This is a genomic window from Granulicoccus phenolivorans DSM 17626 = NBRC 107789 = JCM 15570 (assembly GCF_000423085.1).
Classification (GTDB): Bacteria; Actinomycetota; Actinomycetes; order Propionibacteriales; family Propionibacteriaceae; genus Granulicoccus; species Granulicoccus phenolivorans.
The window spans coordinates 1-49576 of record NZ_AUHH01000032.1; the positions used below are offsets into that span (position 1 = coordinate 1).

The window sequence follows — 49576 nt, forward strand, 5'->3', positions numbered from 1 at the left end:
CGGATCCAGGAGGCGCGCAACCCGTCCTGTGTGTTCCCGTTCTCGGGGATCTCCAGCCGGTACTGCGACCTGGACCACACGATCCCGTTCGATCACCAGGCACCGGCCGGGGCCGGGCAAACCAGCCTGGCCAACACCGCACCCCTGAGCCGGAAAGCCCATCGCGCCAAAACTCACGCCGGCTGGCGACTCGACCAACCCGAACCCGGCCTCTACCAATGGACCTCACCGGCCGGCTTCCAATACACCGTCACCCCCCACGGCACCATCGCCCACCCGGCCCCCACGCGGGACCACCAGGCAGCCGCCTGACCACACCCCACGAGGCCACACCCCGCCGGCACCCGGCCAGCGGGGCCCGCAGGCTGCCCGCGCCGGGATCAGCCGAAGAATTGGTGGTAGGTGTCGTAGGACAGCCGGACGGCCAGGATCGTGATCACCACGAGGAAGACCCGTCGGATGAACCGGTTGCCGAACCGCAGCGCCATCCGGGCTCCGATCAGGCCGCCGGTGAGATTCGCCGCGGCCATGCAGCCGCCCAGCAGCCACAGCACTTCGCCGTGGAATCCGAAGACGAGGATCGAGGCCACATTGGTCGTCAGGTTGGCGACCTTGGCGTACGCGGTGGCCTGGAGGAACCCGTAGCCGAGCAGGGCCACGATGGCGATCACGAAGAAGGAGCCGGTTCCCGGGCCCAGGGCCCCGTCGTAGAACCCGATCACCAGTCCGATCAGGCATACCCGCACGATGTGCGCGGCCCCGGAGTGCAGTTCCCGATGCTCCAGACCGAGGTTGGGCTTGCGTACGGTATAGATGCCGACCGCGATGATCGCGACCAACACGATGGGCGTCATCCACGCCTTCGGCAGGTAGCGCGCCAGCGAGGACCCGAGCGCGGAGCCGGCGAACGCACACCCGATCAGCGGCAGCACGGTGGCCCACTTGAGGCGGACCCGCCGCAGGTAGGTCACCGTCGCGATCAGGGTGCCTGCCGCCGAGGACAGTTTGTTGGTACTGAGGATGTACGGGGGTGGGGTGCTGTCGGGCAGCATGATCATCAGGCTCGGCAGCTGGATCAGGCCACCGCCGCCGACGACGGCGTCGACCCACCCGGCCGCGAACGCGATCGCCACCAAGGTGAAGAGAATCGCCAGGGGCACCCCCACGCCGGGAGTGCCCGAAGGGATCATTACCTCCAGCGGCAGCACCGCCGCAGTCTACTCCACCGGTGGGCGGCTCCCCGGGATGATCGTGGCCAGCAACACCTCGTCGTCCTGGCCGGGCCAGGTGCCGAACAGCATGCCGTTCGACGTCCGCTCGGAAGGATCAACCTCGAGGTCGGGCTGCAGATCGAACACGAGGAGCCCGCCCATCAGCGGTACGAGGACCGAGCCTTCGCTCAGTCCCGGGTTCGCCGCCCCGGCCACCGACGGGGCCTCCTCGTCGGACATCCCGGTCCCGCGAACATTGGCCACCCGTTCGGTGATCTCGGAGCCGTCGCGCATGTCGACATGACGGGCTCCGACGCCAGCACCGACGATCGTGTCCACCAATTGGGTGAGGAACTCGGTGTCGGACATGCCGCCGTAGACCCATCGGCGCCCGAGCACCGAGTGATCGATCACCAGTAACTCATCGAGGGCCTCGTGCGGTACTCCTCGGTAGGTCAGCGGGACCTGGAGCAATCGCCCCGTGTCGTCGGTGACGAGATGGACCTCCATCCCGACGTCGCCGCCGGGGTCATCGAAGCGATAGGAGGCGAGCAGCGTGAGCGAATCAGCGCTCACACCTGGGTCCGGACCGTGTTCGCGGAGGTACGCCGCGACGGCCTCGGGCTTGGACGGATACAACTCTGCATCAGGATATATTTCAGCCATACCCAAGCCTATGACCCGGCATTCCGGGCTCTGCGGTCACCCCCGACCGATCTCCGCCAGCACCTCATCCACTGCCGAATCAACCGAAACCTCGCGCTTGTCACCGGTACGCCGGTCGCGGATCTCGACGACCCCATCCACCAGCCCCCGGCCGACCACGACCGAGGTCGGCATCCCCAGCACCTCGGCATCGGCGAACTTCACCCCGGGCGACGCCTTCCGGTCATCCAGCAGTACGCGGACGCCCCGGGCCACCAGCGCCTCGGCGATCTCGGTGGCCTTGGCCAGGACCTCTTCGCCCTTGCCGGTGGCCAGTACCTGCACGTCGTAGGGGGCCAGCGTCCGCGGCCAGACCAGGCCCTTCTCGTCGCAGGTCGCCTCGGCCACCGCCGCCACGGCCCGGGAGACCCCGATCCCGTAGGACCCCATGGTGACCGTGGCCTGCTTGCCGTTCTGGTCCAGCACCTTCAGCCCGAGCGCGTCGGCGTACTTGCGACCGAGCTGGAAAATGTGACCCATCTCAATCCCGCGGGCCAGTTGCAGTTCGCCGGAGCCGTCGGGAGCCGGGTCGCCGGCGCGGATCTCGGCGACATCGATCAGCCCGTCGGCGGTGAAGTCCCGGCCACAGACCAGATCGACCACGTGCTTGCCGGACTCGTCCGCACCGGTCACCCAGGCGGTGCCCTCCCCCACCCGCGGATCGACCAGGTACCGGATCCGGCCCGGATCGGGGGCGGCCCCCTCGGCGACCTCTCCCAGGCCCAGCGCACCCGGGCCGAGGTAGCCCTTGACCAGATTCGGGTACTCCTTGAAGTCAGCCTCGGTGAACGCCTCGACCGCGGCCGGCTCGACGTGGGCCTCCAGGCGCTTCGCCTCGACCTCGCGATCACCGGGCAGGCCGATCGCCAGCGGTTCCCGGGTGCCATCGGGATGGCGCAGCATCACCAGCACGTTCTTCAGCGTGTCGGCCGCGGTCCAGGCACGATCGGCCCGGGGGTGCCGCTGGTTCAGCAGCGTGACCAGGGCCTCGATGGTCGGGGTGTCGGGGGTGTCCACGACCCGCGCGGCGGGCGCATCGTCATAGGGCACCGCGGGGACCGGCGCGATCCGGACCGCCTCGACGTTGGCCGCGTACCCGCCCGGGGAGCGGACGAAGGTGTCCTCGCCGTTCTCGGCGACGGCGAGGAATTCCTCCGACTGCGAGCCGCCCATCGCCCCGGACATGGCCTCGACGATGACGTAGTCGAATCCGAGCCGGTCGAAGATCTTGATGTACGCCTGCCGGTGCCGGTCGTAGGAGCGCTGCAGGCCCTCGTCGTCAATGTCGAAGGAGTAGGAGTCCTTCATGATGAACTCACGCCCGCGCAGCAGGCCGGCCCGGGGCCGCGCCTCATCGCGGTACTTGATCTGAATCTGGTACAGCGCCAGCGGCAGATCCTTGTAGGAGGAGTAGAGATCCTTCACCAGCAGGGTGAACATCTCCTCATGAGTGGGCCCCAGCAGCAGGTCGGCGTCCTTGCGGTCGGTGAGCCGGAACAGGTTCGGCCCGTACTCGGTCCACCGGTTGGTCGCCTCGTAGGGTTCCCGCGGCAGCAGTCCGGGGAACCGGACCTCCTGCGCGCCGATCGCGTTCATCTCCTCGCGGACGATCTTCTCGACGTTCTGCAGCACCTGGAGGCCGAGCGGGAGCCAGCTGTAGATGCCCGGGGCGACGCGACGGATGTACCCGGCGCGGACCAGCCAGCGGTGGCTGGGCACCTCGGCATCGGCCGGGTCCTCCCGCAGGGTCCGGACGAACAGTTCCGACAACCGCGCCAACTGGCTCACAGGCACTCCTCCGACTCTCGACGCTCCGGCCCGCCCGGGTTCGCCAGGAGGCAGCCTAGCGTCGAGTCAGTAGAGAACCGTCGCGAAGTCCCCGGTCTGGGCGAACCCGACCCGCCGATAGGTCGCGATCGCGCGGGTATTGAAGTCGTTGACGTACAGCGAGATCACCGGATACCGCTCCCGGGCCAGGCGCACCACGCTCGCCACCGCGGGAGCGGCCAGTCCCTGACCGCGCAGTTCGGGATCCAGCCAGACCCCCTGGACCTGGGCGACGCCGCCGCAGACCGAGCCCAGATCCGACTTGAACAGCACCCGGCCGCCCTCCACGATCCCGAAGGCCCGGCCCTGTTCGATGATCCGCCGCACGTACGCCCGGTACGGCCCGGAGTCCCCGTTGCTGATCGGAGACACCCCGACCTCCTCGGTGTACATCTCCACCGCGGCGCGGAAGTAGGGCCCCAGCAGCTCCGGGCCGATCCGGCGTACCCGGGGATCCCCGGGCACCAGCGGATCCCGGTTGATCGCCATCATCGGTTGGTGCGCCCGCACTTCCCGTACGCCCGCCCAGGGCTGCCCCCAGCGCAGCGCGAGTCGACGCCACAGTTCGAGCACCGTGGCCGAGCGGCCCACGATCGAGGTGGCAAGCCGCTTGCCGGTGCAGATCTCCACGAAGGTGTCCAGCACCGCCGAACCGAGTGCGGTGGCCGGGTCGGCGTTCACCGGCACCAGGTTGGCGCCCTGGTGCAGCAGGGACACCAGATCCTCACCGACGAAGTAGCCCCAGACCGGGCAGCCCAGCCGCCACGGCTCCAAGCCGTACTGCTCCACCCGGGCCGCGACGAAGACGTGGTCGATCGGGTCGGTGTCCAGCAGCTTCCGGACCCGGGGCAGGTCCCGGTCGGTCAGCATGCGGGTCGAGTGCTCGTCCGCGCCGCTGTGCTGGTTCACCATGCCGCCACCCTAGTGGCGGGGCACCTCAGTGCACCGACACTTCGGGGGAACCGGACTCCTCCATCGAGTCGGCCATCCGCAGCGCCTCCTCGATCAGGGTCTCCACGATGTCGGCCTCCTTGACGGTCTTGATCACCTCACCGTGCACGAAGATCTGCCCCTTGCCGTTGCCGGAGGCCACCCCGAGGTCGGCCTCGCGCGCCTCTCCCGGACCGTTCACCACACAGCCCATCACCGCGACCCGCAGCGGGACCGTCAGCCCTTCCAGCCCGGCGGTGACCTTCTCAGCCAGGGTGTAGACGTCGACCTGCGCGCGCCCGCACGAGGGACAGGAGACGATCTCCAGCTTGCGCGGCCGCAGATTCAGCGACTCCAGGATCTTCGTGCCGACCTTGACCTCCTCGACCGGATCGGCCGACAGGGAGACCCGGATGGTGTCCCCGATGCCCTGGCTGAGCAGCGCCCCGAACGCGGTCGCGGACTTGATCGTGCCCTGGAACGCCGGTCCGGCCTCGGTCACGCCCAGGTGCAGCGGGTAGTCGCAGGCCGCCGCCAACTGCTGGTACGCCTTGATCATGACGACCGGATCGTGGTGCTTGACCGAGATCTTGAAGTCCCGGAAGCCGACCTCCTCGAACAGCGAGGCCTCCCACAGCGCCGATTCGACCAGCGCCTCCGGGGTCGCCGAGCCGTACTTGGCCAGCAGCCGCTTGTCCAGCGAGCCGGCGTTCACCCCGATCCGCAGGGACACCCCGGCATCGGTGGCCGCCTTGGCGATGTCGGCGACCTTGTCGTCGAAGGCCTTGATGTTGCCCGGGTTGACCCGGACCGCGGCGCAGCCGGCGTCGATCGCGGCGAAGACGTAGCGCGGGTTGAAGTGGATGTCGGCGATCACCGGGATCTGCGAGTGCTTGGCGATCTCGGGCAGCGCCTCGGCGTCGTCCTGGCTCGGCACCGCCACCCGGACGATGTCGCAGCCGGCCGCGGTCAACTGGGCGATCTGCTGCAGGGTGGCGTTCACATTGGTGGTCTGGGTGGTCGTCATCGACTGCACCGAGATGGGTGCGTCGCCGCCGACCAGCACGTCCCCGACGCGGATCTGCCGACTCACCCGGCGCGGTGCGACCACCGGGGGCTCCTCGCGTACCTGGGGTGCGGGCAGATCAATCGCCATGGGTGCTTCCTTCTGTGATGAGTCCGACGGGTCCAGCCTAGCCCTGCTCAGAACAGGGTGACCGGAGAGAAGATGTCTGCTGCCACCAGGACGACCCCCGAAATGGCAATGAACGCGAACACCGCGTACGCCACCGGCAGCATCTTGGCGGTGTCGATGAAGCCCGGATCGGGCCGCCGGAAGATCCGGGCTCCCTGGCGGCGGATCCACTCGACGATCACGCCGAGGATGTGCCCGCCGTCCAGCGGCAGCAACGGCACCAGGTTGAACAGGCCGACGAACAGGTTCACATTGCCCAGCAGGGTGAAGAAGGTCGCGACCTTGTCCGCCCCGGTCATCTGGTCGGTCGAGCTGACCTCACCGGCCACCCGGGAGGCGCCGACGATGCTCATCGGGCCGTTGACGTCGCGCGGTTGGCCGGTGACCAGGTCCACCGCGGTGTTCCAGACCCGGACCGGGAACTGGCCCAGCGCGATCACCGATTGGCTGGTCATCGTCCACATCTGGTTCAGCGTGCCCGCCGGCCCGAGGTGCACCTTCTCGGTGGTCGGGCTGACGCCGAGGAACCCGGCCTCGATCGTCTTCGACGGGTCGAGCTTGTCCTGGACCCCGGTGATCATGGTGTTCCCCGGGGTCAGGTCGACCTGCCGGCCGTCGCGCTCGACGGTGATCCGGGCGCTGCGGTCCAGGTTGCCGCGGATGATCTCCTGCAGGTGCTCCCAGTCGCGTACCGGTTCCCCGTTGAACGCGACGATCCGGTCCCCGGGCAGCATGCCCATCTGCGCGGCCGGCGCGATCGGGTCACCGGGCTGACAGGTCTGGTCGGTCCGGTCGGCGGTGACCACGCACTGGCTGACACTGGCGACGGTGAGCTGGGGCTGGTAGATGCCGTGGATCCCGAACACGCCCCACAGGATCACGAAGGCCAGGATCAGATTGGTCGCCGGCCCGGCAAGCATGACGATGAGCTTCTTCCAGCTCTTCTGCTGATACATCAGCCGCCCGTCGTCCTCGGGCTTGATGTCTTCCCATTCCGCGGCCCGGGAGTCCTCGATCAGCGTCATCACCGGGTTGGTGTTCCCGCGGACCTTGCCGTTCTTCGGCGGGTACATCCCGACCAGCTTGACGTAACCGCCCAGCGGGAGCGCCTTCAGGCCGTACTCGGTCTCGCCGCGCCGGAACGACCACAGCGTCTTGCCGAACCCGACGAAGTACTCGGTGACCTTCACCCCGAAGATCTTGGCCGGGACCATGTGCCCGAACTCGTGCAGCGAGACCGACAACATGATCAGGGCGAAGAACACGATCGCCCCGATGATGTAGATCACGGTGTCCAACGGTGTCTCCTAGGCGCAGATGTCCGCGGCGCGTGCGCGAGCCCACGCATCGGCCGCCAGGACGTCATCGATGGTCACCCGATCGGCGCCCACCAACCCCGCTCCCCGGGGCCTGCTCGATAATACGTCGCCACCGGCCGGTTCCGGATTTTCGGCGTTGGCCACATGCTCGTCCAGGACTCGCGCGATGGTGTCGACGATGCCGAGGAAGCTGAGCGTGCCGGCGCAGAACGCGTCGACGCAGGCCTCGTTGGCGGCGTTGAACACCGCCGGGGCGGTGCCGCCGAGCTGACCGGCGCGGCGGGCCAGGTCGACTGCCGGGAACGCCTCGTGATCCAGGGGTTCGAACGTCCAGCTCGCCGCCTGGGTCCAGTCGATCGGCGCGGACGCGTTCGCCAGCCGGTCCGGCCAGCTCAGCGACAACGCGATCGGCAGCCGCATGTCCGGCGGGGAGCACTGGGCGATGGTGGAGCCGTCGTGGAACTCGACCATCGAATGCACGATCGACTGCGGATGGACCACCGGCTCGATCAGGTCCAGGTCGATGTCGTAGAGCAGGCCCGCCTCGAGCAGTTCCAGGCCCTTGTTGACCAGCGTGGCGGAGTTGATCGTGATCACCCGGCCCATGTTCCAGGTGGGGTGCTTCATCGCCTGCTCCGGGGTCACCTCGGTCAGTTCCTCCCGGCGGCGGCCCCGGAAGGGACCACCGGAGGCGGTCAGGATCACCCGCCGGACCTCCTGCGTACGCCCGGCGCGCAGGCACTGGGCGATCGCCGAATGCTCCGAATCGACCGCGATCAACTGCCCCGGCGCCGCCTTGTCGGTGACCAGGCGCCCGCCGATCACCAGGGATTCCTTGTTCGCCAGGGCGAGCTTGGTGCCGGCCTCCAGGGTGGCCAGGGTCGCGGTCAGCCCGGCGGCACCGGTGATCGCGTTCATCACCAGATCGCACGGCAGCCGGGCCGCTTCCAGGTTGGCCTCGGGCCCGGCGACGATCTTCGGCAGCGTCATCTCCCCGGTCGCCCAGCCGCGCTGTTTCGCCGCGGCGTACAGGGCCAATTGCAGGTCCTGCACCGCGGTCGGCCGCGACAGCGCCACCAGCGGCGGGGCGAACTCCAGGATCTGCTCGGCCAACAGCGGGATGTTCGAGCCGCCCGCGGTGAGGGCGGCCACCCGGAATTGGTCACGTCGCTCCCGGATCACGTCGAGGGTCTGGGAACCGATCGATCCGGTACTACCGAGAATCACGATGTCGCGCACGATCCCAGTCTTCCATCCCGGCCGTTGGCACCGCGCGTACAGTGATCGCGTGAGCGAACCCACCAGCAACCGCCCCACCATCGCCACCGTCGGTGAGCTGCGCGCCTCGGGGCATCGGTACCGGACCCTGCGCGAGGAGATCCGGGAAAATCTGCTCGCCGCGCTGCGGGCGGGGCAGGATCCCTGGCCGGGCATGCACGGTTTCGAGAACACCGTGCTCCCCCAGCTCGAGCGCGCGATCCTGGCCGGTCACGACATCGTTCTGCTCGGGGAACGCGGTCAGGGCAAGACCCGCCTGCTGCGCACCCTGGTCGGCCTGCTCGACGAGTGGACCCCGGTGATCGCCGGGTCCGAGATCGGCGAGCACCCCTACCACCCGATCACCGCCGGCGGCCGGCGTCGGGCCGCCGAGGCCGGCGACGAGTTGCCCGTGGAGTGGCGCCATCGCAGCGAGCGGTACGCCGAGAAACTGGCGACCCCGGACACCTCGGTCGGGGACCTGATCGGTGACGTCGACCCGATCAAGGTGGCCGAGGGCCGCAGTCTGGGCGACCCCGAGACGATCCATTTCGGCCTGATTCCGCGCAGCCACCGGGGCATCGTCGCGATCAACGAGCTGCCCGACCTGGCCGAACGGATCCAGGTCGCGCTGCTGAACGTGATGGAGGAACGCGACATCCAGATCCGCGGCTATGTGCTGCGGCTGCCGCTGGATGTGCTGGTGGTGGCCAGTGCGAACCCGGAGGACTACACCAACCGCGGCCGGATCATCACCCCGCTGAAGGACCGTTTCGGTGCCGAGATCCGCACCCACTACCCGCTGGAGATCGCCGACGAGGTCAAGGTGATCCGGCAGGAGGCCAACCTGGTCGCCGAGGTGCCCGACGCCCTGATCGAGGTGCTGGCGCACTTCACCTGGGAATTGCGCGGTTCGAGCGCCGTCGACCAGCGCTCGGGCGTGTCGGCCCGCTTCGCGATCGCCGGGGCCGAGACCGTGGCCGCGGCGGCCCTGCACCGGGCGACGATCCGCGGGGAGGCCGAGGCGGTGGCCCGACCGGTCGACCTGATCCCGGCGGTGGAGGTCCTCGGCGGCAAGATCGAATTCGAGCTCGGCGAGGACGGCCGGCAGGACCAGATCCTGACCCACCTGCTGCGGACCGCGACGATGGACACCGTGCACGAACGGCTGTCCGGGCTGGATTTCGCCGAGCTCGTCCGCGCGCTGGACGGATCCACCCTGATCACCACCGGGGACCGGGTGACCGCGGCGGAACTCCTGGCGGCGCTGCCCGAACTCGAGGGTGACCTCTACGACCGGATCGCCGACCGGCTGGATGCCCGGACCCCGGCGCAACGGGCCAGCGCGATCGAGCTGGCCCTGGAGGGGCTGTACCTGTCCCGCCGGATCAGCAAGGACACCGGCGGCGGGGAGACCATCTACGGCTGAGCGCGCCGGGGCCGATCACCCGAAGCGCAGTACGCTGCGCAGCCCGAGCAGGGCGACGACGGCGACCGCGATCGCGAAGATCACCCCGGCCGGGATCAGGCCGAGCAGGTTCGCCAGGACGCCGACCGCGACCACCGGCAGCGAGATCGCGATGTAGGCGATGATGAAGTAGCTGGTGGTGGCCTCGGTGCGATGGGCGGGTTCGGTGACCGTGGTGACCGCCCGCAGCCCGGTCATGAACAGCAGTCCCTGGCCGACGCCGCCGAGGGCGGTCGCCACCAGCAGCAGGACCAGCGAGGGCGCCAGCAGCGCAAGGATCAGCACCACCATGCTGACCGCGAGCGCGATGGATCCGACCGTGATCAGCGTCCGATCGCTGTAGTTCCGCAGCCCGATCTGGCCGACCGCCGAGGTCAGGAACAGCAGCGAGACCACGGTCCCGATCAGGGCGGGCTGGTGCACCTGCAGCACCTGGGTCATGAAGTTCGGGGTGACTGCGGAGTGCATCCCGGAGACGGCGAAGCCGAGGAAGGCGCCCAGCACCGCGGGACCGAAGATGCCCCGGGCCTCGGTCGGGATCCGGGGCAGCTGCAGCCGGAACCGGCTGGGGTCGCTGGTGATCCGTTCCCGCACCGCCAGCAGCGCCACCCCGGCCAGCACCAGCAGCACCGCATGGACCACGAACGGCGTCGGCAGCGGGGACCGGGCCCACTGCGCGATCAGCCCCGAGACGAGGATGCCCAGGCCGAGGCCGCCGATATTGGCGGCGGTGGCGACCGCGCTGCCCAGCCGGCCGTGCTTCGGCGGCGCATTCTCCAGGACCGCGACGGTGCCGGTGGCGGTGAAGATTCCCGCCGCCAGCCCGGACAGGATCCGGCCCACGAACAGCAGCCAGAGTTGCGAGAATTGCTGCCCGGCCAAGAAGCAGAACGCCGAGAGCAGGGCCGACACGACCGCGGCGAGCAGGACCGGCCGGCGCCCCAGCGCGTCGGAGAGCCGGCCGAACAGCACCAGGGTCGCGATCACGCCTCCGGCGTACACCGCGAACAGGACGGTGGTGGTGAGGCCGCCGAACCCGAACCGCTCCTGGAACAGCGGGTACAGCGGGGTCGGCAGCGTGGTGCCCATCATCACCACCGCGAAGACGTACGCCGAAGCGGCCAGCGATCCGGCCGTACCGGGCCGCTCCGAACGTACTGTCATGCCCACTCCTTCGTGCCGGCCCCACTCCTCGTGCCGACGGTCGGCTACGTTACCGCCGGTCGGCACCTCCGTCGGTGAGATAGACGGTGGCACCGAGTTCGACGAACTCCCGGGACTTGGCGGCCATCCCGGCCAGCACGTCGGCGTGGTTGTCCCGGATGTCCTGGCTGATCCGCATTGAGCAGAACTTCGGACCGCACATCGAGCAGAAGTGTGCCGTCTTCGCGCCCTCGGCCGGCAGCGTCTCGTCGTGGAACCCGATCGCGGTGTCCGGATCCAGTGACAGCGCGAACTGGTCCCGCCAGCGGAACTCGAAGCGCGCCTTGGACAGGGCGTCGTCGCGCACCCGGGCGCCCGGATGCCCCTTGGCGATGTCGGCGGCGTGCGCGGCGATCTTGTAGGTGATCACCCCGGTCTTCACGTCGTCCCGGTTGGGCAGGCCGAGATGTTCCTTGGGGGTGACGTAGCACAGCATCGCGGTGCCGTGCTGGGCGATGACCGCCGCACCGATCGCGGAGGTGATGTGGTCGTAGCCGGGAGCGATGTCGGTCACCAACGGGCCGAGGGTGTAGAACGGGGCCCCGTCGCACCACTCCTGCTGCAGCCGGACGTTTTCGGGGACCAGGTCGAGCGGCACGTGGCCCGGTCCCTCCACCATCACCTGCACGTCGTACGCCCAGGCGCGCCGGGTCAGTTCGGCCAGCGTACGCAGCTCGGACAGTTGCGCCTCGTCGTTGGCGTCGGCGACCGAACCGGGCCGCAGTCCGTCGCCGAGGCTGAAGGCGATGTCGTACTGGGCGAAGATCTCGCACAGCTCGTCGAAGTGGGTGTAGAGGAAGGATTCCTCGTGGTGGGCCAGGCACCAGCCGGCCATGATCGATCCGCCGCGGCTGACGATCCCGGTGACCCGTTGCGCGGTCAGCGGCACATAGCGCAGCAGGACGCCGGCGTGGATCGTCATGTAGTCCACGCCCTGCTCGGCCTGCTCGATCACGGTGTCGCGGAAGACCTCCCAGGAGAGGTCCTCGGCGCGACCGTCGACCTTCTCCAGGGCCTGGTAGATCGGCACCGTGCCGATCGGGACCGGGGAGTTGCGCACGATCCATTCCCGGGTGGTGTGGATGTCGTCGCCGGTGGACAGGTCCATCACGGTGTCGGCGCCCCACCGGGTCGCCCAACTGAGTTTGGCGACCTCCTCCTCGATCGAGGAGGTGACCGCGGAGTTGCCGATGTTGGCGTTCACCTTGGTGAGGAAGCGGCGCCCGATGATCATCGGCTCGGACTCGGGATGGTTGATGTTCGCCGGAATGATCGCCCGGCCGGCGGCGACCTCGCTGCGGACGAGTTCGACGTCGACGTTCTCGCGCAGCGCGACGTAGCGCATCTCCGGGGTGACCCGGCCCTGGCGGGCGTAGTGCAGTTGCGTCACGGTACGCCCGGCGCTGGCCCGCAGCGGCCGGCGGCGAGCGCCCCGCCACTGCTCGGAGGCGGCACCGCGCCGGACCGCCGAGCGGCCGTCGTCGTGCAGGGACGGCTCGCGGCCCGCGTACTCGGTGACGTCCGCGCGGTCGAGGATCCACGCGGTGCGCTGGTCGGGCAACCCGAGCGCGGGATCACTGCCGGGCCCGGCGGTGCGGTAGAGGTGCACCTCGGAGTTGGCGTGACCATCGGGGGAATCGTCGAGGCTGACCGCGGTGACCGGCACGCGGACGTCACCGTCGACGAGGTATTGCAGGTGATGCTTGGGATGGATCTCGGACATCGAGAGTCCTCACTTCCTTCGCCGGTATGACCCGGACAGGTTCGGACGGTCCCGAGCGGCGTCGGCTCGATCTCAGCCCTCTGCCGAGGGCTCCCGTGTGGGTGCGGCCACCCTAGCTCATGCCCGGTGACCGCAATCGGCATTGGGCCCCCGCGTACGCTGGGCGCATGTCAGGCCGTCAGGACAATCAGGGCCGCCACGAGCATCGCGGCTTCGCCCGGTACGGGCGCTATCTGGGTGGGCCGGATCCGCTCGCGCCGCCGGTCGACATCGCCGATGCGCTGGCCGACATCGGCCGCGAGGTGATGGAGGGCACCAGTCTGCGCCGGGCCCTGCAGGAGTACCTGCGCCGCGGCGGCCGCGATCGCGGCCTGGACGATCTGGCCCGCCAGGTGGCCCGGAAGCGATCGGAGTTGCTGCGCCGGCACAAGCTGGACGGCACGCTGAGCGAGATCCGGGAGTTGCTGGATCGGGCCGTGCTCGCCGAGCGCAAGCAGCTGGCCCGCGACCTCGACGACGACGCCCGGTTCGCCGAGATGCAACTGGAGAACCTGCCCAGCCGCACCTCCGAGGCGGTCAACGAGTTGCGCGACTACCAGTGGCGCAGCCCCGAGGCGCGGCAGGCGTACCAGCAGATTGCCGACCTGATGGGCCGCGAGGCCCTCGATCAGCGCTTCGCCGGGATGAAGCAGGCGCTGCAGAACGCGACCGAGGCGGACCGGCAGGCGGTCAACGAGATGCTGGCCGACCTGAACCAGCTGCTCGAGGCGCACGCCCGGGGCGAGGACACCGACCAGCAGTTCGCCGATTTCATGGCCAAGCACGGGGAGTTCTTCCCGGAGAATCCGCAGACCATCGACGAACTGCTGGACGCCCTGGCCCAGCGGGCGGCGGCCGCGCGGCGGATGCGAAACTCGCTCACCCCCGAACAGCGCGCGGAACTGGACGCGCTGACCGAGCAGGCCTTCGGCTCCCCCGAACTGAGCCAGGCGCTGTCCCGGCTGGACAACAACCTGATGAACCTCCGCCCGGACCAGGACTGGTGGGGCGAGGAGGGCTTCGAGGGTGAGCAGGGCCTGGGCATGGGCGAGGCGACCGGGGTGATGCAGCAGTTGTCCGAGCTGGATCAGTTGTCCGAGCAGCTCTCCCAGGAGTACGCCGGGGCGAGCCTGGACGACATCGACCTGGACACCCTGATGCGCCAGCTCGGCGCCGAGGCCGGCGTGGACGCCCAGCGGCTGCGGGACCTGGAGAAGGCGCTGCGGGACTCGGGCTACCTGGAACGCGGCTCCGATGATGTGCTGCGGCTGTCCCCCAGGGCGATGCGGCAGCTCGGCAAGACCCTGCTGAAGGATGTCGCCGACCGGATCGCCGGGCGCGGCGGGCAACGCGACACCCGGACCGCCGGGGCCGCCGGGGAACGGACCGGCTCCAGTCGCGCCTGGGAGTTCGGCGACACCGAACCGTGGGATGTCACCCGGACGGTGTCCAATGCGGTCGCGCGGACCGTGGCCGAGGGGGGTGACCCGCGGGCGGGCGTACGGCTGGGGCTGGATGATGTCGAGGTCACCGAGACCGAGGCCCGGACCCGGGCGGCGGTGGCGCTGCTGGTCGACACCTCGTTCTCGATGGTGATGGAGGGCCGGTGGCTGCCGATGAAGCAGACCGCGCTGGCGCTGCATCAGTTGATCACCACCCGGTTCCGCGGGGATGAGCTGACCCTGATCGGGTTCGGTCGCGAGGCGATGGCGATGGACATCGCCGAGCTGACCGCGCTGCCGGGAGCGCGCAGTCAGGGCACCAACCTGCATCATGCGCTGATGCTGGCCAACCGGTTCTTCCGGCGGAATCCGACCGCGCAGCCGGTGCTGCTGATCGTGACCGACGGCGAGCCGACCGCGCACCTGGAGCCGGACGGGGAGGCGTACTTCGACTATCCGCCGGCCCCGCACACGATCGCGGTCACGGTCCAGGAACTCGATGCCGCGATGCGCCTGGGCAGCCAGATCACCTTCTTCCGGCTGGGCGGTGATCCGGGGCTGGAACGCTTCCTCGACGAACTCGCCCGCCGGGTCGAGGGCCGGGTCGTGGCCCCCCAGTTGGATGATCTGGGGGCCGCGGTCGTCGGGTCCTACCTGTCCGACCGCGGCTGACCCGTCAGCCCTGGCGGGCCTTCAGGCGCGGGTTGCGCTTGTTGATCACGAACGTACGCCCGCGGCGGCGGACGATCTGGGCGCCGGGCTGCAGCTTCAGCGCGCGCAGGGAATTGCGGACTTTCATGGTTCTCCTCGGACGGGAATGATGGTGGGGCGGGTTCAGGCGGCGCGTTCGATCGGGCCGAGCCAGGGTTCCAGCCCGTCCCAGATCTCTTCCCAGACCTGACCCCGGGTGGCGATCTCGGTGTCGGTGAGCAGGCAGCGATGGAACGCGGCCTCGATCTCCCGGTGCCCGTCGTCGCCGGCCAGCCCGACCACCGTGATCCGGGTCTGCCGGCGCGCGGCACCCCAGTTCTGGGTGGAGCCGACACTGGCCTGGCCGCCGGCGCTGTCCCACGCGCAGATCGCGTCGGGCCGGGTGGGCAACCAGAAGCAGCCCCGGGCGCGCCGCGGTCCGGAGCCGAGGGTCTCGATCTCCTCGTACAGCCGGCCGGGGTGGAAGGGCCGGTCGGAGTGGAGGTCGAGGCGCCACACGCCGGCCTCCGGCAGCGGCGGGAGCGGGCCCACGCGTACCTCGTCGATCCAGCCCTCCGACGCCCGGGACCGGTGTACGCCGGCGGCCAGCGCGGGCGCATCCAGCAGGCACGGATCGGCGACCAGTGGGACGCGCGGGCGCGCCAGGGCGGTGAGCAGGGCCAGTTCGTCGTGCTCGGGCAGCTGGGTGAGACAGACCACGTCGGCGTACTCCACCATCGCGGTCGCCACCTCGGCGACGCCGCGGTCATCATCGACGGCGGTGGCCAGGCCGCGTTCCCCGAGCGCCTCGTCCCCGAGCAGATCCTCGCTGATCGTGGCCCCGTCCAGCGCGGTCACCACCGCGGCGACCGTCACATGCGGGGCGTTGCCGGGAGCCCAGGACAGCACCCGGCAGACCTGGTTCGCCTCCGCGGTGACCGGCAGGCAGGCCACGATGCTGGTCCACTTTCCCTGCGCGGCCAGTCGCTCCAGGGTCGGCACGATGTCCTCCCGGATGGCGCAGGTGATGCAGGTGTGGGCGAGGTTGATCTCCTCGTGCTCGATCACCCCGGTGATGTCGCCGACCACACGGGTCAGAATCTCCCGCTCGGCATCGATGGTGTGCATCACGCCGACGGCGCCGGGCAGCCCGAGCTGCAGCGAGATGCTGGCCGAGGCCACCGCGCCCTCCTGGATGCCGCTGATCAGGATCACCGGCACCTGACGACGCCCCACCTTCATCGCGCCTCCTTGCGGCCGGCACCGTAACGGCGATGGACGGTTTGCTTCATCGTGAAACTCCCTGCAGACTATTGAGAATGATTGTCATTCTAAACGAAGGGACGCCATGTCACGCAAATGTCAGGTGACCGGAGCCGAACCGGCGTTCGGCAACGCGGTCTCCCACTCCCATCGACGCACCCGCCGGCGGTGGAACGTGAATGTGCAGAGCAAGCGGTACTGGGTGCCGTCGCTGGGCCGCAACGTCACGCTGCAGGTCAGTGCGCGCGGGATCAAGACCATCGACCAGCGCGGCATCGAGGCCGTGGTCCGGGATCTGCAGGGTCGCGGGGTGAAGCTCTGATGGCGAAAAAGGGTTCGGAGGTCCGGCCGATCATCAAGCTCCGCTCCTCGGCGGGGACCGGCTACACCTACGTCACCAAGAAGAACCGGCGCAACGATCCGGACCGGTTGGTGCTGCGCAAGTACGACCCGGTCGTACGCCGACACGTGGAATTCAAGGAGCAACGCTGATGGCCAAGAAGTCGAAGATCGTCGCCAACCAGAAGCGACAGGTCCTGGTCGAGCGCTATCGGGAACGCCGCGCCGAGCTGCGGGCCGCCGCCCGGGACACCTCGCTGGATCTGGCGGACCGGATGGCAGCCGGCCGGGCACTGGCGAAGCTGCCGCGGGATTCCTCCCCCAGCCGGGTCCGCAACCGCGACCAGGTGGACGGGCGGCCCCGGGCGTACCTGCGCAAGGCCGGCCTCTCCCGGGTGAACTTCCGGGAAGCCGCACACCGGGGGGATCTGCCGGGAATCACCAAGTCGAGCTGGTGAACAGTCGCTCTCGGGCGATATCGGTACGCCACTCGCCGGGGTTAGCGTGAACACGATCAATCCCGAGTGAACCGAGGTGGCAGCGATGCCCGAGATCGAGTTACCGTCCGGACCGTTGGAGTACGGGGACACCGGCGGCCCGGGCCCGGTGATCGTGCTCGCCCACGGCGTACCGATGGACGGACGCTGCTGGCGCAAGGTGGTGCCGCTGCTGGGTCAGTACCGGGTCGTGACCCCAACGCTACCGATGGGTGGGCACCGCCGGCCGATGCGGGCCGATGCCGACCTCTCCCAGGAAGGGATGGCCGCCCTGCTGGGGGACTTTCTGGACGCCCTGGAACTCAGCGACGTGACGCTGGTCCTGAACGACTGGGGTGGCGGGCAGTTCCTGATCAATCAGGACCGCACCGATCGGGTGGCCCGGCTGGTCCTGGCCACCTGTGAGGCGTTCGACAACTTCCCGCCCGCCCCCGTCCGGCCGATGAGTGCGATGGGCAAGCGGGTGCCAGGCGTCCTGTGGCTGTTCCTGCAACTGATGCGGGTACGCAGGTTCCGCCGGATGCCCGCCGGCTACGGCGGGATGTCGGTGACCGGGATTCCCGACGACCTGCTGCAGGACTGGTTCACCCCGGCCCGCAAGGATCCGGAGATCCGGCGCGACTTCGTCAAGTTCTTCGTCGGCGCACCGCCGCCGGAGCGACTCGACGACCTGGCCGCCGGGTGGAGCGCCTTCGCCGGGCCGGTGCTGGTGGTGTGGGCCGAGCAGGACCGGCTGATGCCGGCCGACCACGGTCCCCGACTGGCCGACCACTACCCCGACGCCCGGCTGGTCCGGTTACCTGGCTCCTCCACTCTGATCGGCGAGGACCAACCCGAACGGTTCGCCGAGTTGCTGACCGACTTCGTCGCCGCCTGAGCAACTGCGCGGCCCGAATTTCCCCGGGAGTATCCTTGGTCCACTTGCCGGGGATGTGTCCCAGCTCACACACCGGCTGCACGAGGAAGTGAGGACGCGTGGCCGGCGACGCCGAGATTCTGTTCGGACGCCAGGAGGACCTGGCAACCGTGACCCGGCTGTTGGAGTCTTCGCGCCTGGTGACGATCACCGGGCCGGGCGGAATCGGCAAGACCAGCCTTGCCGTCCGGATCACCGAACACCTCCGGCCGACCGTGGTCGATCTGACCGCCATTCACTCCGCCGGCGAGGTCGCCGCGCAGATCGCGCGGACCCTCGGCGTCTCGGAGAGTTCGGCCCGGCCACCCCAGGAGCAGGTAGCGCGCCATCTCGGTGCCGCCCCGGCGCTGTTGTTGCTGGACAACTGCGAACACGTGGCCGACGGAGTGGCCGATTTCCTCACCGCTGTCCTGCCCAAGTGCTCGGGGTTGCGCGTACTGACGACCAGCACCGTGGTTCTGGAGGTCCGCGGCGAACAGGTCTATGAGCTCCCGCCGCTGTCGGTGCCGGCGCCGACCGATGACTTCGCCCGCATCCTGGAACATGCCTCGGTGCAGGTGCTGATCGCGCGTACGCGGGCGGTTGCCCCCGGCTTCGAGGTGACCGAGGAGAACTGTCAGCAGGTCGCTGAATTGTGTCGTCGCCTGGACGGCATGCCGCTGGCGGTGGAACTGGCCGCCATCCGGCTCCGCGTCCTCTCGGTCGACGAGTTGACCAAGCGGCTGGACCACCGCTTCGCCCTGCTGAATCACGGCAACCGGAACGCCCCCGATCGACACCGGACCCTGCGCGCCCTGGTCGCCTGGAGTTTCGAACGCTGCAGCCCGGCCGAGCGGCTGCTGTGGGCCCGCCTCTCGGTGTTCCGGGGCAGCTTTTCCCTGGACGCCGCCGAGCACGTGTGCACATCCCCGGACGTAGCGCCCGAGGACATCCTCGATGTCATCGATGGCTTGGTGGCGAAGTCGGTCCTGGTCGTGGACCGGGCCACCCGGGGCCAGGTCCGCTATCGGCAGTTGGCGACCATCCGCGACTACGGCACCGAGCTGCTGACCGAGCGCGGTGAACGGGCCATGGTGCACGACCGGCTGTTGGAATTCTGCCTGGACCGCGCCGATCAGCGAGTGGCGAGCTGGTGCAGCGACAGCCAGGCCACCTCACTGCGCACCTGGCGGGTGGAACACCCCACCATCCTGGCCGCCTTCGAATGGGCGATGGAAGATCCGTCCCGCCACAACCAGGCGGCAGAACTGATGGTGCAGCTTCGCTACCACTGGATCGCCGGCGGACAGCTGAGCGACGGCCGTCGCTGGGCCGATCGGATCCTGAACACCGCCGAACTCCCCGCGGTCCAGCGCGGCCACGTGCTCGCGGTGGCCGCCTGGATCGCGCTGATCCAGGGGGACCGGGAGTCCGCCCGGGCGTACCTCGACGAGGCCGAACCCCTGCGCGCCGCGACCGGAGACGAGTTCCTCGGCGCCCGGCTCGAGGCCTGGACCGGTCTGCTGCTGCTGTTCAGCGGGCAGGTGGAGGCGGCAGTCGACACGTACGCCCGGGCGATCCCGGTGCTGTCGGCGCACGGGGACGACGGGTCGGCACAGATGGCGACCTTCCAGATGGCGATGGCACAGGTCTACAGCGACCGGCTCGATGATGCCCTGGCCACCTGCCGGGACCAGATCGCGTGGTGCCGGTCAACCGGTGAGCAGTGGGATCTGGCGTACGCGCTGTGGGTGCAGGGCATCGCCCTGTGGCGCCGCGGCGAATCGGACGCCGCCCGAACCAGCGCCCGGCAGGCGCTGCAGATCCAGGAGTCCTTCGAGGACGGCATCTGTATCGCCCTGGTCCTGCTCCTGCTGACCTGGATCATGGGCAAGCGGTCCCCGCAGTCGCGGCAACTGTCCTGTGCCGCCGATCGGGTGTGGCAGATCCTGGGCACCTCGGCGGCCGCCTTCGGGCCGCACCTGCACCGGCATCATCAGCAGTTCACTCCCCCGCCGCTGACCGGCGGCACGCCACCCCGGACCCGCGGCGAGGCCGTCACGCTCGGGCTCGCGCTCAGCGAACCGACCTCGGCCAAGGCTGCTAGCAATCTCACGGCCCGGGAGGAGCAGGTGCTGACCCACTTGGTCGAGGGCCGCAGTAACCGGGAGATCGCCGCCGAGCTCGTCCTTAGCCCGCGTACGGTCGAGGGCCACGTCGAGAACGTGCTGGCCAAACTGCATCTGCGCTCCCGCGCCGAGGTACCGGCGTGGTTCGTCCGGCATCGCGATCCGGGGGCCGTAGTCACGTAGATCTACGGGGGTGCCCGACGCTCCCCGCTCAGCACACTGGGGTGACCCGAATCACGACAGAGTCGTCGCGAAGGAGACTCCCCATGAGCAACAGCGATCCGAGCACCACGGACACCATCGCCCCCGATGTCGATGTCATCATCATCGGCAGCGGATTTGCCGGCATCTACGCTATCCACAAGTTCCGCGACCAGATGGGACTGACCGTCCAGGCCTTCGATGCCGCCAGCGATGTCGGCGGCACGTGGTACTGGAACCGCTATCCCGGCGCCCGGGTGGACATCGAGAGTGTCCACTACTCCTACTCCTTCGACGAGGACCTGCAGCAGGAGTGGCAGTGGAGCGAGCGCTTCGCCGCCGGCCCGGAGATCCTGCGCTACCTGAATCACTGCGCCGACCGGTTCGACATTCGCCGCAGCGTGAAGTTCAACACCCGGATCACCGATGCCGCGTGGGACGACGAGCGCAATCACTGGGTGATCCGTACCGATCAGGGGGACACGATCACCGGCCGCCACTTCGTCTCCGGCGCCGGCACCCTGTCGGTGCCGAAGGTGCCCGACTTCCCCGGGGTCGAGGACTTCGCGGGCCAGACCCTCCTGACCGGAAACTGGCGCGAGGACCATGACCTGACCGGCAAGCGGGTCGGCATCATCGGCGTCGGTTCCACCGGCATCCAGGCGATCAGCGAAATCTCCAAGGTCGCCGGTGACCTGTTCGTCTTCCAGCGCACCCCCAACTTCGCCACCCCGATCGGCAACTACCCGCTGGCACCGGGCGAGGAGGACGCCAACAAGGCGCGCTACACCGAGATCCGCGACGCCTCCCGCAACCACTTCCTCGGGGTGCCCTACGACGAGGTCGAACCGTCCGCACTCGCGGTCTCCCCCGAGCACCGCCGGGCGGTCTACCAGGACCGTTGGGACAAGGGCGGCTTCCGGCTGTTCATCGACAGCTTCACCGACGTGCTGCTCGACAAGGAGGCCAACGACACCGCCGCCGACTTCATCCGGGACAAGATCCGCGATCGGGTCAAGGATCCGAAGACCGCCGAACTGCTCTGCCCGACCGGCTATCCGTACGCCACCAAGCGGCCCCCGCTGGAGACCGACTACTACGAGGCGTACAACCGGGAGAGCACCCACCTGATCGACGTGAAGAGCAATCCGATCGACCGGGTCACCGCCGCGGGCGTACGCCTGGCCGACGGCACCGAGTACGAACTCGACGTTCTCATCCTGGCCACCGGGTTCGACGCCTGCACCGGACCGATGCTGGCGATCAACCCGAAGGGCCGCGCCGGGCACACCCTCAAGGAGACCTGGGCCGACGGGCCGCAGACCTACTTGGGCCTCACCGTCCACGGGTTCCCGAACCTCTACCTGATCACCGGTCCGCAGAGCCCGTCGGTGCTCTACAACATGCCGCTGGCGATCGAGGATCACGTCGACTACATCGCCGACATCCTCACCTGGATGGACCAGCATGGCCACACCGTCATCGAGCCGAGCGTCCAGGCGCAGGAGCAGTGGGTCCAGGAGACCACGGCGATGTCGGAGATGACGCTGCTGCCGACCTCCCCGAGCAGCTGGTACATGGGCGCCAACATCCCGGGCAAGCCGCGCCGGGTGCTGGTCTACCTCGGCGGCGCGCCCCGCTATCGAGCGATCTGCGACAACGTCAAGGAGAACGGCTTCCGCGGCTTCCATGCCGCGAACTCGACCGCCGAGGTGACCGGGGCCCCGATGAGTCCGGCCCTCGACCCCGCCGAATGCTTCATCGTCGAGGCGCTGAAGCAGCAGAGGTTCGCCGGGTTCCGAGCCGCCGGCGTGGAGACCTCCCGGGCAGTGATCGAGTCGTTCGTCGGGATGCAGGCGCCGGCTCCGGAGGTCGCCCAGGTTTCCGAACACGCGTACGGTGACGACCCCGAGCAGCGGCTGCGGATCTACACCCCCGCCGGTGAAGGACCCTTCCCGGTGCTCGTCTATGTCCACGGGGGCGGCTTCGTCGGCGGCAGCCTCGACGTGGTGAACGAACCCGCCCGGGACCTGGCCGTACGCTCCGGCGCGATCATCGTCACCCCGACCTACCGGCGCGCCCCCGAGCACCGCTTCCCCGCCGCCCACGACGACGCCTATGCCGCCCTGCAGTGGACCGCCGAGCACATCGCCGAGCACGGCGGCGATCCGGCGCGTATCGCGGTCGCCGGCGACTCCGCCGGTGGCTCCCTGGCCCTGGCGGCCGCCCACCGGGCCTCGGTGGAAGGTCCGGCGCTGTCGGCGCTGACGCTGATCTATCCGCTGGTCAGCGTCGCCGGGCAGACCGCGTCCCGGGAGGAGTTCGCCACCGGCTACGTCATCGAACTCGATGATCTGGTGTGGTTCGGCGAGCAGTATCTGAACGGCCCCGAGGATGCGACCGATCCGCGGCTGGCTCCCGAGCGGGCCGACCTGTCGGGCCTGCCGCCCACGCTGATCCTGACCAACGAGTGCGACACCCTGCGTGATGAGGCCGAGGACCTGGCCGAGCGTCTCGCGGCCGAGGGCGTCGACGCCCGATTCCAGCGCTTCGACGGCTTGGCCCACGGTGCGTTCTGGCAGTCCCTGGCGGTTTCCCGGTGCGCCGAACAGCGCCTCGCGGTCGCCGAATTCATCCGGGCCCGGCTCGGTGCGCGGACTCCGCAGCCGGCCTGAGTCGGATCACTGAGCGCCGACGCCCCGTCACCTCGCGTGGCGGGGCGTCGTGCCGCCGGTCGGGAGTCCGATAGACCGATGACAGGTACGCATTCCCCGGGAGGTGGCCCCGGTCGTACGCTGATTGGTGGAGGCGCGGCAGGCCCGCTTCCGATCAAGGGGGATCACCGTCATGTTCGATGCCCAGGGTAATGCTCTCCCCGGCGCCACCGCCGAGTCCGTAGCGCTGTTCGATCAGGCCGTGGCGGCTTTCAATCTCTACCGCGGAGATCCTGTAGCCCTGGTCGATCAGGCCATCGAGACGGCTCCGGACTTCGCCATGGCGTACGTCCTCAAAGCCTACCTGTACGGCACGGCCACCGAACCGGACGCCACCGCCGAGGCCGCGACGATTGTCGAGCACCTGAAGTCGATGCGGCTCTCGGAACGGGAGGCGTCCCACGCCGCTGCCCTCGACCTCCTGCTGCGCGGTGAGTGGACCGCCGCGGCCGTCGCGCTCGATCGGCACAACGCGGACTATCCGCATGATCTGGTGGCGTTGCAGGCCGGCCACCTGATGGACTTCTTCCGCGCCAGCGCCCGCGACCTGCGCGACCGGATACCCCGCGTGCTGGCTCGCTGGTCCGACGACCTGCCCGGATACTCGATCCTGCTCGGCATGTACGCCTTCGGCCTCGAGGAGACCGGCAACTACGGCCGGGCCGAGGAGGTCGGCCGGCGCGCGGTCGAAGCGCAGCCACTCGACTGCTGGGCGCACCATGCCGTCGCGCACGTGATGGAGATGCAGGGTCGGGCCGAGGACGGCATCGGCTGGATGCTCGCGCGGGAGCCCTACTGGTCCGGGGACGACAACTTCTTCCAGGTCCACAACTGGTGGCACCGGGCCCTGTGCCATCTGGAGCTCGGTCAGACCCCGGAGGCGTTGGCGCTGTATGACGGGCCGATCCGGCAGGACCGCAGCGCGGTGTCGATCGACATGGTGGACGCCTCCGCCCTGCTCTGGCGACTGCACCTGATCGGCTGCGACGTCGGCGACCGCTGGACCGAACTCGCGCAGGCCTGGGACGCCCACGCCGACGGGCGCTCCTATCCGTTCAACGACTGGCATGCGGTGATGGCCTATCTCGGGGCCGGCCGGTTCGACCAGGTCGACCGCATCGTCGCGGCCTGCAACCTCGCCGACGAGTCTGCCGAGACCGACACCTGGCGCCGCGACACCGCCCGGCCGCTGGTCGAGGGCTTCGCGGCCTTCTGGCGCGGCGACTATGCCACCGCCGCCGACCTGCTGTTCGGCGCCCGCTTCATCGCCAACTCCTTCGGCGGCAGCCACGCCCAGCGTGACGTGATCGATTGGACGCTGGCCGAGGCCGCGGTCCGCGGAAAGCTGACCGGCCTGGCCGAGGCCCTCGTCGACGAGCGGCTGGCGCTCAGACCGCACAGCGCGGTGAACCGGTCGCTGCTGCGGCGAGCCCGCGCGACCACGGCGGACTAGGCCGGATCGGCCTCCGCCGGGACCAGGGGTGCGATCGGGCTGCGTTGCAGGATCGTGGACAGCCGACTGGTCCAGGCGCGATCCCCCTCGACCCGGATCACCTCCCGGCGTACGGCCCGGTCCACCGGCACCCGGCCCAGCCAGACGCGGTACAGGTCGCTCAGCGCCCCGCGGACGGTGAGGTCGACCGGATAGCCCGGGTCCGACTCACACACCGACGCCGTCCCCCGGTCGATCACAATCCAGAACGACCGCGCCTCGTCGGTGAAGATCACCGCAATCACGTGCCGGTTCCCCGGAATCGCGGACGTGTCGATCCGATCGTGCATCCACCACACCAACAGTTGCGGGTCGAGTTCCTCCGGGGTGGGGTCGCTGAACGCCCACCGCGCGCCCCAGCCGCCCAGGCCGAACACGATCGGCTCCAGTTCCCGGCCGGCCGGGGTCAGCACGTACTCCCCGGCCAGATGGTCCACGAGCCCGGCCCGGGCCAACTGGCGCAATCGTTTTGCCAACAGGGTCCGGGACAGCCCGGGCAGGCCGCGGGCCAGGTCGTTGAACCGGGTCGTGCCGCACAACAGGTCGCGCACGATCAGCAGCGCCCACCGCTCCCCGAGTAACTCCAGGGCCCGCGACACCGGACAGTACTGTCCGTAGGTCTGGGTCCGGTCCTCGCTGACGACTGCCATGACTCCAATGATGGGTCCCGATGCTGTACCGGGAAAGTCCCCTTCCTGTACTTCTCCGCCCGCCCGAGCGAGCGCACGCTGGAGGCATGACCACTACTGAACTCCGGCTCGACGAGCTGAAAACAAAGCACCGCGCGATGTGGGACCTGGGCGACTATCCCCGCATCGCCGACACCGTGATTCCCCACATGGGCAGCGACCTGGTCGCCGGTGTGCGAATCACCGAGGGCGAGCAGGTCCTCGATGTCGCGGCCGGCGCCGGGAATGCGGCCCTGCCCGCCGCCCGGCGCAGCGCCCGGGTGACCGCAACTGACCTCAGCGACCGGCTGCTGGCCGAATGCGACCGGCGGGCCCGCAGCGAGGGCCTGAGCGTCGCCACCGTGCCCGGCGATGCCGAGGCGCTCCCCTTCCCCGACAACTCCTTCGACGTCATCACCTCCTGCGTCGGGGTGATGTTCGCCCCGCATCACCAGCAGGCTGCCGCCGAACTGGTCCGAGTGGGCCGCCCCGGCGGACGGATCGGCCTGGCGTCCTGGACTCCGGCCGGCTTCATCGGGCAACTGTTCGCCGTGATGAAGCCGTACGCCCCGACCCCACCCCCGGGCGTACAACCCCCGCCGCTGTGGGGCAGCGTGGACCACGTCGAGTCCCTGCTCGGCGACCGGACCGTCGACACCAAGTACCGCACCCAGGAGGTAGCGGTCGATGCGTTCACCGATCCGGTGCAGTTCCGCGAACTGTTCAAATCCAGCTACGGACCCACGATCGCGGTCTATCGCAACATCGCCGACGATCCCGAACGGACCCGCGAACTCGACGACGCCCTCGACGACCTGACCCGGGCGAACTGGAACGGCGGACACATGCGCTGGGAGTACCTGCTGTTCACCGGCACCATCCGGGGCTGACCGGACCGGGCTAGAGTGGCGCGGTGCGTCAGTACCTGGAAATCGAAACGCTCGACGAGTTCGATGAGCACCTGCGCCACACCCACTCGCTGAACGGCTGGTTCGTCCAGTCGGTCGACCTGACCGGTCGCGGTGCTGCCCTGCGGACCAAGGACGTCGCCGGGGCGGCGTTCCTGGGCTGCGGCCTCGACCCCGAGGTCGAGCAGTGGCTCAGCGCGGCCGGGGCCCTGGTCTTTCCGAAGCTGCCGGCGCTGCCGTTCGATCCGTATCGGGGGCAGTTGTACACCGCTGACGAGTTGTACGACCGGCCGCACTACGCCCACACCCTCGACGCGCGGGTGTACGCCTGGTCGCGCCGGGTCGGTCCGCACCCGGCGGCGAGCCCCTCGCTGGCGATGGCCCTGCACGATCATGCGATCAGCAACGCCCTGGACGAACTACACCTCGCCTCGGACCGACTGGTGGGTGTGATGGGCGGCCATGCGATGGCGCGCGACAGTGCCGGGTACGCCGCCGCGGCCCGGATGGCGCAGGCGCTCACCCGGGCCGGGCGTACCGTACTCACCGGCGGCGGACCGGGCGCGATGGAGGCGGCGAACCTGGGCGCCTGGTTCGGTTCACCCGAACATTCGAGCGCCGAGACCGCCGCCGGACTGGCCGAGGCACTCGACGTACTGACCCGGGTGCCGTCGTTCCACCACAGCATCGACGACTGGGCCCGGACCGCGGCCACGGTACGCCGGGCCTGGCCGGCGGAGCGGGCCGGGCACAGCGTGGGGATCCCGACCTGGTTCTACGGGCACGAACCGCCCAATCAGTTCGCCACCGCGATCGCGAAGTACTTCCAGAACGCCCTGCGCGAGGACACCCTGCTGCATAGGTGCCGGGGCGGAATCGTGTTTCTGGAGGGGGCGGCCGGCACGATCCAGGAGCTGTTCCAGGCCACCACGGGCAACTACTACGCCGCCGATGACACCCTGATCGCGCCGCTGGTCCTGGTCGGCCGGGAGTACTGGACGCAGACCCTGCCGGCCTGGTCGCTGCTCAGTGCCCTGGCGGCCGGCCGTCCAATGGCCGAACGGCTGCACCTGGTCGATCACCCGGGAGAGGCGGTCGACCTGCTCACCCGGTGAGCCGTTGCTCGGCCAATGTTCACCCGGAATTCTCTGCGGCGTCGAGGGCCGGCCCTAGCGTGAGCTGTCGTGAAGATCCTGACCAGCGTGGCCCTGGCTGCCGCCGCCCTCACCCTCACCGCCACCCAGCTCCCGGCCGCCCAGGCCGCTCCCCCGGCGACTCCGGAGATCCGGTTCGCCACCTATAACGCGTCGCTGAACCGCAACAACGCCGGCGACCTGGTCCGTGACCTGGCGACCCCGAACAACGCCCAGGCCGCCGCCGTGGCCGAGACGATCCAGCGCAACCGACCCGATGTCGTGCTGCTGAACGAGTTCGACTACGTGGCCGACGGCTCGGCGGTCGACCTGTTCCGGACCAACTACCTCCAGGTGGCGCACAACGGTGCCGCCGCGATCGACTACCCCTACGCGTACACCGCCCCGGTGAACACCGGCGTCCCGACCGGCTACGACCTGAACCGCAACGGGTCCACCACCGACGCCGATGACGCCTACGGGTTCGGCTTCTTCCCGGGCCAGTACGGCATGGTGGTCCTGTCGAAGTACCCGATCGCCGCCGACCAGGTCCGGACCTTCCAGAACTTCCTGTGGCGCGACATGCCCGGGGCCCGGCTCCCCGACGATCCGGCCACCCCGGCCCCGGCCGACTGGTACTCCCCGGAGATTCTGGCCCACTTCCGGTTGTCGTCGAAGTCGCACTGGGACGTGCCGGTCCGCATCGGCCGGGATACGGTGCACGTGCTGGCCAGCCACCCCACCCCGCCCTCCTTCGACGGACCCGAGCAGCGCAACAAGCTGCGCAACGCCGACGAGATCCGCTTCTGGGCGGACTACATCACCCCCGGCCAGGGCCGCTACATCTACGACGACCGGGGTGGCCGCGGCGGCCTGAACCCGAGCCAGTCGTTCGTGATCATGGGTGATCAGAACTCCGATCCGCACGACGGCGATTCCGCTCCCGGGGCGATCCAGCAGCTGCTGGACAACAAGCGCCTGGTCGATCCGCTGCCCACCTCGGCCGGGGGTCCCGAAGCGGCCGCGCTGCAGGGCGGCGCGAACGCCACCCAGTTGAGCGACCCCACGTACGACACCGCCGACTTCGCCGACACCCCGCGCCCGGGCAACCTGCGCGCGGACTACGTGCTGCCCTCGCGCAAGGGCCTGCAGGCCAGCGGCGCGGGCGTCTTCTGGCCCACCAAGGCGGATCCGCTGTCGCGGCTGACCGGGGAATATCCGTTCCCGGCCAGCGACCACCGGCTGGTCTGGGTGGATCTGCGCCTGTCCTGACCGGACCCGGTCGCCGGGTACAGCTAGTGCTCGGTCAGGCCCTCGTCGTGGCCCAGGGAGTGGACGACCTGGTTCGTCCGCTCCCGGGCCGCCAGCAGCCGGGCCCGATCACCCGTGCCGTCGGCCAGTGCCCGATCGACCAGATAGGTCCGGGCCGGCTTGCTGCCATCGCCGTAGGTGACCAGGGTCGGGAAGTACTCGGCCAGGCTGACGCTGAACTTCCCGGGCTCCTGCTCGGTGAAGGTGAACCGGGGCGTGATCCCCTCGTACCCGCGCGGCATGTCCTGTTTGTGCGTGGCGACCAGATTGCCGAGGCCGTAGGCCACCCACTTTCCGTTCTTCCGGGTGATCGGCTGCACGACGTGGACGTGGTGGCCGTAGACCAGGTCGACATCGGGGGACTTGGTCAGGGCGTCGGCCAGGGCTTCCTGCTCCGCGGTCGGCGCGCTCTGGTATTCCTCACCGTCGTGCATCGCGACCAGCACGATGTCGGCCCCGGCCTGCCTGGTCGCCCGGGCGCGGGACAGCAGGTCGTCGATCCGGATGCCCTGGACCGCCCACGGTTTGCCGTCGGGCAGCGGGATCCCGTTGGTGCCGTACGCCCCTTCGACCAGCCCGATCTTCACACCGGCAGCGGTGGTGAAGATGGTCGGCGTCCGTGCCTCCTGCTCGCTGCGGGCGGTGCCGTTGTGCTGGATCCCGCGGGCATCCATCGCGTCGAGGGTCCGCTTGAGCCCGGCGAAGCCCTGATCCAGGCTGTGGTTCGACCCGGTGGTGCATACGTCGTACCCGAGGGCCTTGACCGCGTCGAGGGTCTCCTCCGGCGCGCTGAAGGTCGGGTAGTAGCTGTACGGGCCGCCCTTCGGGGCGATCGGAACCTCGTTGTGGCAGATCGCCAGGTCCGCCGATTCGACCACCGGGCGGACCCCCTCGAGCAGCGGCTCGAAGTCCAGCGTCTTCCCGGTACGCCGCCCGTCGGTCTGGGCGCCGAAGACCAGGGTGTTGTGCCACAGCAGGTCGCCGTTCATCACCACCGTCGCGGTCCGCGGCGACCACGTCGGTGACGGCGCCGGCGCCGCACTCCCCGAAGGGGACTCCGCCGGTGCGGGTGACTGGTCGACGTTCGCTCGCGCGCAACCACTGGCCAGCAGCAGCCCTGCCGCGACGAGGACGGCAACACCCTGTGCTGTTTTCACCCGGCCAGGCTAGGCCCCGCGACGGCCACTGCCCCCGGTTTTCAGGGCACTCACAGCGCCGCCCGGGGGTTTTCTCAGATCAGGCCCTGGGCGATCATCGCGTCGGCGACCTTGATGAACCCGGCGACGTTGGCGCCGAGCACGTAGTTCCCAGGGGCGCCGTACTCCTCGGCGGTCTGGGCGCAGCGGCGGTGGACGCCGATCATGATCTGGTGCAGCCGCTCCTCGGCGTACTCGAAGGACCAGACGTCGCGGGAGGCGTTCTGCTGCATCTCCAGCGCGGAGGTGGCCACCCCGCCGGCGTTGGCCGCCTTGCCCGGGCCGAACAGCACCCCGGCCTCCTGGAAGATCGCCACGGCCTCGGGGGTGCACGGCATGTTGGCACCCTCGGCGACCGCGATCACTTTGTTCTCGACCAGTTGCTTCGCATCGGCGGCGTTCAGCTCGTTCTGCGTCGCGCAGGGCAGCGCGACGTCACACGGGACGCTCCAGATGGTGCCCTCGGACTCGAACCGGGCGCTGCTGCGGCGGTCGGCGTACTCGCTGATCCGGCCGCGCTGGATCTCCTTGATCTCCTTGAGCAGTTCCAGATCGATCCCGGCCTCATCGACGATCCAGCCGGAGGAATCCGAGCAAGCCACGACCTTGGCGCCCAGCTGCTGCGCCTTCTCGGTGGCATAGATCGCGACGTTGCCCGACCCGGAGACGACCACGCGGCGCCCGTCGAGATCGTCGCTGCGGGTCTTCAGCATCTCCTCGGTGAACATCACCGCGCCGTAGCCGGTGGCCTCGGTGCGGGCCCGGGAGCCGCCCCAGTTCAGGCCCTTGCCGGTGATCACGCCGGATTCGTGGCGGTTGGTGATCCGCTTGTACTGACCGAACAGGTAGCCGATCTCGCGTCCGCCGACGCCGATGTCACCGGCGGGGACGTCGGTGTACTCACCGATGTGGCGGTACAGCTCGGTCATGAACGACTGGCAGAAGCGCATGATCTCGGCGTCGGAGCGGCCGCGGGGATCGAAGTCCGAGCCACCCTTGCCGCCGCCGATCGGCATGCCGGTCAGCGAGTTCTTGAAGATCTGCTCGAAGCCGAGGAACTTGATGATGCCCAGGTAGACCGAGGGATGGAACCGCAGCCCGCCCTTGTAGGGGCCGAGGGCGGAGTTGAACTCGACCCGGAAACCGCGGTTGATGTGGATCTGGCCCTGGTCGTCCTGCCACGGCACCCGGAAGATGATCTGGCGCTCCGGCTCGCACATCCGCTGCAGCACCGCTCCTTCGGCGTACTGCGGGTTGCGCGCGAGCACCGGGGCGAGGCTCTCGAAAACCTCGGCGACGGCCTGATGGAACTCCGCCTCACCAGGGTTACGGCGGACAACGCCGTCGAAGACACTCTGAAGCTTTGCGTCCATCTTCTCTACTCCTACTGCTCCGTTACGGGTCCGCAGGGGACTCTATACCCAGAATTCAGCGACCATTACCAGTTTGGCTTCCGCGGTGCCATCAACCCGTACGCCGGCCCCGTAGGCGCGCACCCCGGACATGCGGGAACCCCGGCCCTCCCGCGACGAATCGGGAGGGCCGGGGTTGTCCGGGGGACCTGGTCGCACCCGGTCGGGTGAGGAATCAGGCGAACTGGTTCATCGTGTTGTCCTTGCCACCGGCCTTGAGCGCGGCGTCACCGGCGAAGTACTCCTTGTGGTTGTCGCCCATGTCGCTGCCGGCCATGTTCTGGTGCTTCACGGTGGCGATGCCCTCGCGGATCTCGCGACGCTGCACGTCGCGGACGTAGGTGAGCATGCCCTCCTCGCTGAAGTACCCCTTGGCCAGGTTGTCGGTGGACAGCGCGGCGGTGTGGTAGGTCGGCAGGGTGATCAGGTGGTGGAAGATGCCGGCGCGGGCCGAAGCGTCCTTCTGGAAGGTACGGATCTTCTCATCGGCCAGCTGGGCCAGTTCGGTGTCGTCGTACTCCACGCTCATCAGCTTGTCGCGGTCGTACGCCGAGACGTCCTTGCCCTGCTCGACCAGCAGGTCGTACGCCTGCTGGCGGAAGTTGAGGGTCCAGTTGAACGACGGGCTGTTGTTGTAGACCAGCTTGGCGTTCGGAACCTCTTCGCGGATCTTGTCGACCATCTCGGCGATCTGCTCGACGTGCGGCTTCTCGGTCTCGATCCACAGCAGGTCGGCACCGTGGCGCAGCGAGGTGACACAGTCGAGCACGACCCGGTCGACGCCGGTGCCCTTGCGGAACTGGTACAGGTTGCTGGCCAGACGCTTCGGGCGCAGCAGCTTGCCCTCGCGCTTGATGACGACATCGCCGTTGCCGAGGTCGGCCTCGGAGATCTCCTCGACGTCCAGGAAGGAGTTGTACTGGTCGCCCAGGTCACCCGGGGTGGTCGAGACGGCCAGCTTCTGGGTCAGACCGGCGCCCAGCGAGTCGGTGCGGGCGACGATCACGCCGTTGTCGATCCCCAGTTCGAGGAACGCGTAGCGGACCGCGTTCAGCTTGGCGATGAAGTCCTCGTGCGGCACGGTGACCTTGCCGTCCTGGTGGCCACACTGCTTCTCGTCGGAGACCTGGTTCTCGATCTGGATGGCGCAGGCGCCGGCCTCGATCATCTTCTTGGCCAGTAGGTAGGTCGCCTCGGGGTTACCGAAACCGGCGTCGATGTCGGCGATGATTGGCACGACGTGGGTCTCGAAGTTGTCGATCTGCGAGGTCAGGAACTCCACGGCGGTCTGGTCGCCGGCGGCGCGGGCGTCATCCAGCTGGGAGAACAGCAGATCCAGTTCGCGGGCATCGGCCTGGCGCAGGAAGGTGTAGAGCTCCTCGATCAGCGCCGGAACCGCGGTCTTCTCGTGCATCGACTGGTCGGGCAGCGGACCGAACTCCGAGCGCAGCGCCGCCACCATCCAGCCGGACAGGTAGAGGTAGCGCTTGTTGGTGGACTTGAGGTGCTTCTTGATCGAGATCAGCTTCTGCTGGCCGATGAAACCGTGCCAGACACCGAGCGACTGCGTGTAGACCGAGGAGTCGGCGTCGTATTCCGCCATGTCGCGGCGCATGATGTCGGCGGTGTACTGAGCGATCTCCAGGCCCGTCCGGAACCGGTTCTGGGCGCGCATCCGGGCAACATACTCGGGGTTGATCGCATCCCAGCCGGAGCCATTGGTTTCCTTCAGGGCCTGCACGGCCTCGACGTCATTCTGGAACGCAGTCATGGTGTGTCCTTCGTGTGGGAGCTGCTTGCTGTCTCCACCAGTGTCGCCACAATTGCGCCGGGTTACCCTCGGATGACACTGTGAAGAAACGCAAAATTTCCCACTGGAGGAAATCGGCCGCCTTTCCGGGGCCGGACGCGGTCGATGGCGACCTCCGTCACCGATCTTCCCACGGCCTTCAACCTTCGGCGGTCACCACCGCCCGGTCGCCAGCAGCGATCCGGGGACGTCCGGGGAGCGCAGCCGCCACCAGGGCCGCCACGGCCGCGGGCGCGAAGTACCAGCCGACCGAGGCGGACGCGACAACCGCGAAGCCGGTCAGCACGAGCGCCCCCGGGACGGCGAACAGTCGCCAGTGACTGCGGGTGCGTCGCCAGAGCCCCGCGAGCAGCGGGATCGCGGCGGCGGCGAGCGGGATGAGGAACGGAACAAGGATGCCCGGGCCGTACTGCGGCAGCAGGTAGGTGCTGCGGACCCGGCCGGAGCCGTCGACGCTCACGCCACCGGGCAGCAGGAATGCGACCAGGATGCCGGCCACCACCAACGCCAGGGCGATCAACTGCACCACCCGAGCCGGGGTCAGGAACGGCGGCTCCGCCCGGCGCCCGGTCCGGTCCTCATAAGCCTGCAGATACGGCCCGGCAACAGTTCGCGGCGAGCCGGTGTCACGAATGGCCTCAGATGCCGATGCACCCTTCGCGATGGACTCCCGGAGATGATCCTCGACGGCGGCGCGCGCATCCCGACGATCCGACCGAGGGATCGTCGCCAACTCCGCCTCCACTGAATGCAGATACGCGGACACCGACGCGCCCAGCACCTGACTGTCAGCCCTGCCCTCCATCATGACTTCCAATCGTTTTGTCGACATTGTTTCGAAACTCGCCCCACACTCCGCGGAATGCGTTCAGTCGCGCGTACCCCTCGCCAGTCAGCGCGTAGTACTTTCGCCGGCGACCACTCTCGCTTTGCTGCCAGCGCGTGGACACCAACCCCTCGCGATGCAACCGGTTCAGCAGCGGGTACAACGTCCCCTCGCCTGCGATGAGACCCCGCTCACTGAGCACTTTGGAGATCTCCCAGCCATAGGCCTCTCCACCATCAAGGATCCCCAGCACACAGAACTCTGCAATGCCGCGACGAAGACTATCCAAAGGGCCACTTAGTACCATGCTTTACACAGTATGACTCCACGAACCACCGAGGGACAAGACTCAGAAGCATAGACGGCCCACGAAAGTACGCTCCGAATCATTTACCTTGCGCCACAAAGTATATCGGCCTAGGGTGATCACGCCCCCAAAGTCGAACGGCACCTTCAGCGGGATTTTCCCGGAAAGGACTCCAGATGTATCGAACAAAGAGGTTCGCGGGCTTGGGCCTGGTCTGCCTGCTGGTTCTCAGCGGACTTTCGGTCGCGCACCCCCCCCATCGCAGCAGCCGAAGAGGTCCCCAAGACTGTCGAGCAGACGTACACCGACGAGGCAGGCGTTATTCACTACAAGTTCGACGCGAACGCCCTCCCAGGGGCTGAGACTGTAAGGTACGAATCGGCTCGCTCCCAGAACAGGGAGGACCGATGCCCCCTCCACGCGTCAGGGGCAGGAGCCCCGGGGAAGGGGCCTCGTGTGACCATTGCTGTCGAGACCACCTTCAACCCAAGCACTTGCGAGCGCTCTATGGCGGTCGCTACCTATCCGCTTGCGGAGACGCCCGGGACCGCATGGGCTCTGGCCCGGGGACCAGCCGCTTCACGCGAGCCGGTCGTGGTTCCCTCAGCGGATGGTGATTGGTACGTACGCCTCAACGCGTTTGTGCGCGACCCTGTGGACATCCACGTCAGTGAGGCAAGAGCCGACTTCCTTTGGAATTCGTCCGGGCCCGTTGCATGGTGGAACGATCGCTCGTGGTATTCGTACACCGGCTGGTACGAGACGGCCTATTGGGTGGGCAACTCCGCCACGGGAGCCAACACCACAGGCCACTATCAGAATGAGGCATTCTGCATTCCCTGGGAGAGCACCTTCAGCAGGCACTGGGAAACCCGCACAAGTGGGTGGACCAGCGGTCACTGGGAGTGGAGCTACTCGATGGGCAAGTGGGGAGACTGCTCGGACCTTCTCAGCTACGGGTACTGGACAGTCACGCCTTGATCATCGCGGGGACTTCCAAAATCTAATCACCGGACTTGAGCAACGCGGCCAGCCCGGTCACCACCGCTCACGGTGGCCGGGCAGTGACCCCTGCAGCAGGGGACTTTTGTCTTACCCACCGGCGAGACTACTTCGGGCACGCGTCAGCGCTCCGTGGCTGCCAACTGTCCGCAGGCGCCGTCGATCTCGCGGCCGCGGGTGTCGCGTACGGTCACCGGGACGCCGTGGGCCTCCAACCGACGGACGAACTCGCGCTCATCGGCCGGGTCGGACGCGGTCCATTTCGAGCCGGGGGTCGGGTTGAGCGGGATCAGGTTCACATGGACCCAGCCCCAGTCGCCGCGCTTCTTCAGTTCCTTGGCCAGCAGGTCGGCCCGCCAGGCCTGATCGTTGATCTGCCGGATCAGGGCGTACTCGATGGAGACCCGGCGCTTGGTGACCCGGGCGTACTCCCAGGCGGCGTCGAGGACCTCGGCGACCTTGTAGCGCTGGTTGATCGGCACGATCTCATCGCGCAGTTCGTCGTCGGGGGCGTGCAGGCTGAGCGCCAGGGTGACCGGTACGCCCTCGGTGGCGAGCTGGTGCATCCGCGGCACCAGACCGACGGTGGACACGGTGATCCCGCGGGCGGAGATGCCCAGCCCGTCCGGCTCGGGCGCGTTCAGCGTACGCACGGCGGCGACCACGGCGTTGTAGTTGTGCAGCGGTTCGCCCATCCCCATGAACACGATGTTGCTCACCCTGCCGGTACCCCCGGCGATCTCGCCGCGGGCCAGCCGGCGGGCGCCGTCGACGACCTGGGAGACGATCTCGGCGGCCGACATGCTGCGCTGCAGCCCGCCCTGGCCGGTGGCGCAGAAGGGGCAGTTCATCCCGCAGCCGGCCTGGGAGGAGACGCACATCGTGACGCGGCCGGGATAGCGCATCAGCACCGACTCGACCAGCGCGCCGTCGAACAGCCGCCACAGTGTCTTGACCGTCGTCCCCTTGTCCGCGGTCTGTTCCCGGACCGAGGTCAGCAGCGGCGGGAACAACTGTGCGTGCAGCGCTTCCCGCTGCGCGGCCGGCAGATCGGTCCACTCATCCGGGTCGTCGGTGAGCCGTTCGAACCAGTGCTTGGACAGTTGCTTGGCCCGGAACGCGGGCAGGCCGGCGGCGACCACGGCCTCCTTGCGGGCCTCGGGGGTGAGATCGGCCCAGTGCTGCGGCGGCTTGCCGCGCCGAGAGGGAGCCAGCAGGGGCAGCAGAGGGCTCACCCCGTCGGCCGCCGTGGCGCTCGCCAGATCGATCTCACTCATCTCAGCCTCCGGGAATCAGCAGGAACATGGTCAGCCAGGCCACCGGGCAGGCCGCCAGCAAGGAGTCGAGCCGATCCATCACGCCGCCGTGTCCCGGCAGCACCGATCCCATGTCCTTCAGGCCCACATCGCGCTTGATCAGCGACTCGATCAGGTCTCCGCAGACACCGGCGATCACCACGACCACTCCGAGAATCAGCCCGACCCACCACGCTACCCCGAGGACCCAAATCGCCAGCACGATCGCGGTGGCGATGCCGAGCGCGAATGATCCGGCCAGCCCTTCCCAGGTCTTCTTCGGGGAGATGGTCGGGGCCATCTTGTGCTTGCCGAACAGGACGCCGAAGAGGTAGCCCCCGGTGTCGCCGGCGATCACGATCAGGATGTAGGTGAGGACCCGGCCCGCCCCGTTGTCCCCGGCCACCAGCAGCCCGACGAAGGACCCCAGGACCGGGATGTACCCGAGAATGAACATGCTCGCGGCCGCATCGCGGACGTAGCCGTGCGCTCCCCCGGGCATCCGCCAGATCAGACACACCAGCGCGGTGAGGCCGATCAGCGACAACGTGATCGTGGACGGGTTCAGATCCACCAGGTGGAACTTCGACACCAGGTAGCTGGAGGACACGATCAGGATCGTCCCCACGGCCAGGGGCCACAGGGCAGGACGCATCTCCACCTGCCGCAGCGCTTGGGCGACTTCGTGCACCCCGAAGGTCAGCAGAACCGCAACCAGGAGCACGAAGGCCCAGTGCGCCCACAGCAGGGAGACCGCCATCAGGCCGAGCAGAACCACCGCAACCAAGATCGCCGCAGGAAGATCGCGACCGGGGCTGCGGCGGTGCGGGGCCTGCGCAGTGGGCTCGGACATCAGATCTCGAGCAGCTCACTTTCCTTGTTCTTGAGCACCTCGTCGATCTGGTCGACGCGCTTCTTGGTGATGTCCTCCAGCTGCTTCTCGGCGCGGGCCACCTCGTCCTCGCCCGCTTCCTTGTCCTTGACCAGCTTGTCCAGGCCGTCCTTGGCGTGGCGGCGGACGTTGCGGATCGAGACCTTCGCGTCCTCGGCCTTGGTCTTGGCCAGCTTGGTGTACTCCTTGCGCCGCTGCTCGGTGAGCTCGGGCAGGCTGCACCGGATGATCGTGCCGTCGATGGCCGGGTTCACGCCCAGGTCGGAGTCGCGAATCGCCTTCTCGATCGAGTGCAGGGTGGACTTGTCGAAGGGGGTGATCACCACCATCCGCGCATCGGCCACCTGGACGCTGGCGATCTGCTGGATGGGCATCGCCTGCCCGTACGCCTCGGCCATCAGGCTGTTGAACATGCCGGGGTGAGCACGACCGGTCCGGATGCCGGCGAACTCGTCCTTGGTGTGCGCCACCGCGGCGTCCATCTTCTCTTCGGCTTCGGCCAGAATGTCGGCGATCACGTGATCGATCCTTCCCTAGGTGCCAGCGGGGCTGGCGCGAACTGTGGTTGTGCCGCCTCAGGCGTGCACAGTCGTACCGATCTTCTCACCCGCGACGACCCGGGCAATATTGCCCTCGGTGTCCAGGGAGAAGAAGATCATCGGCAGTTTGTAGTCGCGGGCCATCGAGATGGCGGTCGCGTCGGCGACCTTGAGGTCACGGGTGAGGTATTCGTCGTAGGAGATCGCGTCGAACTTCTTCGCCCCGGGCACCAGTTTCGGGTCGGCGTCGTACACCCCGTCGGTCCCCTGCTTGCCCATCAGCAGCACGTCGGCCTTGATCTCCAGGGCACGCTGGGCGGCCACGGTGTCGGTGGAGAAATAGGGCATCCCGGAACCGGCGCCGAAGATGACCACGCGGCCCTTCTCCATGTGCCGTTCGGCGCGCCGCGGAATATAGGGTTCGGCGACCTGCTGCATCTGGATCGCGCTCTGCACCCGGGTCGGGATGCCGGCCTTCTCGGTGAAGTCCTGCAGCACCAGCGCATTCATCACGGTACCGAGCATGCCGACGTAGTCGGCCCGGTCCCGGTCCATCCCGCGCTGCTGCAGTTCCGCGCCGCGGAAGAAGTTCCCGCCGCCCACGACCACCGCCACCTGGACCCCGCCGTTGACCACACCGGCGATCTGGCGGGCGATGCTGGCCACGACATCCGGATCGACACCGACCTTGCCACCTCCGAAAACCTCTCCGGACAGTTTCAGTAGGACGCGGCGGTAGGGGGCCATGCGGTCTCCTCGGTTGGGTTCTGTGTCGAACCAATCAAACCGTACGCCGGCCCACCCGCGGCACCGACCCACCCATATGGGATACCGACGAGCGGGCGGGCGCCGGAAAAGCGACGGGCCCGCGCCACCGAAGTGACGCGGGCCCACCTGCTGCGGGAAATCCGACCGATCAGGCGCCGGCCTCGAAGCGGGCGAACTCCTTGACGGTCAGCCCGGCCTCCTTGAGCTGCTGGCCGACCGACTTCTTGTCCTCGGAGATCGAATCCTGATCGACCAGGCAGACCTCCTTGAAGTACGCGTTGACCCGGCCCTCGACGATCTTGGGCAGCGCCTTCTCCGGCTTGCCCTCCTCGCGGGACTTGTCCTCGGCGACCTGACGCTCGTGCTCGACGACGTCGGCCGGAACGGTGTCGCGGTCGAGGAACTGCGGCTTCATCGAGGCGATCTGCAGCGCCACCGAGTGGATCGCAGAGTCGTTGTCACCCTCGTAGGAGACCAGCACGCCGACCTGCGGGGGCAGGTCGGACGCGCGCTTGTGCAGGTAGACCTTGGTCTTGCCGTCGTAGTAGACGGCATCCTTCAGTTCCAGCTTCTCGCCGATCACCGCGGCCAGGTCGGCCACGGCCTCCTCGACGGTCTTGCCCGAGGGGAGCTTGGCCGCCTTCGCGGCCTCCACCCCGTTGGCCTTGGCGTCGTTGACGGCCTTCGCGATCTCGTCGGCCAGGTCGATGAACTCCTGGTTCTTGGCGACGAAGTCGGTCTCCGAGCCGAGCTGGATCAGCGCGTTCCCGGCATTGGCCACCAGACCGTTGCCGGCGTCCCGCTCAGCGCGCTTGGCGGCCTTGGCCAGACCGGTGACACGCAGAATGTCGACCGCCTTGTCGAAGTCGCCGTCCGCTTCGGTCAGCGCCTTCTTGGCGTCCATCATTCCGGCGCCGGTGGCGTCCCGGAGCTTCTTCACGTCGGCTGCAGCAAACGATGCCATGTGGGATTTCCCTGTCTCTCGCGATTGACTGGTGGGATTCTTGGAGGTCGGTCGACCGCGTCACTGTGCGGCGGGAGCGTCCTGAGCCGGAGCGTCCGCAGCGACGTTAGCAGCCGGAGCGGTGGGGACCGGCGCAGCGGCCGGAGTCGCGTCGGCGGCCGGGGTCGCGTCGGCGGCAGGCGTCGCGTCGGCGGCGGACTCCGCGGCCGGGCTCTGGCCGGCCTCCAGGAGCTCGCGCTCCCAGTCGGGCATCGGCTCGGACTCCGGGGTCGCGGTCTGGCCCTGACCGGTGTGCCCGGCCGAGCGCTCCAGCAGACCGGCGGCGACGGCATCGGCGATCACCCGGGTCAGCAGGGTGACCGAGCGGATCGCGTCGTCGTTGCCCGGGATCGGGAAGTCGACCTCGTCGGGGTCACAGTTGGTGTCCAGGATCGCGATGACCGGGATCTTCAGCTTGCGCGACTCGTCGACGGCCAGGTGTTCCTTCTTGGTGTCGACGATCCACACGGCCTGCGGGATGCGCGGCATCTCGCGGATACCGCCGAGGTCCTTCTCCAGCTTCTCCTTCTCCCGACGCAGCATCAGGAGTTCCTTCTTGGTCAGACCGGATCCGGCGACCTTGTCGAAGTCCATCGCTTCCAGTTCCTTGAGGCGGGTGATCCGCTTGGAGATGGTCTGGAAGTTGGTCAGCATGCCACCGAGCCAGCGCTGGTTGACGTAGGGCATGCCGACGCGGGTGGCCTGCTCGGCGATGGCCTCCTGGGCCTGCTTCTTGGTGCCCACGAACAGGACCTGTCCGCCCTTGGCGACGGTCTGCTTGACGAACGCGTACGCCTGGTCGATGTAGGTCAGCGACTGGTGCAGGTCGATGATGTAGATGCCGTTGCGCTCGGTGAAGATGAAGCGCTTCATCTTCGGGTTCCACCGGCGGGTCTGGTGCCCGAAGTGAACGCCGGACTCGAGCAACTGGCGTGCGGTAACGACGGCCATGGCCGTTCCTCCTTGTGGCGCCGCGCAGGGCGGAGCCGATCGGTTGTGCCGGTGCCGACCTTCGGCACCGCCTGATGCAGTGTGGGAGAGCAACCGGCAAAGCCGGACCGTAAGCTCCCACCCGGGAACCCGGAAGACTGCATGCGAAGTCAGCCCACATCGGTGAGCTGCTGCCAATAGTGTATGCCTCCGCCCAAAACGGCGCCACTTGAGTGATCGGCCGGTCATCCACAGCCGTACGCCGGGCGAAGCGCTGTCCACAGGTGCTCGACTCCGACGCACGATCCGGAAGCCGGCGACCATCCTTCCCGCATGAACGCCACCCATCCTCTCATCCGTTCGGGGCTGCTCGCCGGGCTCGTCGGCCTGCTGCTCGGGATCGCGGCGGCCGGGCCGGCGCAGGCGGTCCCGACCCTGCCGTCGCCGTCGGTGACTCCGCTGGCCGGCAATGTCCGGGTGGTCACCGAGTTCCGGCCACCCGAACGCCGGTGGTTGGCCGGGCACCGCGGGGTCGACCTGGCGGGGACGCCGGGGCAGGTGGTCCGCGCGGCCGCGGCGGGGCGGATCAGTTTTGCCGGGACGATCGCCGGGCGCCCGGTGATCACCGTCGACCACGGTGAGGTGCGCACCACCTACGAACCGGTCGATGCGACCCTGCCGGTCGGTGCCGAAGTGGCGATGGGTGAACAGATCGGTACGCTGCGCGCCGGTCACGACTGTGCCGCGGCGGCGTGCCTGCACTGGGGGCTGAAGCACGGGGAGGACTACCTCGATCCGATGCTGCTGGCCACCGGCGACGCGACGGTCCGGATGCTGCCCGGGTCGGCCCCCGCCGAGGCCCGGGAACGGGCCGCCGCCCGGGAGGCGGCCCGCCGCGCGGCCGCGGAGCAGCAGGCGTCGGCGGGAACGGACGTGCCCCAGGGGCCCGCTCCCCCACCGGGCTCCCGCGGTCTGGTCCGGCCCGCCGACGGGCCGCTCACCTCCCGGTTCGGGATGCGGGTGCATCCGGTCACCGGGGTCTACAAACTGCACGACGGGCTGGATTTCGGCACCGGCTGCGGAGCCCCACTGCGCGCCATCGCCGCGGGCCGGGTGACCGATATCTACTACAACGCCGGGTACGGCAACCGGTTGATGCTCGACCACGGCCTGGTCAACGGCCGTCCGATGCGCAGTTCGTACAACCATGCGATCCGCTATCTGGTCGGCCCGGGCGCCACGGTGCAGGCCGGCCAGGTGATCGGCCTGAGCGGCTCGACCGGGTACTCCACCGGCTGTCACCTGCATTTCATGCTCTGGGTCGACGGCCAGCTGGTCAATCCGGAGGCTTGGCTGTGAGGCCTGTCCACCAATGGCAGAACATGGCCCTTGGGCCGACCTGTGCGGCGTTCCAGACCTCAGGCTGCCGAACCACCGCCGCACCCACCTGCTCGATGGCGATGACAAGGGCACAGGCGGCCATCGATTTGGGGTGTTGCCCGCTCCCGGCCATCGCAAGACATGGTTTCCGAGCACCTGGACCGATGACGACATTGTGCTGGCGGTGCTGGCGGTGGCGCGCTCCCCGATCGTGGCAGTGCGGGGAGCGGGGTCTTTCATCAACTGCTTCGGCGAGATCAGCGGAGTTCGGCTCAAGGTCCGCGTGCAAATCGACGGGACGATCATCACCGGTCACCCGCTGGACGGACCGGGAGTGAACCAAGTGAAGGCCACCGCGCTCGGCGTTATCAGCAGCCGCGAGCTCCCGTACGGGAGCAACCGGGAGGTAACGTGGTGATCATGAAGTTTGATGATCTTGTCTATCACGTCTTCGCGCAGATCATCCCCAACATCGGGCCGGATGATCGGTGGGACGTCGTGGACGCACTCCATGATGATGACACCGATGTCGCTCTGGTCATCATGCTTCGGCTGATCGACCGGGAGGGATGGCCGGTCGATCCCGAGTTGCTGGCGATGGCCCGGGCTGCGGCCCCCAGCCTCACCTGACCGTCGGGTGCCAGTCACGGATCAGGCGCGGGGGTGCGCCTGCTCGAAGGCCGCACGGAGCCGTTCGTTGCTCACATGGGTATAGATCTGGGTGGTCGCCAGCGAGGCGTGCCCGAGCATCTCCTGCACGCTGCGCAGATCCGCGCCGCCCTCGAGCAGGTGCGTCGCCATCGCATGCCGTAGTCCGTGCGGTCCCAGGTCGGGCGCATTCGGCACCACCTGCAGGGCCCGGTGCACGACCCGGCGGACCACCCGGGGGTTGATCCGGCCGCCGCGCTCCCCCACGAACACCGCCGGCCCCGCGGTCGGGGCCGCCAAGGTGTCGCGGACCGCCAACCAGGCGTCAAGGGCCCGCCACCCCGGACGGCCCAGCGGTACCGCGCGCTCCTTGTCGCCCTTGCCCACGACCCGGAGGACGCCGCGGGCGGTGTCCAGGTCGGCCAGTTCCAGGCCGCACAGTTCGGCGACCCGGATCCCGGCCCCGTAGAGCACCTCCAGGATCGCCACATCCCGGCAACCGACCGGGCCGTCATCGGCGCCGGCCCGAGCGACGGCCGCCGCCAGCATCTGGTCGGCCACCTCGGCGGTGATGGTCTGCGGCAGCCGCTTGGGCAGTTTCGGGGAACGCAGCGCCTCGGCCGGATTCTGCCCGCTGCGCCCGGTCCGTTCACACCAGGCGAAGAACACCCGGGCCGCGGCGGCCCGGCGTTGCAGGGTGCTGCGTTCGGCGCCGCGGGTCTGCTGGTTGGCCAGCCAACTGCGCAGTTCCCGCAGTCCGACCGCTTGCGGGTCGTGCACCCCGAGCCGGTCCAGGTACGCGAACAGGCCCGCCAGATCGCCCTCGTACGCCCGGATCGTGTGCGCGGACAGATTCCGCTCCCCGGCCAGGTGCTGGGCATAGGCCGCCAACAGTCCGGCCCACCCCTCCGACAACTCCGGGTCCTCACTCACCCGCCCAGTGTGCCCGCCGCACTGGAATGTGCCCGGGAGCCCGGCCCGGCGCGGCTACGATGCAGCCCATGGTCTCCCTCGACGAACTGATCACCGGTGGCAGCGTACTTCCCATCACCCGCTGGGGAACCCCGGTGATGCACGCCCCGACCACCCCTGTCACGACCTTCGACGAGGACCTGCACACCCTGATCCGCGACATGTTCGCGACGATGGCGGCCGCCCAGGGGGTCGGGCTCGCCGCGACCCAGGTCGGGCAGGGGATCTCCCTGTTCATCTTTGACTGCCCCGACGAGGATGAGGTCCGCCACTACGGGGTCATCTGCAACCCGGTGGTCACCACCCCGGACGGCCGCAACCGGCACCTCGATGCCGCCGAGGAGGGCTGTCTGTCGCTGCCGGGGGCGTACGAGACCCTGGCCCGGCCCGACCATGCGATCTGCGAGGGCGTGGATCACAACGGCGAACCGGTCAAGGTGGTGGGCACCGGGCTGCTCGCGCGCTGTCTGCAGCACGAGACCGATCACCTGAACGGGACCGTCTTCGGCGACCGGCTGGCCTCGAAGGCCCGCAAGCGGCTGTACGCCCAGCACGACAGCGTGGCCGACCGCTACCTCGCGGACTGGCCGGTCAGCCCGAAACAGCCCGCCCCGCCGCAGGACTGAGCGCTAACGGGCGTCCGGGTTCAGCACATAGCAGGCGACCGCCGCCGCGGCGGCGACGTTCAGCGAGTCGATGCCGTGCTGCATCGGGATCCGGGCGACCAGATCGGCCTGCCCCAGCCAGTGCTCGGACAGCCCGGCTCCCTCGGTGCCCAGCAGCAGCGCGATCTTCCCGTCGCCGACCCGCGCGGCGGCCTCGTCCAGAGTCACTGCGTCCTCCCGCAGCGCCATCGCGACCGTGGTGAAGCCGGCCTCGCGCAGCCGGTCCAGGTCACTGCCCCAGTGCTCCAGCCGGGCCCAGGGCAGGGAGAACACCGCCCCCATCGCGACCTTGATCGCGCGCCGGTAGAGCGGATCGGCCGCCCGCGGGGCCAGTAGTACGCCGTCCCAGCCGAGCCCGGCCGCACAACGCAGGATCGCGCCGACATTGGTGTGGTCCACGATGTCCTCGCAGACCACCAACCGGCGCATCCCGAGCAGATCATCCAGGCTGTGCCGGGTGCGGCGGTGGAAGGACCCGAGCGCGCCGCGGTGCACATGAAAACCGGTGACCTCCTCGGCGAACGCCTCGGTCACCACCAGCACCGGCACCTCGGGCCAGGCGTCCAGGACGTCGGCCAGTGAGTCCAGCCAGCGCTCGGCGAGCAGGAACGATCGCGGGGTGAAGCCGGCCTCGGCCGCCCGCCGGATCACCTTCTCGCCCTCGGCGATGAACAGCCCCTCCGCGGTTTCCAGCTTGCGGCGCAGTGAGGTGTCGCGCAGCCGCAGATAGTCGTGCAGCCGCGGGTCGGCGGGGTCGCTGACCCGTTCTCTCATCGGTGCACCAGCAGCAGGTACGCCAGGGCGATGACGCCGACGATGACGATGATCACCCGATACACCACCGCCGGCAGCTTGCGGCCGACCCGGGCGCCGATCGAGGCCCCGATGATCGAGCCGATCGCGATCGCGATGGCCCCGGGCCAGTACACCCGACCCAGCGAGATGTAGATGATCGCGGCAATGCCGTTGACGATGGTGACCAGGCCGTTCTTGATCGCATTGATCTCCGACATCGACTGGTTGATCAGGCCGATGCCGAGGATGCCGAGGACCAGCACTCCCTGGGCGGCACTGAAATAGCCGCCATAGGTGCCGGCGAGCAGGATCGCGAACCAGACCCAGACCGGATCGCGGGTCTCCCCGGTGGCCGGATCGGTCTTTCGGGCGTGCAGTGCCTGGACCCGGCGGGACAGCATCGGCTGGGTGATCACCAGGACGATGCCCAGGGTGACCAGCACCGGGACGATCACATCGAAGGCCGAACTGGGCAACAGCAGCAGCAACAGCGCCCCGGTGGTGCCGCCGAGCAGGGACGCCACCCCCAGGCGCAGCAGCCGCTTGCGCTGCGGTCTCAGTTCCGGCAGCAGGGCGTAGGTGGCCGAGGCGTTGCCGAACACCAGCCCGACCGCGTTCGACGCGTTCGCCGAGACCGCGGTGAGTCCCGGCCCGCCGAGGGCGAGCAGGGTCGGGAAGGTGATCAGGGTGCCCGAACCGACCACCGAGTTGATCAGGCCGGCGGCCACCCCGGCCAGCCCGACCAGGAACAGATCCAGCGGGGTCACGGCTGCTCCACCCCCGGCGTACGCGGCGGCCGACCCCGCAGCAGCCGCAGCGCCACCGCGGCCACCGCCACCGCGATCGCCACCTGGAGCCAGAACTGGCCGGGGACGAAGACGGCGGTCACCATGCCGCCGACCGCCCCGGCGGCCAGGGCCGCGGCATGCCAGCGGCCGGAGATCAGTTCAGCGGCGGCGCACAGGATCGCCGCGATCAGCCACCACAGCCACAGCTGCTGGCCGAGGAAATCATTGAGGTTGACCGGCATCGCTCACTGCGCCGCGCGGGCGGTCCAGCGGCCGCGGTCGTGGGTCACCTCGAGGGGAAGCCCGAAGGTGTCGCTCATTTTCGCCGAGGTCAGCGTCTCCGCGATCGGGCCGGCCGCCACGACCTGCCCCTGTCGCAGCAACAGCGCATGGGTGACCGCGGCCGGGATCTCCTCCACATGGTGGGTCACCATCACGCTGGTCGGGGCGTACGGGTCGGCGGCCAACTCGCCGAGGATCCGGACCAGGGTTTCCCGGCCGGCCACGTCGAGGCCGGCGGCGGGTTCGTCGAGCAGCAGCAGTTCGGGGTCGGTCATCAGGGACCGGGCGACCAGCACCCGCTTCTTCTCCCCCTCCGACAGGGTGCCGAAGGTCCGTTCGGCCAGGTGCTCCACGCGCATCTGGGACATCAGTTCCCGGGCGCGGGCGTAGTCGTCCTCCTCATAGGTCTCGTTCCACCGGCCGAGCACGGCGTACGCGGCGGAGACGACGACGTCCTGGACGATCTCGCGGCCGGGGACCTGCTCGGCGACCGCGATCGAGGTCATCCCAATCCGCGGGCGCAGTTCGAACACATCGACCGCTCCGAGCAGTTCGCCGAGGATCTCCGCGGTGCCCGAACGCGGGTGCATCTGGGTGGCCAGGACCCGCAGCAGGGTCGTCTTCCCCGCTCCGTTCGGGCCGATGATCACCCAGCGATCACCTTCCTCGACCCGCCAGGTGACGTCCCGCAGCAGGTACGACCCACCGCGCACGATGCTCACATCAGCCAGATCCACCACAGCCACCATGCGGGCAAACTTAGCGCAGATACGCTGACACCAGACCGACAACCACACGCCTGAGGCAACCAGGAGGGCCCGTGACCATTGAGGCAGCCATTCGGCTCACCGGGAACCTGAACGTCCTGCGGCACACGGCGGTCAGCGCCGAGGTGAGTGCGCGGGAGGTCGTCGCCGACGATGTGGCGCACCATGTGGTCGACCCCGAAGGTTTGCTCGATCTGAATCCGCTGGCCGCCAACGAGCTGGACATCGCGATGCGCGCCGCGATCACGCGCTATCCCGGCGACTGGTCGTTGATCCTGCCCCGCCCGGGCATGCTCGGCGCGCTGCGCGGACCGGCGGCGCTGACCCGGCTGGCGCTGGAAATGGGGGCCGCGGTGGTTTCCCAGGCCGGCGGGCTGGGCTGGGTGCCGCAGCCGGTCGGGTCGGCGGTGCAGTGGGTGGTGCTGCCGGCGGAGAAGCCGGCGCTGCCGACCGCCCCCACCGAGGCGGACCGGCACCTCAGCGAGACCGTCCTGCGGATCGCCGATGCGCTGGCCGCCCAGGAGATGAGTTCGGGCGAGCGGCCGGAACCGGTGTTCGCGCCGCTGCCGGCGGCGTACGGGGGGCGGGCGAAGAAGCTGGCGACCAAGGCGCTGCGGCTGATCCACGCCGCCGATGCCGCCCTGGCCGATGATTCCGGCCTGCTGCACTCCCATGCGATCCAGACCCGCCGGACCGCCCTGCGGGAGGTCCAGCGGGCCGCGATCGATGCGCTGTCGGCGGCGGTCAGCTGGGTGGAGCCGCCGCCGCAGTGAGCGGTACGGGTCAGGCGCCCATCGCGTGCATGCCGCCGTCGACGTGGATGATCTCCCCGGAGGTGGCGGGGAACCAGTCGCTGAGCAGCGCGACGACTGCCTTCGCGGTGGCCTCGTTGGAGGTGGCGTCCCAGCCGAGCGGGGCGCGCTCCCCCCAGATCGTGTTGAAGTCGGCCGACCCGGGGATCGCTTTCTTCGCCAGGGTGTCGATCGGGCCCGCCGCGACCAGGTTGCTGCGTACGCCCTCGGGGCCGAGGTAGCGGGCCAGGTACCGGCTGGTCGATTCCAGCGCGGCCTTGGCCACCCCCATCCAGTCGTAGCTGGGCCACGACACGGTGGCATCGAAGGTCAGCCCGACCACCGACGCGGTCCCGCCGAACAGCGGCTTGCAGGCCATGGTGAGCGAGGTCAGCGAGTACGCCGACACCTCCACCGCGGCCTTCACATCCTCGGGCGGGGTGGTGAGGAATTTTCCGCCCAGCGCGGTCTCCGGGTTGGCGAAGGCGATCGAATGAACCAGCCCGTCGAGCCGGTCGATCCCGACCTCGCGCAGGGTCTGCGGCAGATTCGCCAGGTGGTCGGCGTTGGTGACGTCGATCTCGATCAGCGCCGGGACCGGGGCCAACTTCTGCAGCACCCGCTTGGTCAGGCTCATCGCCCGCCCGAAGTTCGACACCACCACGGTGGCGCCCTCCTCCTGGGCGATCCGGGCCACGGCGTACCCGATCGAGGTGTTCATGGTGACCCCGGCCACCAGGATGTTCTTGCCCTCGAGAATTCCCATGCTCTGCTCCTTCAGTCTGTCCGTCGGGTACTCAGTGGCCCATGCCGAGGCCGCCGTCGACGGGGATCACCGCACCGGTGATGTAGCCCGCGGCGTCACTGGCCAGGAATTCCACCGCGGCGGCGATGTCGTCGACCTGGCCGAGTCGGCCCAGCGGAATCTGGGCGTGGTAGTCGGCGACCTGCTTCTCGGACAGTTCGGCGGTCATGTCGGTCTCGATGAACCCCGGTGCCACCACGTTCGCGGTGATCCCGCGGGAGCCGACCTCGCGGGCCAGCGAGCGGGCCAGACCGACCAGACCGGCCTTGGACGCGGCGTAGTTCACCTGACCGGCCGAGCCGAGCAGTCCGACCACCGAGGAGATGTAGATGATCCGACCGAAGCGGGCCCGGGTCATCGGACGCAGGGCGCGCCGGGTGACGTTGAACGAGCCGGTCAGATTGGTGTCGATCACCGACTGCCAGGCCTCGTCCTTCATCCCCATCGCGAGGGTGTCCTTGGTGATGCCGGCGTTGGCCACCAGCACCTCGACCGGCCCCAGCTGGGCCTCGACCTGCTTGAACGCCGCGTCGACCTGCTGGGGGTCGGTCACATCGCACTGGACGCCGAGGATTCCGGGGGCGACGTCCCCGCTGCGATAGGTGGCCGCCACGCGGTGCCCGGCCGCGGCCAGGTGAGCGGCGATCGCCGCGCCGATCCCGCGGTTGCCACCGGTGACCAGGATGACCCGGCCCGACTTCTCGGGTGCGGACTCGGTGGGCTCGGCCATGGTTCTCTCCTTTTCCGGGACCGCGACGGCCCGCAGGTCTGCTCAGGGCAGGGTATCCATTCCGTCCGGCATCCGAAAAGTTCCCGACGAGACTCACACAGAGTCCCCGCGTAGCAGGGTGCCGTGCCTCACATAGTTTTCCCCGGGAAGTGTGGGTGGCGGTCACGATGGGGTGTGAGTGTGAAGGATCTGTCGTTGGCTGCCAGGTACGAGGTGACCAAGAAGTACGCGCAGGCTTATGCGGCGGCGCCGAAGAAGGGCAAGAGCGAGATCTTGGATCAGGTGGTCGCGGTGACCGGCTGGAACCGTGACCATGCCCGCCAGCAGTTGACCGCCCGGCTGCGGCAGACCCCGGGTCGGGCCCGGGCCACCGTCGCGGTGATCGACCGACGCACGACCAAAGCACGCCGGTAC

Annotated in this window: 47 protein-coding genes, 2 pseudogenes and 1 riboswitch; of the genes and pseudogenes, 19 read left to right on the plus strand and 30 right to left on the minus strand. The window is 68.9% G+C overall.

The genetic code is table 11. From position 1 onward, the window contains the following. A pseudogene (locus G531_RS26165) lies at window positions 1-312 on the plus strand (HNH endonuclease); the annotation flags it as partial. Window positions 313-380: 68 nt separating this feature from the next. On the opposite strand, the gene G531_RS0112965 reads toward G531_RS26165, so the two are convergent. From G531_RS0112965 to dxr, 7 genes are all read right to left on the minus strand, one after another. Next, window positions 381-1208: a TSUP family transporter gene (locus G531_RS0112965; protein ID WP_245630539.1), complete on the minus strand. Its 828-nt coding sequence runs from the start codon at window positions 1206-1208 to the stop codon at window positions 381-383. A gap of 9 nt (window positions 1209-1217) precedes the next feature. Next, a complete protein-coding gene (locus tag G531_RS0112970; RefSeq protein WP_145978771.1) occupies window positions 1218-1787 on the minus strand; it encodes a maltokinase N-terminal cap-like domain-containing protein in 570 nt (189 codons plus the stop codon). A 126-nt stretch (window positions 1788-1913) separates the two neighbouring features. Next, entirely contained in the window at window positions 1914-3686 is a 1773-nt protein-coding gene (locus G531_RS0112975; protein WP_026927584.1) for a proline--tRNA ligase, read from the minus strand. Window positions 3687-3770: 84 nt separating this feature from the next. Beyond that, window positions 3771-4655 (minus strand): GNAT family N-acetyltransferase, encoded by an 885-nt coding sequence (locus G531_RS0112980; RefSeq protein WP_051215459.1) that lies wholly within the window; start codon window positions 4653-4655, stop codon window positions 3771-3773. 25 nt (window positions 4656-4680) lie between these two features. Beyond that, complete coding sequence (ispG, locus tag G531_RS0112985; protein ID WP_035758863.1) at window positions 4681-5829, minus strand: flavodoxin-dependent (E)-4-hydroxy-3-methylbut-2-enyl-diphosphate synthase; 1149 nt, start codon at window positions 5827-5829, stop codon at window positions 4681-4683. 47 nt (window positions 5830-5876) lie between these two features. After that, window positions 5877-7166, minus strand: a complete 1290-nt coding sequence (locus G531_RS0112990; protein ID WP_026927587.1) for a M50 family metallopeptidase — start codon at window positions 7164-7166, stop codon at window positions 5877-5879. Between the two features lie 9 nt (window positions 7167-7175). Further along, window positions 7176-8426: a 1-deoxy-D-xylulose-5-phosphate reductoisomerase gene (dxr, locus tag G531_RS0112995; protein ID WP_026927588.1), complete on the minus strand. Its 1251-nt coding sequence runs from the start codon at window positions 8424-8426 to the stop codon at window positions 7176-7178. Window positions 8427-8475: 49 nt separating this feature from the next. On the opposite strand from dxr, the gene G531_RS0113000 reads away from it, so the two are divergent. Continuing rightward, the gene (locus G531_RS0113000) at window positions 8476-9873 is read left to right on the plus strand and encodes a sigma 54-interacting transcriptional regulator (RefSeq protein WP_026927589.1); all 1398 of its coding nucleotides are present in this window, start codon (window positions 8476-8478) and stop codon (window positions 9871-9873) included. Between the two features lie 15 nt (window positions 9874-9888). Here G531_RS0113000 and G531_RS0113005 read toward each other — a convergent pair whose 3' ends face one another. Both G531_RS0113005 and thiC read right to left on the minus strand, forming a co-directional pair. Continuing rightward, window positions 9889-11076, minus strand: coding sequence for an MFS transporter (locus G531_RS0113005; RefSeq protein ID WP_026927590.1), 1188 nt, complete (start codon window positions 11074-11076; stop codon window positions 9889-9891). A 49-nt stretch (window positions 11077-11125) separates the two neighbouring features. Next, window positions 11126-12838: a phosphomethylpyrimidine synthase ThiC gene (gene thiC / locus G531_RS0113010; protein WP_026927591.1), complete on the minus strand. Its 1713-nt coding sequence runs from the start codon at window positions 12836-12838 to the stop codon at window positions 11126-11128. Further along, window positions 12835-12945, minus strand: a riboswitch (TPP riboswitch). It overlaps the preceding gene by 4 nt. Before the next feature lie 60 nt (window positions 12946-13005). Here thiC and G531_RS0113015 point away from each other — a divergent pair. Continuing rightward, window positions 13006-14991, plus strand: coding sequence for a vWA domain-containing protein (locus G531_RS0113015; protein WP_026927592.1), 1986 nt, complete (start codon window positions 13006-13008; stop codon window positions 14989-14991). Between the two features lie 4 nt (window positions 14992-14995). Here the strand turns inward: G531_RS0113015 and ykgO are convergent, their stop codons facing one another. Both ykgO and G531_RS0113025 read right to left on the minus strand, forming a co-directional pair. Continuing rightward, entirely contained in the window at window positions 14996-15118 is a 123-nt protein-coding gene (ykgO, locus tag G531_RS0113020) for a type B 50S ribosomal protein L36 (protein WP_026927593.1), read from the minus strand. Window positions 15119-15153: 35 nt separating this feature from the next. Continuing rightward, window positions 15154-16251: a CobW family GTP-binding protein gene (locus tag G531_RS0113025; protein WP_026927594.1), complete on the minus strand. Its 1098-nt coding sequence runs from the start codon at window positions 16249-16251 to the stop codon at window positions 15154-15156. Window positions 16252-16357: 106 nt separating this feature from the next. Here G531_RS0113025 and rpmB point away from each other — a divergent pair, with 106 nt between their 5' ends. The 7 genes from rpmB (at window position 16358) to G531_RS0113060 (ending at window position 24500) form a co-directional block, all read left to right on the plus strand. Then, window positions 16358-16594, plus strand: a complete 237-nt coding sequence (rpmB, locus tag G531_RS0113030; RefSeq protein ID WP_026927595.1) for a 50S ribosomal protein L28 — start codon at window positions 16358-16360, stop codon at window positions 16592-16594. Beyond that, window positions 16594-16764, plus strand: a complete 171-nt coding sequence (rpmG, locus tag G531_RS0113035; protein WP_026927596.1) for a 50S ribosomal protein L33 — start codon at window positions 16594-16596, stop codon at window positions 16762-16764. The genes rpmB and rpmG overlap by 1 nt, the downstream gene beginning before the upstream one ends. Then, window positions 16764-17069, plus strand: a complete 306-nt coding sequence (gene rpsN / locus G531_RS0113040) for a 30S ribosomal protein S14 (RefSeq protein ID WP_026927597.1) — start codon at window positions 16764-16766, stop codon at window positions 17067-17069. Before rpmG ends, rpsN begins: the two co-directional genes overlap by 1 nt. Before the next feature lie 85 nt (window positions 17070-17154). After that, window positions 17155-17985, plus strand: coding sequence for an alpha/beta fold hydrolase (locus tag G531_RS0113045; protein WP_026927598.1), 831 nt, complete (start codon window positions 17155-17157; stop codon window positions 17983-17985). 98 nt (window positions 17986-18083) lie between these two features. After that, window positions 18084-20315: an ATP-binding protein gene (locus G531_RS0113050; RefSeq protein WP_026927599.1), complete on the plus strand. Its 2232-nt coding sequence runs from the start codon at window positions 18084-18086 to the stop codon at window positions 20313-20315. 83 nt (window positions 20316-20398) lie between these two features. Beyond that, window positions 20399-23008 (plus strand): flavin-containing monooxygenase, encoded by a 2610-nt coding sequence (locus G531_RS22450; protein WP_051215460.1) that lies wholly within the window; start codon window positions 20399-20401, stop codon window positions 23006-23008. 172 nt (window positions 23009-23180) lie between these two features. Further along, the gene (locus G531_RS0113060; RefSeq protein ID WP_035758866.1) at window positions 23181-24500 is read left to right on the plus strand and encodes a tetratricopeptide repeat protein; all 1320 of its coding nucleotides are present in this window, start codon (window positions 23181-23183) and stop codon (window positions 24498-24500) included. Here G531_RS0113060 and G531_RS0113065 read toward each other — a convergent pair. Beyond that, the gene (locus tag G531_RS0113065) at window positions 24497-25189 is read right to left on the minus strand and encodes a winged helix-turn-helix transcriptional regulator (protein ID WP_035758867.1); all 693 of its coding nucleotides are present in this window, start codon (window positions 25187-25189) and stop codon (window positions 24497-24499) included. The two genes, G531_RS0113060 and G531_RS0113065, sit on opposite strands and share 4 nt — an antisense overlap. A gap of 86 nt (window positions 25190-25275) precedes the next feature. Between G531_RS0113065 and G531_RS0113070 the strand changes: the two genes are divergently transcribed. The 3 genes from G531_RS0113070 (at window position 25276) to G531_RS0113080 (ending at window position 28520) form a co-directional block, all read left to right on the plus strand. Then, the gene (locus tag G531_RS0113070) at window positions 25276-26097 is read left to right on the plus strand and encodes a class I SAM-dependent methyltransferase (protein ID WP_026927602.1); all 822 of its coding nucleotides are present in this window, start codon (window positions 25276-25278) and stop codon (window positions 26095-26097) included. Between the two features lie 23 nt (window positions 26098-26120). After that, window positions 26121-27230 carry an LOG family protein gene (locus G531_RS0113075; protein WP_026927603.1) on the plus strand — a complete coding sequence of 370 codons (1110 nt, stop codon included), beginning with the start codon at window positions 26121-26123 and terminating at the stop codon, window positions 27228-27230. A 69-nt stretch (window positions 27231-27299) separates the two neighbouring features. Then, entirely contained in the window at window positions 27300-28520 is a 1221-nt protein-coding gene (locus G531_RS0113080; protein ID WP_026927604.1) for an endonuclease/exonuclease/phosphatase family protein, read from the plus strand. 23 nt (window positions 28521-28543) lie between these two features. Here the strand turns inward: G531_RS0113080 and G531_RS0113085 are convergent, their stop codons facing one another. From G531_RS0113085 to rpsB, 11 genes are all read right to left on the minus strand, one after another. Beyond that, window positions 28544-29716 carry a CapA family protein gene (locus G531_RS0113085; protein WP_245630538.1) on the minus strand — a complete coding sequence of 391 codons (1173 nt, stop codon included), beginning with the start codon at window positions 29714-29716 and terminating at the stop codon, window positions 28544-28546. A gap of 74 nt (window positions 29717-29790) precedes the next feature. Continuing rightward, entirely contained in the window at window positions 29791-31128 is a 1338-nt protein-coding gene (gdhA, locus tag G531_RS0113090) for an NADP-specific glutamate dehydrogenase (protein ID WP_026927606.1), read from the minus strand. A gap of 214 nt (window positions 31129-31342) precedes the next feature. After that, a complete protein-coding gene (locus tag G531_RS0113095; protein WP_026927607.1) occupies window positions 31343-32938 on the minus strand; it encodes an isocitrate lyase in 1596 nt (531 codons plus the stop codon). 178 nt (window positions 32939-33116) lie between these two features. Continuing rightward, window positions 33117-33785 (minus strand): HAAS signaling domain-containing protein, encoded by a 669-nt coding sequence (locus G531_RS0113100; protein WP_026927608.1) that lies wholly within the window; start codon window positions 33783-33785, stop codon window positions 33117-33119. Continuing rightward, window positions 33766-34110, minus strand: coding sequence for a PadR family transcriptional regulator (locus G531_RS25265; RefSeq protein WP_081684111.1), 345 nt, complete (start codon window positions 34108-34110; stop codon window positions 33766-33768). The genes G531_RS0113100 and G531_RS25265 overlap by 20 nt, the downstream gene beginning before the upstream one ends. Before the next feature lie 1124 nt (window positions 34111-35234). Continuing rightward, window positions 35235-36389 (minus strand): dual-specificity RNA methyltransferase RlmN, encoded by a 1155-nt coding sequence (rlmN, locus tag G531_RS0113105; protein WP_051215461.1) that lies wholly within the window; start codon window positions 36387-36389, stop codon window positions 35235-35237. 1 nt (window position 36390) lies between these two features. Beyond that, entirely contained in the window at window positions 36391-37260 is an 870-nt protein-coding gene (locus G531_RS0113110) for a phosphatidate cytidylyltransferase (RefSeq protein ID WP_026927610.1), read from the minus strand. Continuing rightward, complete coding sequence (frr, locus tag G531_RS0113115) at window positions 37260-37814, minus strand: ribosome recycling factor (RefSeq protein ID WP_026927611.1); 555 nt, start codon at window positions 37812-37814, stop codon at window positions 37260-37262. Before frr ends, G531_RS0113110 begins: the two co-directional genes overlap by 1 nt. Window positions 37815-37874: 60 nt before the next feature. Next, complete coding sequence (gene pyrH, locus G531_RS0113120; protein WP_026927612.1) at window positions 37875-38585, minus strand: UMP kinase; 711 nt, start codon at window positions 38583-38585, stop codon at window positions 37875-37877. A gap of 169 nt (window positions 38586-38754) precedes the next feature. Further along, window positions 38755-39570 carry a translation elongation factor Ts gene (gene tsf / locus G531_RS0113125; protein WP_026927613.1) on the minus strand — a complete coding sequence of 272 codons (816 nt, stop codon included), beginning with the start codon at window positions 39568-39570 and terminating at the stop codon, window positions 38755-38757. 60 nt (window positions 39571-39630) lie between these two features. Continuing rightward, window positions 39631-40560 carry a 30S ribosomal protein S2 gene (gene rpsB / locus G531_RS0113130; RefSeq protein WP_026927614.1) on the minus strand — a complete coding sequence of 310 codons (930 nt, stop codon included), beginning with the start codon at window positions 40558-40560 and terminating at the stop codon, window positions 39631-39633. Window positions 40561-40872: 312 nt separating this feature from the next. Here rpsB and G531_RS25755 point away from each other — a divergent pair, with 312 nt between their 5' ends. From G531_RS25755 to G531_RS0113150, 3 genes are read left to right on the plus strand one after another with little or no spacing between them, the layout of a single operon-like run. Next, window positions 40873-41898, plus strand: coding sequence for a M23 family metallopeptidase (locus G531_RS25755; RefSeq protein WP_051215462.1), 1026 nt, complete (start codon window positions 40873-40875; stop codon window positions 41896-41898). 13 nt (window positions 41899-41911) lie between these two features. Further along, a complete protein-coding gene (locus tag G531_RS0113145; RefSeq protein ID WP_081684112.1) occupies window positions 41912-42337 on the plus strand; it encodes an EndoU domain-containing protein in 426 nt (141 codons plus the stop codon). 2 nt (window positions 42338-42339) lie between these two features. Further along, the gene (locus G531_RS0113150) at window positions 42340-42549 is read left to right on the plus strand and encodes a hypothetical protein (RefSeq protein WP_145978770.1); all 210 of its coding nucleotides are present in this window, start codon (window positions 42340-42342) and stop codon (window positions 42547-42549) included. A gap of 21 nt (window positions 42550-42570) precedes the next feature. Here the strand turns inward: G531_RS0113150 and G531_RS0113155 are convergent, their stop codons facing one another. Next, window positions 42571-43500: a tyrosine recombinase XerC gene (locus G531_RS0113155; protein ID WP_026927617.1), complete on the minus strand. Its 930-nt coding sequence runs from the start codon at window positions 43498-43500 to the stop codon at window positions 42571-42573. 68 nt (window positions 43501-43568) lie between these two features. On the opposite strand from G531_RS0113155, the gene def reads away from it, so the two are divergent. Next, window positions 43569-44165: a peptide deformylase gene (gene def, locus G531_RS0113160; RefSeq protein WP_026927618.1), complete on the plus strand. Its 597-nt coding sequence runs from the start codon at window positions 43569-43571 to the stop codon at window positions 44163-44165. Window positions 44166-44168: 3 nt separating this feature from the next. On the opposite strand, the gene G531_RS0113165 is transcribed toward def, so the two are convergent. The 4 genes from G531_RS0113165 to G531_RS0113180 are packed head-to-tail and all read right to left on the minus strand — an operon-like array spanning window position 44169 to window position 46818. Continuing rightward, entirely contained in the window at window positions 44169-44978 is an 810-nt protein-coding gene (locus G531_RS0113165; protein ID WP_026927619.1) for a TrmH family RNA methyltransferase, read from the minus strand. Then, window positions 44975-45766: a sulfite exporter TauE/SafE family protein gene (locus G531_RS0113170; RefSeq protein ID WP_026927620.1), complete on the minus strand. Its 792-nt coding sequence runs from the start codon at window positions 45764-45766 to the stop codon at window positions 44975-44977. Before G531_RS0113170 ends, G531_RS0113165 begins: the two co-directional genes overlap by 4 nt. Next, entirely contained in the window at window positions 45763-46029 is a 267-nt protein-coding gene (locus tag G531_RS22465) for a hypothetical protein (RefSeq protein WP_051215463.1), read from the minus strand. Before G531_RS22465 ends, G531_RS0113170 begins: the two co-directional genes overlap by 4 nt. A 3-nt stretch (window positions 46030-46032) precedes the next feature. Further along, window positions 46033-46818 (minus strand): ABC transporter ATP-binding protein, encoded by a 786-nt coding sequence (locus G531_RS0113180; protein WP_026927621.1) that lies wholly within the window; start codon window positions 46816-46818, stop codon window positions 46033-46035. A 71-nt stretch (window positions 46819-46889) separates the two neighbouring features. On the opposite strand from G531_RS0113180, the gene G531_RS24720 reads away from it, so the two are divergent. Continuing rightward, a complete protein-coding gene (locus tag G531_RS24720; RefSeq protein ID WP_051215464.1) occupies window positions 46890-47609 on the plus strand; it encodes a hypothetical protein in 720 nt (239 codons plus the stop codon). A gap of 10 nt (window positions 47610-47619) precedes the next feature. On the opposite strand, the gene fabI is transcribed toward G531_RS24720, so the two are convergent. Continuing rightward, entirely contained in the window at window positions 47620-48393 is a 774-nt protein-coding gene (gene fabI / locus G531_RS0113190; protein WP_026927622.1) for an enoyl-ACP reductase FabI, read from the minus strand. 31 nt (window positions 48394-48424) lie between these two features. Then, window positions 48425-49162: a 3-oxoacyl-[acyl-carrier-protein] reductase gene (gene fabG / locus G531_RS0113195; RefSeq protein WP_035758874.1), complete on the minus strand. Its 738-nt coding sequence runs from the start codon at window positions 49160-49162 to the stop codon at window positions 48425-48427. Between the two features lie 174 nt (window positions 49163-49336). Between fabG and G531_RS0113200 the strand changes: the two are divergent. After that, window positions 49337-49576, plus strand: a pseudogene (locus G531_RS0113200) (hypothetical protein); the annotation flags it as partial.

Bases quoted from the DNA above. Each gene is read 5' to 3' on its own strand.
- G531_RS0112980 (WP_051215459.1), bottom strand. From the start codon at position 4,655: ATGGTGAACCAGCACAGCGGCGCGGACGAGCACTCGACCCGCATGCTG.
- ispG (WP_035758863.1), bottom strand. From the start codon at position 5,829: ATGGCGATTGATCTGCCCGCACCCCAGGTACGCGAGGAGCCCCCGGTG.
- G531_RS0113005 (WP_026927590.1), bottom strand. From the start codon at position 11,076: ATGACAGTACGTTCGGAGCGGCCCGGTACGGCCGGATCGCTGGCCGCT.
- thiC (WP_026927591.1), bottom strand. From the start codon at position 12,838: ATGTCCGAGATCCATCCCAAGCATCACCTGCAATACCTCGTCGACGGT.
- G531_RS0113015 (WP_026927592.1), top strand. From the start codon at position 13,006: ATGTCAGGCCGTCAGGACAATCAGGGCCGCCACGAGCATCGCGGCTTC.
- ykgO (WP_026927593.1), bottom strand. From the start codon at position 15,118: ATGAAAGTCCGCAATTCCCTGCGCGCGCTGAAGCTGCAGCCCGGCGCC.
- G531_RS0113025 (WP_026927594.1), bottom strand. From the start codon at position 16,251: ATGAAGGTGGGGCGTCGTCAGGTGCCGGTGATCCTGATCAGCGGCATC.
- rpmB (WP_026927595.1), top strand. From the start codon at position 16,358: ATGTCACGCAAATGTCAGGTGACCGGAGCCGAACCGGCGTTCGGCAAC.
- rpmG (WP_026927596.1), top strand. From the start codon at position 16,594: ATGGCGAAAAAGGGTTCGGAGGTCCGGCCGATCATCAAGCTCCGCTCC.
- rpsN (WP_026927597.1), top strand. From the start codon at position 16,764: ATGGCCAAGAAGTCGAAGATCGTCGCCAACCAGAAGCGACAGGTCCTG.
- G531_RS0113045 (WP_026927598.1), top strand. From the start codon at position 17,155: ATGCCCGAGATCGAGTTACCGTCCGGACCGTTGGAGTACGGGGACACC.
- G531_RS22450 (WP_051215460.1), top strand. From the start codon at position 20,399: ATGAGCAACAGCGATCCGAGCACCACGGACACCATCGCCCCCGATGTC.
- G531_RS0113060 (WP_035758866.1), top strand. From the start codon at position 23,181: ATGTTCGATGCCCAGGGTAATGCTCTCCCCGGCGCCACCGCCGAGTCC.
- G531_RS0113065 (WP_035758867.1), bottom strand. From the start codon at position 25,189: ATGGCAGTCGTCAGCGAGGACCGGACCCAGACCTACGGACAGTACTGT.
- G531_RS0113070 (WP_026927602.1), top strand. From the start codon at position 25,276: ATGACCACTACTGAACTCCGGCTCGACGAGCTGAAAACAAAGCACCGC.
- gdhA (WP_026927606.1), bottom strand. From the start codon at position 31,128: ATGGACGCAAAGCTTCAGAGTGTCTTCGACGGCGTTGTCCGCCGTAAC.
- G531_RS0113095 (WP_026927607.1), bottom strand. From the start codon at position 32,938: ATGACTGCGTTCCAGAATGACGTCGAGGCCGTGCAGGCCCTGAAGGAA.
- G531_RS0113100 (WP_026927608.1), bottom strand. From the start codon at position 33,785: ATGATGGAGGGCAGGGCTGACAGTCAGGTGCTGGGCGCGTCGGTGTCC.
- G531_RS25265 (WP_081684111.1), bottom strand. From the start codon at position 34,110: ATGGTACTAAGTGGCCCTTTGGATAGTCTTCGTCGCGGCATTGCAGAG.
- rlmN (WP_051215461.1), bottom strand. From the start codon at position 36,389: ATGAGTGAGATCGATCTGGCGAGCGCCACGGCGGCCGACGGGGTGAGC.
- G531_RS0113110 (WP_026927610.1), bottom strand. From the start codon at position 37,260: ATGTCCGAGCCCACTGCGCAGGCCCCGCACCGCCGCAGCCCCGGTCGC.
- pyrH (WP_026927612.1), bottom strand. From the start codon at position 38,585: ATGGCCCCCTACCGCCGCGTCCTACTGAAACTGTCCGGAGAGGTTTTC.
- tsf (WP_026927613.1), bottom strand. From the start codon at position 39,570: ATGGCATCGTTTGCTGCAGCCGACGTGAAGAAGCTCCGGGACGCCACC.
- rpsB (WP_026927614.1), bottom strand. From the start codon at position 40,560: ATGGCCGTCGTTACCGCACGCCAGTTGCTCGAGTCCGGCGTTCACTTC.
- G531_RS25755 (WP_051215462.1), top strand. From the start codon at position 40,873: ATGAACGCCACCCATCCTCTCATCCGTTCGGGGCTGCTCGCCGGGCTC.
- G531_RS0113145 (WP_081684112.1), top strand. From the start codon at position 41,912: ATGGCAGAACATGGCCCTTGGGCCGACCTGTGCGGCGTTCCAGACCTC.
- G531_RS0113150 (WP_145978770.1), top strand. From the start codon at position 42,340: ATGAAGTTTGATGATCTTGTCTATCACGTCTTCGCGCAGATCATCCCC.
- def (WP_026927618.1), top strand. From the start codon at position 43,569: ATGGTCTCCCTCGACGAACTGATCACCGGTGGCAGCGTACTTCCCATC.
- G531_RS0113165 (WP_026927619.1), bottom strand. From the start codon at position 44,978: ATGAGAGAACGGGTCAGCGACCCCGCCGACCCGCGGCTGCACGACTAT.
- G531_RS22465 (WP_051215463.1), bottom strand. From the start codon at position 46,029: ATGCCGGTCAACCTCAATGATTTCCTCGGCCAGCAGCTGTGGCTGTGG.
- G531_RS0113180 (WP_026927621.1), bottom strand. From the start codon at position 46,818: ATGGTGGCTGTGGTGGATCTGGCTGATGTGAGCATCGTGCGCGGTGGG.
- fabI (WP_026927622.1), bottom strand. From the start codon at position 48,393: ATGGGAATTCTCGAGGGCAAGAACATCCTGGTGGCCGGGGTCACCATG.
- fabG (WP_035758874.1), bottom strand. From the start codon at position 49,162: ATGGCCGAGCCCACCGAGTCCGCACCCGAGAAGTCGGGCCGGGTCATC.